This window comes from Paenibacillus montanisoli (assembly GCF_003268025.1).
In the GTDB taxonomy this organism is placed as follows: Bacteria; Bacillota; Bacilli; order Paenibacillales; family Paenibacillaceae; genus Paenibacillus_Z; species Paenibacillus_Z montanisoli.
In genome coordinates, this window is record NZ_QLUW01000002.1 from 57,672 (window position 1) to 115,342 (window position 57,671).

General features: G+C 47.6%; 60 protein-coding genes (2 of these 60 cut by a window edge). 13 read left to right on the forward strand and 47 right to left on the reverse strand.

What is annotated here, in order from left to right:
• The 5 genes from DL346_RS09485 to DL346_RS09505 all read right to left on the reverse strand — a co-directional run.
• Positions 1-1,133, reverse strand: the 5' portion of a protein-coding gene (locus tag DL346_RS09485; RefSeq protein WP_112881906.1) for a sensor domain-containing diguanylate cyclase. It extends 463 nt beyond the left edge of the window; 1,133 of the gene's 1,596 nt are visible here — the first part of the coding sequence; the start codon lies at positions 1,131-1,133; the stop codon falls past the left edge of the window.
• 72 nt (positions 1,134-1,205) lie between these two features.
• Positions 1,206-1,712 carry a GNAT family N-acetyltransferase gene (locus DL346_RS09490; RefSeq protein WP_112881907.1) on the reverse strand — a complete coding sequence of 169 codons (507 nt, stop codon included), beginning with the start codon at positions 1,710-1,712 and terminating at the stop codon, positions 1,206-1,208.
• A 45-nt stretch (positions 1,713-1,757) separates the two neighbouring features.
• Entirely contained in the window at positions 1,758-3,059 is a 1,302-nt protein-coding gene (locus DL346_RS09495; protein WP_112881908.1) for a right-handed parallel beta-helix repeat-containing protein, read from the reverse strand.
• Complete coding sequence (locus DL346_RS09500) at positions 3,056-4,924, reverse strand: discoidin domain-containing protein (protein ID WP_112881909.1); 1,869 nt, start codon at positions 4,922-4,924, stop codon at positions 3,056-3,058. Before DL346_RS09500 ends, DL346_RS09495 begins: the two co-directional genes overlap by 4 nt.
• A 114-nt stretch (positions 4,925-5,038) precedes the next feature.
• Complete coding sequence (locus DL346_RS09505) at positions 5,039-5,551, reverse strand: DUF421 domain-containing protein (RefSeq protein WP_112881910.1); 513 nt, start codon at positions 5,549-5,551, stop codon at positions 5,039-5,041.
• A gap of 192 nt (positions 5,552-5,743) precedes the next feature.
• Here DL346_RS09505 and DL346_RS09510 point away from each other — a divergent pair, with 192 nt between their 5' ends.
• Complete coding sequence (locus tag DL346_RS09510; protein ID WP_112881911.1) at positions 5,744-6,925, forward strand: stalk domain-containing protein; 1,182 nt, start codon at positions 5,744-5,746, stop codon at positions 6,923-6,925.
• Between the two features lie 46 nt (positions 6,926-6,971).
• Here DL346_RS09510 and DL346_RS09515 read toward each other — a convergent pair whose 3' ends face one another.
• Entirely contained in the window at positions 6,972-7,943 is a 972-nt protein-coding gene (locus tag DL346_RS09515) for an aminoglycoside phosphotransferase family protein (RefSeq protein ID WP_112881912.1), read from the reverse strand.
• Positions 7,944-8,049: 106 nt separating this feature from the next.
• Here DL346_RS09515 and DL346_RS09520 point away from each other — a divergent pair, with 106 nt between their 5' ends.
• The 4 genes from DL346_RS09520 to DL346_RS09535 all read left to right on the forward strand — a co-directional run bounded on the left by DL346_RS09520 (position 8,050) and on the right by DL346_RS09535 (position 14,070).
• Complete coding sequence (locus DL346_RS09520) at positions 8,050-10,374, forward strand: helix-turn-helix domain-containing protein (RefSeq protein WP_165822445.1); 2,325 nt, start codon at positions 8,050-8,052, stop codon at positions 10,372-10,374.
• Positions 10,375-10,560: 186 nt separating this feature from the next.
• A complete protein-coding gene (locus DL346_RS09525) occupies positions 10,561-11,502 on the forward strand; it encodes an ABC transporter permease (protein ID WP_240633109.1) in 942 nt (313 codons plus the stop codon).
• 7 nt (positions 11,503-11,509) lie between these two features.
• Positions 11,510-12,403 carry a carbohydrate ABC transporter permease gene (locus tag DL346_RS09530; protein WP_112881914.1) on the forward strand — a complete coding sequence of 298 codons (894 nt, stop codon included), beginning with the start codon at positions 11,510-11,512 and terminating at the stop codon, positions 12,401-12,403.
• A 119-nt stretch (positions 12,404-12,522) separates the two neighbouring features.
• A complete protein-coding gene (locus tag DL346_RS09535) occupies positions 12,523-14,070 on the forward strand; it encodes an ABC transporter substrate-binding protein (protein ID WP_112881915.1) in 1,548 nt (515 codons plus the stop codon).
• 121 nt (positions 14,071-14,191) lie between these two features.
• Here DL346_RS09535 and DL346_RS09540 read toward each other — a convergent pair whose 3' ends face one another.
• The 7 genes from DL346_RS09540 to DL346_RS09570 all read right to left on the reverse strand — a co-directional run bounded on the left by DL346_RS09540 (position 14,192) and on the right by DL346_RS09570 (position 21,240).
• On the reverse strand, positions 14,192-14,479 hold the full coding sequence (locus DL346_RS09540; protein ID WP_112881916.1) for a hypothetical protein: 288 nt from the start codon (positions 14,477-14,479) through the stop codon (positions 14,192-14,194).
• Between the two features lie 197 nt (positions 14,480-14,676).
• On the reverse strand, positions 14,677-15,225 hold the full coding sequence (locus tag DL346_RS09545; protein WP_133257509.1) for a hypothetical protein: 549 nt from the start codon (positions 15,223-15,225) through the stop codon (positions 14,677-14,679).
• Positions 15,226-15,487: 262 nt separating this feature from the next.
• On the reverse strand, positions 15,488-16,384 hold the full coding sequence (locus tag DL346_RS09550) for an aldo/keto reductase (protein WP_112881918.1): 897 nt from the start codon (positions 16,382-16,384) through the stop codon (positions 15,488-15,490).
• Positions 16,385-16,807: 423 nt separating this feature from the next.
• On the reverse strand, positions 16,808-17,392 hold the full coding sequence (locus tag DL346_RS09555) for a VanZ family protein (protein ID WP_112881919.1): 585 nt from the start codon (positions 17,390-17,392) through the stop codon (positions 16,808-16,810).
• Positions 17,393-17,701: 309 nt separating this feature from the next.
• Positions 17,702-18,577, reverse strand: coding sequence for a tail fiber protein (locus tag DL346_RS29740; RefSeq protein ID WP_121497978.1), 876 nt, complete (start codon positions 18,575-18,577; stop codon positions 17,702-17,704).
• A gap of 668 nt (positions 18,578-19,245) precedes the next feature.
• A complete protein-coding gene (locus tag DL346_RS09565; RefSeq protein WP_112881920.1) occupies positions 19,246-19,479 on the reverse strand; it encodes a hypothetical protein in 234 nt (77 codons plus the stop codon).
• Between the two features lie 915 nt (positions 19,480-20,394).
• Positions 20,395-21,240 (reverse strand): DNA-primase RepB domain-containing protein, encoded by an 846-nt coding sequence (locus DL346_RS09570; RefSeq protein WP_112881921.1) that lies wholly within the window; start codon positions 21,238-21,240, stop codon positions 20,395-20,397.
• A gap of 293 nt (positions 21,241-21,533) precedes the next feature.
• On the opposite strand from DL346_RS09570, the gene DL346_RS09575 reads away from it, so the two are divergent.
• Positions 21,534-22,781, forward strand: coding sequence for a sensor histidine kinase (locus tag DL346_RS09575; protein ID WP_165822446.1), 1,248 nt, complete (start codon positions 21,534-21,536; stop codon positions 22,779-22,781).
• A gap of 162 nt (positions 22,782-22,943) precedes the next feature.
• On the opposite strand, the gene DL346_RS09580 is transcribed toward DL346_RS09575, so the two are convergent.
• From DL346_RS09580 to DL346_RS09590, 3 genes are all read right to left on the reverse strand, one after another.
• Positions 22,944-23,144, reverse strand: a complete 201-nt coding sequence (locus DL346_RS09580) for a cold-shock protein (RefSeq protein ID WP_090791100.1) — start codon at positions 23,142-23,144, stop codon at positions 22,944-22,946.
• A 96-nt stretch (positions 23,145-23,240) separates the two neighbouring features.
• Positions 23,241-23,588, reverse strand: a complete 348-nt coding sequence (locus DL346_RS09585) for a VOC family protein (RefSeq protein ID WP_112881923.1) — start codon at positions 23,586-23,588, stop codon at positions 23,241-23,243.
• A gap of 43 nt (positions 23,589-23,631) precedes the next feature.
• Positions 23,632-24,069, reverse strand: a complete 438-nt coding sequence (locus tag DL346_RS09590; protein WP_133257510.1) for a hypothetical protein — start codon at positions 24,067-24,069, stop codon at positions 23,632-23,634.
• A 236-nt stretch (positions 24,070-24,305) separates the two neighbouring features.
• Between DL346_RS09590 and DL346_RS09595 the strand changes: the two genes are divergently transcribed.
• Positions 24,306-24,899, forward strand: coding sequence for a YjgB family protein (locus DL346_RS09595; protein ID WP_112881925.1), 594 nt, complete (start codon positions 24,306-24,308; stop codon positions 24,897-24,899).
• Positions 24,900-25,342: 443 nt separating this feature from the next.
• Here the strand turns inward: DL346_RS09595 and DL346_RS09600 are convergent, their stop codons facing one another.
• From DL346_RS09600 to DL346_RS09615, 4 genes are all read right to left on the reverse strand, one after another.
• Positions 25,343-26,533 carry a hypothetical protein gene (locus tag DL346_RS09600; RefSeq protein ID WP_112881926.1) on the reverse strand — a complete coding sequence of 397 codons (1,191 nt, stop codon included), beginning with the start codon at positions 26,531-26,533 and terminating at the stop codon, positions 25,343-25,345.
• A gap of 75 nt (positions 26,534-26,608) precedes the next feature.
• Positions 26,609-27,160 (reverse strand): hypothetical protein, encoded by a 552-nt coding sequence (locus DL346_RS09605; protein WP_112881927.1) that lies wholly within the window; start codon positions 27,158-27,160, stop codon positions 26,609-26,611.
• 128 nt (positions 27,161-27,288) lie between these two features.
• Complete coding sequence (locus DL346_RS09610; RefSeq protein WP_240633110.1) at positions 27,289-27,699, reverse strand: RDD family protein; 411 nt, start codon at positions 27,697-27,699, stop codon at positions 27,289-27,291.
• Positions 27,700-27,737: 38 nt separating this feature from the next.
• The gene (locus tag DL346_RS09615) at positions 27,738-27,941 is read right to left on the reverse strand and encodes a zinc ribbon domain-containing protein (protein ID WP_112881929.1); all 204 of its coding nucleotides are present in this window, start codon (positions 27,939-27,941) and stop codon (positions 27,738-27,740) included.
• A 159-nt stretch (positions 27,942-28,100) separates the two neighbouring features.
• Here DL346_RS09615 and DL346_RS09620 point away from each other — a divergent pair, with 159 nt between their 5' ends.
• Together DL346_RS09620 and DL346_RS09625 are read left to right on the forward strand one after the other, a co-directional pair.
• Positions 28,101-28,760, forward strand: a complete 660-nt coding sequence (locus DL346_RS09620; protein WP_240633111.1) for a helicase-related protein — start codon at positions 28,101-28,103, stop codon at positions 28,758-28,760.
• Between the two features lie 205 nt (positions 28,761-28,965).
• Positions 28,966-29,715 carry a C40 family peptidase gene (locus DL346_RS09625; protein WP_112881931.1) on the forward strand — a complete coding sequence of 250 codons (750 nt, stop codon included), beginning with the start codon at positions 28,966-28,968 and terminating at the stop codon, positions 29,713-29,715.
• Between the two features lie 73 nt (positions 29,716-29,788).
• Here DL346_RS09625 and DL346_RS09630 read toward each other — a convergent pair whose 3' ends face one another.
• Positions 29,789-30,130: a YidH family protein gene (locus tag DL346_RS09630; protein WP_112881932.1), complete on the reverse strand. Its 342-nt coding sequence runs from the start codon at positions 30,128-30,130 to the stop codon at positions 29,789-29,791.
• A 22-nt stretch (positions 30,131-30,152) separates the two neighbouring features.
• Positions 30,153-30,326 (reverse strand): hypothetical protein, encoded by a 174-nt coding sequence (locus DL346_RS29015; protein ID WP_165822447.1) that lies wholly within the window; start codon positions 30,324-30,326, stop codon positions 30,153-30,155.
• A gap of 45 nt (positions 30,327-30,371) precedes the next feature.
• Here DL346_RS29015 and DL346_RS09635 point away from each other — a divergent pair, with 45 nt between their 5' ends.
• Positions 30,372-30,866 (forward strand): helix-turn-helix domain-containing protein, encoded by a 495-nt coding sequence (locus DL346_RS09635; protein ID WP_112881933.1) that lies wholly within the window; start codon positions 30,372-30,374, stop codon positions 30,864-30,866.
• Positions 30,867-30,941: 75 nt separating this feature from the next.
• Here DL346_RS09635 and DL346_RS09640 read toward each other — a convergent pair whose 3' ends face one another.
• The 6 genes from DL346_RS09640 to DL346_RS09665 all read right to left on the reverse strand — a co-directional run bounded on the left by DL346_RS09640 (position 30,942) and on the right by DL346_RS09665 (position 37,232).
• Complete coding sequence (locus DL346_RS09640) at positions 30,942-31,724, reverse strand: SDR family oxidoreductase (RefSeq protein WP_112881934.1); 783 nt, start codon at positions 31,722-31,724, stop codon at positions 30,942-30,944.
• Between the two features lie 36 nt (positions 31,725-31,760).
• The gene (locus DL346_RS09645; RefSeq protein WP_240633112.1) at positions 31,761-32,222 is read right to left on the reverse strand and encodes a L,D-transpeptidase; all 462 of its coding nucleotides are present in this window, start codon (positions 32,220-32,222) and stop codon (positions 31,761-31,763) included.
• Positions 32,223-32,524: 302 nt separating this feature from the next.
• Positions 32,525-34,702 carry an alpha-glucan family phosphorylase gene (glgP, locus tag DL346_RS09650; protein WP_240633113.1) on the reverse strand — a complete coding sequence of 726 codons (2,178 nt, stop codon included), beginning with the start codon at positions 34,700-34,702 and terminating at the stop codon, positions 32,525-32,527.
• A 269-nt stretch (positions 34,703-34,971) separates the two neighbouring features.
• Positions 34,972-35,679, reverse strand: a complete 708-nt coding sequence (locus DL346_RS09655; protein WP_112881936.1) for a chloride channel protein — start codon at positions 35,677-35,679, stop codon at positions 34,972-34,974.
• A gap of 15 nt (positions 35,680-35,694) precedes the next feature.
• A complete protein-coding gene (locus DL346_RS09660; RefSeq protein ID WP_112881937.1) occupies positions 35,695-36,684 on the reverse strand; it encodes an aminoglycoside phosphotransferase family protein in 990 nt (329 codons plus the stop codon).
• Between the two features lie 17 nt (positions 36,685-36,701).
• Positions 36,702-37,232 (reverse strand): RDD family protein, encoded by a 531-nt coding sequence (locus DL346_RS09665; RefSeq protein ID WP_112881938.1) that lies wholly within the window; start codon positions 37,230-37,232, stop codon positions 36,702-36,704.
• A 157-nt stretch (positions 37,233-37,389) separates the two neighbouring features.
• Between DL346_RS09665 and DL346_RS09670 the strand changes: the two genes are divergently transcribed.
• Positions 37,390-38,277 carry an immunoglobulin-like domain-containing protein gene (locus DL346_RS09670; protein WP_112881939.1) on the forward strand — a complete coding sequence of 296 codons (888 nt, stop codon included), beginning with the start codon at positions 37,390-37,392 and terminating at the stop codon, positions 38,275-38,277.
• Positions 38,278-38,318: 41 nt separating this feature from the next.
• On the opposite strand, the gene DL346_RS09675 is transcribed toward DL346_RS09670, so the two are convergent.
• The 5 genes from DL346_RS09675 to DL346_RS09695 all read right to left on the reverse strand — a co-directional run bounded on the left by DL346_RS09675 (position 38,319) and on the right by DL346_RS09695 (position 42,140).
• The gene (locus tag DL346_RS09675; RefSeq protein WP_112881940.1) at positions 38,319-38,717 is read right to left on the reverse strand and encodes a reverse transcriptase-like protein; all 399 of its coding nucleotides are present in this window, start codon (positions 38,715-38,717) and stop codon (positions 38,319-38,321) included.
• A 9-nt stretch (positions 38,718-38,726) separates the two neighbouring features.
• The gene (locus tag DL346_RS09680; protein ID WP_112881941.1) at positions 38,727-39,227 is read right to left on the reverse strand and encodes a GNAT family N-acetyltransferase; all 501 of its coding nucleotides are present in this window, start codon (positions 39,225-39,227) and stop codon (positions 38,727-38,729) included.
• Between the two features lie 21 nt (positions 39,228-39,248).
• Positions 39,249-40,001 carry a hypothetical protein gene (locus DL346_RS09685; protein ID WP_112881942.1) on the reverse strand — a complete coding sequence of 251 codons (753 nt, stop codon included), beginning with the start codon at positions 39,999-40,001 and terminating at the stop codon, positions 39,249-39,251.
• An 11-nt stretch (positions 40,002-40,012) separates the two neighbouring features.
• The gene (locus DL346_RS09690; protein WP_112883041.1) at positions 40,013-40,813 is read right to left on the reverse strand and encodes an EcsC family protein; all 801 of its coding nucleotides are present in this window, start codon (positions 40,811-40,813) and stop codon (positions 40,013-40,015) included.
• Positions 40,814-41,051: 238 nt separating this feature from the next.
• Complete coding sequence (locus DL346_RS09695) at positions 41,052-42,140, reverse strand: mandelate racemase/muconate lactonizing enzyme family protein (RefSeq protein ID WP_112881943.1); 1,089 nt, start codon at positions 42,138-42,140, stop codon at positions 41,052-41,054.
• Between the two features lie 172 nt (positions 42,141-42,312).
• Between DL346_RS09695 and DL346_RS09700 the strand changes: the two genes are divergently transcribed.
• Positions 42,313-43,017: a protein-glutamine gamma-glutamyltransferase gene (locus tag DL346_RS09700; RefSeq protein ID WP_112881944.1), complete on the forward strand. Its 705-nt coding sequence runs from the start codon at positions 42,313-42,315 to the stop codon at positions 43,015-43,017.
• 611 nt (positions 43,018-43,628) lie between these two features.
• On the opposite strand, the gene DL346_RS29435 is transcribed toward DL346_RS09700, so the two are convergent.
• The 12 genes from DL346_RS29435 to DL346_RS09760 form a co-directional block, all read right to left on the reverse strand.
• The gene (locus tag DL346_RS29435; RefSeq protein WP_112881945.1) at positions 43,629-43,724 is read right to left on the reverse strand and encodes a sporulation protein YjcZ; all 96 of its coding nucleotides are present in this window, start codon (positions 43,722-43,724) and stop codon (positions 43,629-43,631) included.
• Between the two features lie 31 nt (positions 43,725-43,755).
• Positions 43,756-44,772 (reverse strand): GNAT family N-acetyltransferase, encoded by a 1,017-nt coding sequence (locus tag DL346_RS09710; RefSeq protein WP_112881946.1) that lies wholly within the window; start codon positions 44,770-44,772, stop codon positions 43,756-43,758.
• A gap of 80 nt (positions 44,773-44,852) precedes the next feature.
• Complete coding sequence (locus tag DL346_RS09715) at positions 44,853-47,108, reverse strand: ATP-binding cassette domain-containing protein (RefSeq protein ID WP_112881947.1); 2,256 nt, start codon at positions 47,106-47,108, stop codon at positions 44,853-44,855.
• A 154-nt stretch (positions 47,109-47,262) separates the two neighbouring features.
• Complete coding sequence (locus tag DL346_RS09720) at positions 47,263-47,661, reverse strand: SRPBCC family protein (protein ID WP_112881948.1); 399 nt, start codon at positions 47,659-47,661, stop codon at positions 47,263-47,265.
• Positions 47,658-47,981 (reverse strand): ArsR/SmtB family transcription factor, encoded by a 324-nt coding sequence (locus DL346_RS09725; RefSeq protein ID WP_112881949.1) that lies wholly within the window; start codon positions 47,979-47,981, stop codon positions 47,658-47,660. The genes DL346_RS09720 and DL346_RS09725 overlap by 4 nt, the downstream gene beginning before the upstream one ends.
• Positions 47,982-48,217: 236 nt before the next feature.
• Positions 48,218-48,532 carry a CD3324 family protein gene (locus DL346_RS09730; RefSeq protein ID WP_112881950.1) on the reverse strand — a complete coding sequence of 105 codons (315 nt, stop codon included), beginning with the start codon at positions 48,530-48,532 and terminating at the stop codon, positions 48,218-48,220.
• 345 nt (positions 48,533-48,877) lie between these two features.
• Positions 48,878-49,738 (reverse strand): FAD binding domain-containing protein, encoded by an 861-nt coding sequence (locus DL346_RS09735; protein ID WP_112881951.1) that lies wholly within the window; start codon positions 49,736-49,738, stop codon positions 48,878-48,880.
• Entirely contained in the window at positions 49,732-50,199 is a 468-nt protein-coding gene (locus DL346_RS09740; RefSeq protein WP_112881952.1) for a (2Fe-2S)-binding protein, read from the reverse strand. The genes DL346_RS09735 and DL346_RS09740 overlap by 7 nt, the downstream gene beginning before the upstream one ends.
• Positions 50,196-52,355 (reverse strand): xanthine dehydrogenase family protein molybdopterin-binding subunit, encoded by a 2,160-nt coding sequence (locus DL346_RS09745; RefSeq protein WP_112881953.1) that lies wholly within the window; start codon positions 52,353-52,355, stop codon positions 50,196-50,198. The genes DL346_RS09740 and DL346_RS09745 overlap by 4 nt, the downstream gene beginning before the upstream one ends.
• 27 nt (positions 52,356-52,382) lie before the next feature.
• Positions 52,383-52,994: a nucleotidyltransferase family protein gene (locus tag DL346_RS09750; protein WP_112881954.1), complete on the reverse strand. Its 612-nt coding sequence runs from the start codon at positions 52,992-52,994 to the stop codon at positions 52,383-52,385.
• A 94-nt stretch (positions 52,995-53,088) separates the two neighbouring features.
• The gene (locus DL346_RS09755; protein WP_112881955.1) at positions 53,089-53,406 is read right to left on the reverse strand and encodes an XdhC family protein; all 318 of its coding nucleotides are present in this window, start codon (positions 53,404-53,406) and stop codon (positions 53,089-53,091) included.
• The gene (locus DL346_RS09760) at positions 53,403-54,227 is read right to left on the reverse strand and encodes an XdhC family protein (RefSeq protein WP_240633114.1); all 825 of its coding nucleotides are present in this window, start codon (positions 54,225-54,227) and stop codon (positions 53,403-53,405) included. The genes DL346_RS09755 and DL346_RS09760 overlap by 4 nt, the downstream gene beginning before the upstream one ends.
• Positions 54,228-54,499: 272 nt before the next feature.
• Between DL346_RS09760 and DL346_RS09765 the strand changes: the two genes are divergently transcribed.
• Complete coding sequence (locus DL346_RS09765; RefSeq protein ID WP_276311558.1) at positions 54,500-56,110, forward strand: S-layer homology domain-containing protein; 1,611 nt, start codon at positions 54,500-54,502, stop codon at positions 56,108-56,110.
• 14 nt (positions 56,111-56,124) lie between these two features.
• On the opposite strand, the gene DL346_RS09770 is transcribed toward DL346_RS09765, so the two are convergent.
• Both DL346_RS09770 and DL346_RS09775 read right to left on the reverse strand, forming a co-directional pair.
• Positions 56,125-57,036 carry a phosphotransferase family protein gene (locus tag DL346_RS09770; RefSeq protein WP_206098504.1) on the reverse strand — a complete coding sequence of 304 codons (912 nt, stop codon included), beginning with the start codon at positions 57,034-57,036 and terminating at the stop codon, positions 56,125-56,127.
• Positions 57,037-57,299: 263 nt separating this feature from the next.
• Positions 57,300-57,671, reverse strand: partial view of a Rieske (2Fe-2S) protein gene (locus tag DL346_RS09775; RefSeq protein ID WP_112881957.1) — the 3' portion only. 27 nt of this gene lie beyond the right edge of the window; 372 of the gene's 399 nt are visible here — the last part of the coding sequence; its start codon lies beyond the right edge, outside the window — the gene reads right to left on this strand; its stop codon occupies positions 57,300-57,302.

The following is a 57,671-nucleotide window of genomic DNA, read 5'->3' on the forward strand; positions in this document are numbered from 1 at the left end:
TTGGATAAACCGGTAAGCGGATCATGATACGCTAAATGACGATAACTGTTTTCGGATTCGATTAATCGTCGCTGCGTCTCTTTCAGAGAGGTAATGTCCGTCAAATGCAGGATTAGCAGTCCTTCCTCTGCGTCCGTGCCGTCAATGAGTTCCATGCTCACGATCAAATTCAGCGGGTCATGGTTCTGAACCCGTAAACTCATCTCCCAATTCATTCCCGCTTCCCGCTTTGTTTGATATTCTTCCCACCGCTCAGCTAAACTCGCATGATCGTCGAAGAACAGACACTGCGTAACGCGGATCGGACTGTTCGTATTCGCCGCCTCTCCAAACAACTCCTTCGCGCGCGGATTCATCTCTTTCTGATTACCATGCATGTCGAGCAGCACGATAGCCGTCGGCGCGGATTGGAATAGGTTATGGAACAAGTCCCGGTAACGGGGCAAAAAATCGTATTTGCTGACCAAGCTGCGAAGGTTGACTACCCACAGCAGCGCTCCCGTGAAATACAATGCCATCGCGGCTTCGCTTGTTGCGGCCTGCAAAAACAGCAGCGAGGTCACGAACAGGATCCAAACAAATAAAAGCAGCCAGCTTAAAATAAGGTTCATCAGAAGCTTCTTGCGCCTTACCTGTTTGGCAGTTAGCCACGCTAAGAACGAAATCGCAACCGAGCTAAGCAAATAGACGGCGACGTAGGAGACAGCAAACAAAAGCAGAATCGGATGAAGAGGACTAGACCCGTCTGCTTTCGAATGATAGAGTTCCTTCGGCGAATAGATAAGCAGCATGGCCAAGTGCGAAAGAAGCGGAGCGGCGTAAACCAATATGACAAGCCGCTTCACCCGTTGGCAATTAAGGCCGGCAACAAGAACGCTGAGTTGAACGGATGAGCTGATCGTTAACAACAGCATAGGCCCATTCCAATAGAGGACGAGCTCCCTCTCGATCTGAGGAAACAACGCCGTTTTGACATACTCCCCCATAAAGTAAAAGAGCAGCGTCAGCATGAGCAAGGATGCAACGCGATTTAATAATCTCTTCTTATTGCGGGCATACAAAGACACAGCCATATAAAAGAATAAGTATGAGGGCAGTAGTATCGTTAAAAAATCCAAGGAGATTTCGTTCATAGTTAAAGCTTATCATAATATTGAACGGTTGAAAGGATGAAATGTCGATTTTTCACGTAAAGGACACCTTTATCAGTAGCTGCGTTGATAGGTCCAATAAAGCAATTCGATATCTTCGCGGTCGTTTTTAAATCCTAATTTCATTAATACATGTTTGGAGCTTATATTGTCAGCTTCGCACCTAGCGTTGATCTGTTTGACCGAATCTTGATTTATGGCCCAATTTATTAACTGCCCGGCAGCTTCGAAACAATATCCTTTGCGGCGGTGGCTTTCGTTTGTAGCAAATCCGATTTCAATCCTGCCGTCCGGATCGGGATCGCCTAAAAAGCCAATACCGCCAACGATTTCATTAGTGTCCTTCGCCACGATGATCCAAGAGTCAAACCCATTCGTTCCATTGTTTCTAATAAGAAGCTCCTGAAAGTATGGTAATGCTTCATAAAAATCTTCGCCCGGCCATTCGCCGTTGGTTCTGTACCCCAGCGCTTCAATTGCCTGCGTATCACGCTGGGCCGCTGCCTCGATTAGTTGAAGATCAAGCGTTTGCAACAATAGCCGATTCGTCTCAATTTTCATAGTTGGATCGCCTTCCTTATCATGGGATACGTTGCTTTCTTACTGTCACTCCCAAATAACCGGCTCCGTTAGTGGAACGAGCTCGCTCATCGAATTGTAACCGTACACTTGCAGCCGATAGCCATGTCCTAGCCCGTTCGGGATATACAGCTCAGCTGTCACGACTTCGGTCGTTCCGCCGGCAATTTCCTTCTCGATGATTTTGATCTCTTCCAGTCGATCCATTTTATCGTACAAAGCAGCGACAAGAGACAGCGACTTGCCGGTTTCGGAACGGTTTACCGCCGTAATTTCCACGGTCATGGCGGATTTCGGATCGAGTTCCCGGGCGATCGCTCCGCTTGCGTCCCGCAGAACCGGCGCCGACACCGTAAACAAGTTGACAAGTGTCACTCCCGCAGCTTCCGACGGCGTACTTTCTCCGATGTCGTTAACCGCGATAATTCTGTAAAAGTACTTGTTACCTATGGAGACATGTGTGTCCGTATATGCAGGTGCCTCAATGCCGGAAGCTATCGTTTCATAATGCCCCTCTTGATCTTCCAAGCGAAGCACGGTGTAGGAGAGGGCTCCTTCGGATGGCGACCACGTTAGATCGATTCGTTCGTCACCGACCTGGGCTTGAAGCCCGCCGACGACGTCCGGTTTTAACGGTTGCTCCGTCGTATCAACGCCTGCCCCCGGAGCTAAGTATAGCTCGGTGCCTAAGTTATTTAAACCGTTATTGCGCAAAACGATTCCCGTTCCCGCTTCAATCCGGATTCCGTTCATGTTACCGGCAATCGTGTTATCGGCGATTAGAACGTTGGACGGATCCCCTTTACCCGCTTCCCCTGCGTTTACGTCTCCGTTATCGTGCTGCAGCGCGATCGACCAAAAGTTCAATCCCGTGTTGTTACGGATGATGTTATCCTTCAACACGGTGCCCGGCGCGTTTCGGACGATGATGCCGATGGCATCTTCCCTGCCGGTATTTTCGATCACGTTATGTTCAATAACCGTGTCAGGACTTCCCATATATATGATGATTCCCTCGCGGGCTCCCGAAATCGTATTGTGGTGAATATAGTTTTTAGGTCCGGATGCATCATGGTTGGTTGGCGCGGTGCCGCCCGTGTTGCCGACGCCGATCCCTCCGCCCATGCTCGTGTTGTAGATCGCGTTACCCGTAATTTCGTTCAAGTACTCGTCCTCGCCGTGCAGATCGATGGAGTCGTAAACCGTCCCGTCGAACACGTTGTTCAGGATCAAATTGTTGTGAGCGTAATATTGGATCAGCGCGCCGTGGCGGATGTAAGGTCCTTCGAACCTGTTGTTCTCCACGACGTTAAAATACGTATCATTCAATTTGCCGAGCTGGTCCGTTTTCGGAGTGCCTTGGATGGATACGCCGTAGCCGGCACCGCCGCCATATCCGTCGCGTTACGGAATAGCGAGTTTCTTACGACGACGTTATTGCTTTCGCTGATTCTGACCGCCATTTTTTCGAACTTCTCGAACGTGACATGGTCGATCGTAATATTGAAGCAGCCGGATCCGCTCGTATCATCCAAGTAAAGGATGTTTTTCGGTCCGCCCCGCTCCGGATGGGAGACTGTAGGATCAGTCGGATAGGATTTATTCCACGTGGAGGTGAAAGTCAGGTTGCTGATGGAAATATTGTTTTTGTTAAATCCTTTGACGATTCGGCTGCTTGTATGGGTTAATCCGGATACCCCGTCGTCGAACGCGGAGGACAAAATCGCGCCGTCCTGGCTTTGTCCCCTCAAATTGACTTTGGATTTTAGCTCTAAATGAGTCGCCGTATCGCTTGGGATCGTCGTTCTCAAGTTATACACGCCATCGGGAAAATAAATCTCGTCTCCCGGTTGGGCTGCCGCCAGTGCTAAGCGAATGGCAGCTGCATCGTCCACCCCGTTATCTTGAGGATCCGCGCCGAAATCCGTTACGCTTAAGACCGCACCGGTAACCGGATTCGGCGTATGAATCGTCGCCGGCGTACCGTCCGGATGATAAAGTCCAGCTTTCGTGTACGGCTCTGCCGGTGCCGACGGCGGTTCGATTTCAATCATGCCGGTCACTATAATCGGTTCGGAATTAGGTGCGTAAGCTTGGAATTCCGTAATGCTGTTCCATGACCCCGACGTGCCGCCGGCGCTATTGCCATGTCCGATAAAACGAATATATCTGGCATCCGTATCCGCGAAGTCGAAAGCTTCCGGCATAATCGTCGTGCCGTTGCTTGTCTGGAGATCCAATACATTGGACCAGTCTGTACCGTCCGAAGAGAGTTCCAGACTGAAAGTCGACGTTCTAAGATTTCCGTTATAGAAAGCAATGCCGACGTAGCCAATCTTCTTGACCGCTCCTAAGTCAAAGGTCGCCGTTTGGCCGTCTCCGCTGGAAGACCACCTGGTATAGATCTTGTTATCGAGCATGTTCTGCGGAATATTGCCGTCGTTCTCGATGTCGTTAACCGATACGATCGGAATCAAACTCGCCGTCTGAGGCATGGCGTTAGCCTCGAAGTCGTCGAACGTCGCAATATGACTCGTTACGGCAGCGGACTTGCTTGTATAAAAGCCGACCCTTCCGCCCGCCAATGTCGAAGGCAGCTTCGTATCTTCTACTGTAATTGAAGGGCCGCCATCAACGGACCCCGAAATCGCGCTGCCTTTCATCGTTAGTCTCAACGTGTAAAATGCATCGTTAGCTGCAGCGAATGGAGTCGTCAGCAACGTGTAGTTCGTGCCGTTCTGCTTGGCCCTCAGCTCCAGATTCGTCCCCGATAACGACAGCAAATAATAGTTGTTGCCGTCGGAATAACGGCCGACGATGCCCGCTCTTGCGGCGCTCGTCAGCTTAACTTTCACGCTGAGCGCTGCGTCGTTAATAGCTTCACCCTTCACGGAGTCGTAGGCGAAGAAAGAAGCCGACCCGGTATCGGCGATCTGGCGAACGACTTTGTTCGGCGTAACGCCGTCGCCGAGCGTGCCATCTTCGACGATTCGCCAGTCGGCACCGCTCGCGTTTTTGACCCAGCCGGACTCATAGCTGTTACCGACATGCGGGCCGGCATCTAATGTGAACGATTGGAAGTCCTGCGTCACGATCGGTGCAGCCGCAGCCGTGCCGGTAGCCGGGAAAAGCTCGAAAAGGAGGAACAGACAAAGGAACAGATGGAAGTAAGGCTTACGGCAAAAACGTATCAATCAAAAATCCCCTCTCACTTCTGAAAGTTTTTTCGTAAACGCTTTCAAAACACCTTGCTAAAGGATTGCTCCACTATTTTACAAGGTTTGGGGGTTGAGAGAGAGGGACGGAATTTATGTGAGGTTGTGTTTTTCCATGATAGCATGCTTCAGCTGCTCGATATCTTGTTTTGTCGCCGGTGCCATGTGCGGCTTCAGTCTTACGGACAGTTTACCGCTTCCTTCGAATGCTGCGTACTCCACTTGGCTTCGCTCATAGATTCCGGCAGCCCGCAGCTGCGCATCCAGCGATTCGTCCGTCAGCTTCAGCGATGCCATTGCGCCCGGTTCGGGCTTCCCGTTCACGATGACGGGAATCGGTTTTCCGTTCCAGACCGAACGGATTCGTTCCGATTGCATGAACAAGCCCCGAAAAATGATAACGGTCAAAATGAGCACGATCGCGGTCCCGAAGGTAGTCCAGATGTTTTGATTCTCCACGGGTCGAATAAGCAGCGGACCGATAACGAGCATAAGCAGCACATCGGTTATTGACAGCTTGTTGACTGACGTCCTGCCTGCAAGCCTCAGAAGGAGCGAGCCGAACGTAACGATGAGTATTGCTTTCCAGATCCAATCGAATGGCATGAAGATTCCTCCTTAGTTGGAATAGTATTCCACGAAGAGGATCTCTGCTATTCGGACTGCCGCCAACTATTGTCTTGTATCACTTCATCGACTAAGTCATTCGTCCTGCTTCTGAGGTATCTTCCATACTCGTCAAGTCTTCATGTACGATGTCTCTGATAGATTGCTGTTATACTGACGGAGGCAGAAAAGATGAAACGAACTAGTAGAGTGCTTGGGGTTATGTTATTCCTGACTTTCGGCTTGCCTGTAACGGGACATTTGCACGCACAAGAACAACAACCGATAAAGATTTTCATTGATGGAGCCAATATCGCATTCACGCATCAGCCCTTGCTTCTGGAAGGAACAACAATGGTACCGTTTCGGCTTATATTCGAGAAACTCGGATATGCCGTGCAATGGAATAAAGCCGAACGCACGGTGCTCGCTAAGCGGTATGGCACCGACATCGCCCTTCGTCTCGACAGCGTGATCGGCGCTGTAAATGAGGTGCAATACTGGCTGTCACAGCCTCCGCTTCTTACGAAAGGAACAACGTACGTTCCGCTCCGCTACATTGCCGAAGCTTCCGGGGCTGAAGTCCGCTGGAACAGTGAACAACGGTCGGTTCATATCAACCATACGGACAAGTTGACGAAGGAGGAGCAAATTCGCCATTTTTTAAACAAGTACTTTTACTCCCTTAGTCTAAATGAGTATATAGGAGAAGCGATTCAAGCTAACAGCGTAAAGCTGGGCCGGACGGAAATTATGAACATCGATGTGTCGCCTGAAGGCAACACCGCTGAAGCCATTTTCCAAGTAGAGCTTACAGCCGCGAAGGGATCTCAATTCAGTACCTTTCTTATTGAATTACAGGAACGGCTTACAATCGATGAAGGTCTCGTATGGTCCATCGATCCGAGTGCCCGCACCTTGCGCGTGATCCATGAAACACCTATGTCCGTGAACAGTGAGGACCTCTATATGGATGAATTGTTGATGCGAAATCCGCCTCCTGCGCTTTCGGAGCTTTCATCGATTGAAGACGTTGCAGCCTTCATCATCCGCCACTGGGAATACGGGACGGATCGTGCAGCTGTCGAACAAATCCTGAAAGATCTTAAAGTACCTATCCATCATCATTCAAACGGAATGAACTACCGTATAGACTTTAGGGCAAAAGAAGGTTATGTCTACAACTCAGAAAACGGGATGCGGCCGGATATTGAAAGCTTGCGTAAGGGTACCCTTCAAGGCCAACTTTGGCTGGAGTGGAATTCGAGGCAGAAACTTGAGCGGTTGGACCTGTATTGGACGAGGACCGGTGATAATAGGAAACCGAAATATGTATTTACTTATGGTACTAGCTTTGGTGGGAGTTGGTACTAGCCAAACAGGCTGCCGATCATCGGCAGCCCCTTTTTTTTGATAGTTCTCAGACCAGGCATTGGGCGAAGCGCTCCGTTATTTGGATGCCTCTGTGCCAATCCGATCCTCCATCTTCAATCGTCCAGCAAGCTTCAAGCACGCCCCGCACCACGCCCCACATCGCGATCCGGCGAGGGTCCAAACCGAGTTCTTCGGCCATAATCGCAATTCGGCGCCGCAGCACCTGCTCGCAGTCACCGCCTCGATCCTCATAATTCAACAGATACTGGATCGTATCGAAATGGATATCGCCGATGATGCCCTTGGGATCAATGACAGCCCATTGCTCTTCGCCTTGGCGAATGATGTTCTCATGATGCAGATCGCCATGCAGCAATAGATTTTCGCTCGTAGTCGAGATGAGATATGACAGACATTCTTCGGCGTTTTCCACCCAACTTTCAGGCAGCGGCGCGGTAAGGTCGGCGTCGTCGAAGCGCTCGCGGTATCTTTCAATCGCCGCGAAATGCTGTTTCATGATCGGGTACAGTTGGCCGCTAGGCGCCGGCAGATGAAGGCGGCGAAATACGTTACAAAAGATCTCCGTCGCATGCGTATCATCTTCAATTGCCGACAACGGCGTGCCGGGGTTGACACCCTCTAAAAGGGCAACGCCCATCTCCTCATCCGCTTCAAGCACATGAACCGCCCCGCGTCCCTCAAAGGCACGAAGAGCATGAACTTCCCTCGAAAGCTCGTCCTTCATGAAGGATAACTTAAGGACGGCCGGTTTCCCGTCACTAAGCTTTGCACGCAGCACGAAGTTATAAGATAAATTGGAAAATGGTTCTTCCGGACGAAAGTCAAAACGGCTTGCGCAATCTTTGATCAGCCCAGGCAGTGCCTTTGACCATCCGACACCTTGCTCACCGTGGAGTTCACGCATCCTTTCAACAAATGGTTCAGGGATCACAATCATACCGTTAATGCTCCTTTCAGGCAGGAAATCGACGAACGTTTGGCCATTCATTAGCCTCATCTATCCTAAACCTCAACCTATATGGTAAATTATTAGTACTGAAAGCACGTACTAGCCATCGTTTCCTGACGTAAACGGACCAATACGACGGAAAGGTATGACCATCATGCGGCTTTTTAAAATCTATCAATCGAAAAAATACTTGCTGCGCATCCTGCTGTCTATCTCAGTCCTAACCGTTATTTTCCTTGTCGGCTCCTCCGCCACTCTGTTCTACACCTCCAAAAATTCCGTCATCGAGATGCAAAAAGAGTACAATGAAGCGACTTTGGCACAAATCAACTATAACATTAATTCAATGGAAGAAATCGCAAAAAACATGGTATCCGCGTTATTTTGGGATGTTCAACTCAAGCCGCTGATGTCGAACCAAGAATTGCTTGTCTTTGATTTGACCAATAAAATTCATAAAATGGATACCGTCGTTAGTACCACTTCCTTTCTTGATTCCATTATCGTCTATAACGGCTACAGCGAACGGATTTACGCAGGAGGAAACTCGGCGCTGAAGAATCAAGGGAGCGAGCAGACGCAGCAAATGCTCAAGTTTCTTCGTAACAGCGATGCCGTGCAGAAAATGAAGTTCATTCCAATGAAGCTTAAAGAGAGAAGCACCGGAATCGATGTATTCTCTTATGTCATGTACGATTCGTTAGGTACGTTCAATCCGGGCGAAGGCGCATTGGTATTGAATATTAAGCCGGAATGGCTGTTTAACAATATCAAGCTGATCAATGGATTGGGATTGAAGAAAGAAAGCTCCCTCCTGCTGATGAACAGCGAAGGCCAAGTTTTATATGCGAATAAAAGCTACGATCTATTCCAATATCAAGATCTGTTCTCCGGCTCCTTCCAAGAAAACAAATCGGACGGGTACATGATCCAGCAGGTAGGGGGTCAGAAACAAATCATCTCCTACTCCAAACTGATCATTCCCGATTGGTATATCGTAAGCGTGCAGCCTTACGATGCCGTTATCCATAACATCGAGCAAATTCGAAAAACAACCATCGGCTTGACGATTTTATTCTTGCTTCTCTCCATAATTGCTGCGATGTTCGTCTCACGAAGGCTCTACAAGCCAATTGACAAACTGATCAGCCAAATTCAAAAAAACCAGTTTGGCATCGGAGACCATTCATCCAAAGACGAGTTGGCCTACTTGTCCGAAGTTTATTCCAAGGTCGTGGATAATCTGCACGACATGAAGAAGATGCAGCGGGATAATCGGGACATTATCGATTCTTATTATATTCGGCAGTTGCTTACGAGCAGCATGGCGATCAGTCAAGAGCAATTTATCGGTATTATTCGGTCAAACCGGGTGAAGATCCAGGAGAACGGTTCTTACGTCGTTGTCGTATTTACCATAGACAACTTCCGAAAAATAAGCCATTTGCTGCAACCAAGCCAAATGAAGCTGTTTCATTTCGCGATCTTGAACATTGCGGAGGAACTCATCGGAAACCGTTATTGCTGCGTAGGAGCCGAAATGAGGTCCGATCATCTGGCGTTTATTGTCAGCGCTGAGCACGATCTCGACGAAACAATCGAGCGTTTGAAGGAACAAGTGCTCTTGGTTCAAGAAACGGTGCATAGCTATTACAACATCATGATTAGCGCTGCCTTGAGCGAAAGGTCCTTTCATTTCACCGACATTTCCAAGCAGTATCACCAAGCCCAGCAGATCATGATGTATAAGCTCGTCTATGGACGACAAGCGCTTCTTTCTCTGGATTCGGTCGAGGAAAATATGCTCAATACGAGTGAATCCATACCACCGGAGCTGGAAAAGAGACTGATTGAAGGAATCAAGTCGGATGACGCAATGCTCTTGGAAGATACGCTCGAGAAACTCATCCGCCATAATGCCGCATGCAACTATGATCAAATCATGACGGCGATTACTCAAATTCCGCTGATTATTAGGCAAACACTGAAAGAAATCAATCAAAACCGTGTTCAGCCCATCGAGATCGATATCAATGGAGTAAGCTTGAGCATGCTGGAGATGGATTCGCTCGATGATATTCATCGGCAGCTGTGGCAGACGCTTCAAGACATCATTCAACAGAAACGAAGCGGATTGGATGATCGCAATGACATCCTTGTTGAGACGATCAAGGAGATTGTAAAACAAAACTACAGCGACGTTAATCTAAGCCTCCAATCGATTGCAAGCATGATGAAATTGTCTGCGGATTACGTAGGCCGATTATTTCGCAAAAACGAGCTTATTTCCGTTGCCGACTATATTAATGAAGTGCGACTGGGTATCGCCAGAGAACTGCTGGAGCATAAAAATCACAGTGTATACGAAATCATGGTCCAAACCGGATTTGCTAACCAGAGCTACTTTTTCAGACTGTTCAAGAAGAAGCTCGGTTGTACGCCCGGGGAGTATCGGTTGAAAAAATCACTTCAAGGATAATGAAATGCCTTAGGCCAACCTCTCCGGTTGGCCTTTCTTCGTAAAATGTACGGATTTCGGGAGTAAAACACCAAAAGTACAGTTCAAAAGGCTACTCATTCCTAAATAGTACACTAGATATTCGAGTCTAAAAACCGCAATAATGGACTCATCGACCAAGAAACCTTCAGGAAAGGGGTAAGCAATTTGGAGAAAGGATTGCGGAAACGGATCGCGAGCGAGTGGCGCCATTTTAAAAAAAACCATGAACTGTTCACGCTTGGCATCCCCGGAGTTTTGTATATTCTCATTTTTTCTTATTTACCGATGATCGGCATTATTATGGCATTCAAAAATTTCCATTACGATAAGGGGATATTCGGCAGCGAATGGACCGGTTTTAAGAACTTCGAGTTTTTTTTCGTATCGGAATATGCGTTTCGGATTACGCGCAATACCGTCTTGTATGAAATCGGCTACATCTTCTTCACAACGGTGTTCGCGCTCCTCTTCGCGGTTTTGTTAAACGAAATCTCGCGTAAAGCGGTGAAGGTGTATCAGACCGCGTTGTTCCTCCCTCACTTCTTATCTTGGGTCGTTGTGTATTATATCGTTTTCACATTGCTCGATATCAATAACGGCATATTGAACAAGCTGCTTATAGCTGTGGGTTTAGAATCCCATGATTGGTACATGGAATCTGGGCCTTGGCCTTACATTTTGAACGTAGTCGCGCTTTGGAAACGCATTGGCTTCAGTGCGCTCGTCTATTATGCCGGTATCATCGCCATCAGTCCGGATTATTACGAAGCAGCCAAGATCGATGGGGCCACCCGGTTTCAAATTGCCCGCAAAGTCACGATTCCGATGATTATGCCTTTAATTATGATTCTGCTAATTCTAGCCATCGGCGGACTCATATCCGGAGACTTCGGCCTGCATTACTTTGTTCCGAACGGTGCCTTGGCCGGCATGACCTACCCTACCACAGACATTATCGATACTTATGTTTACCGTGCGTTGACCAAAATCGGAGATGTTGGCATGGCTACAGCAGTCGGATTGTTCCAATCCGTAGTCGGGTTGATTCTCGTGCTTTGCGCCAATCTGTGGGTCAGAAAAATAAATCCTGATAATTCGTTATGGTAGGTGGATCATGATTAGGACAGGTAAACAATCGTCGTTCGTCGAAATGTGGATCAACCTCTTATTTATTCTCGTCGCTCTGTCTATGGTCGTCCCCTTCCTGCTGGTTATTGCCATCTCTTTAACGAGCGAAGAAGCGATCCTTACAAAGGGCTATCACTTGATTCCTCCAGCGTTCAGCACGGATGCCTATCGTTATATTTTTAAATCGCCGATGATCTTGATTCAAGCGTATTGGGTCACCATTCTGACAACGGTGATCGGTACGATTGCCAGTCTGGCGCTCACATCCATGACGGCTTATGTCGTGTCCCGAAAAGACTATCGATACGTAAAGCCGACGACGTTCTATATCTTCTTCACCATGCTGTTCAGCGGTGGGCTCGTCCCTTCCTATATCTTGATTACGCAGTACTTGCATCTAAAAGATACGATTTGGGCGCTCATTCTCCCAGGGATGCTCTCCCCTTTCTACATCCTTATTATGAAAGGTTTCATCGGTGAGATCCCGAAGGAGCTCATCGAGTCTTCGAAAGTGGATGGGGCCAGCGAGTGGCGGATTTATTTCCAAATGATTTTGCCGCTATCGAAGCCCGCTCTCGCTACGCTAGGTCTGTTCATCTCGTTTAACTACTGGAATTCCTGGTTTCCGGCACTGCTCTACATTAACAGCGAGAAGCTCGTTCCCATTCAGCTCTTGCTTACGCGAATGATGAATACGATCAACTTCTTGACCACTAGCGCGCAATTTATGAGCGGACTATCTATCGATACGTCCAAGTTCCCTAACTTATCGGCAAGAATGGCCATGACGGTGTTGGCGGCCGGACCGATGATGTTCGTCTTCCCGTTCTTCCAGAAGTACTTTGTTAAAGGCTTAACCGTCGGCTCATTGAAAGGCTGACGTTAATAAGTTTCATCGTTAACTTTACGAGAGGAGGTAAAGAATCGCAGTTACCATGATAGCGCTGGGGCAGGGTTGATTCGAAGTGCGAAACAATCACTTAGGAGGGTAAGCTGAACATGAAAAAGAAAGCCTTTCTGAAATTGGCATTGGCAAGTACGCTAATCCTTTTACTTGCAAGCGCTTGCGGCGGTAACAATACGAACAATGAGTCTGCAAATTCGACTAATGAACCTGCAACTACAACTAACACAGAGACCGATTCAACGAATACGTCTACCGATGAGCCTGCAAAAGAAGAGCTTCCACCTGTAGAATTACTCTATTATATCCCTCAGCCTGAATTGCAGCCGGATATTGCTTCGGTTGAAGCTGCGGTGAACGACTACATCAAACCGAAAATCAATGCGACGGTTAAACTGATGTCCATACCGTTTGGAGACTACGACCAGAAAATGAACACGGTCGTCTCTGCCGGTGAAACATTCGATATGATGTGGACATCAAACTGGGCATTCAACTATGAGACTAACTCGCTAAAAGGCGCATTCAAGGATTTGGAGCAGTTGGTCAAAGATTACGCTCCCGATTTCATCAATAGCCTGCCTAAAGCTGCGGTTGAAGGGGCAAGAAACTCCCAAGGCAAATTGTATGCGATACCGAACTATCAAATTATCGCGCAAGGCGGCGGCTTCGTCGTTCAGAAAGAAATGGCCGAAAAGTATGGCTTGGATGTAAGCACCATTAAGACGTATAAGGATCTCGAGCCATTCCTGGAGAAAGTCAAAGCCGGCGAACCGGATAAAATTGCTTTCGGTTCCAGAACGAATACATTCGTTCCGTATATGTATGGCTTTGACGGGCTTGGAGGAATTGAATACAGAACCGGCGATCCTAACTACAAGCTGGAAAATGTGTTGGCCTCACCGGAATATTTGGCTCATCATCAATTGCTGTACGATTGGTTCAAAAAAGGCTATGTCAATAAAGACGTGGCAACAGCCAATTTCGCGGATTATCAAAAAGCCGGAAAAATCGTCTCCTTCTACGAATGGACCCTGAAACCGGGCGGAGAAATCGAGATGAAGCAAAACATGGGCGGTAAAGACGTTATCTTTATCCCCTTGTACGAACCGCGGTTTTCCGGCGTACAACCGACGATGACGGCAATCAGCAATACGTCGAAAAACCCGGAAAGAGCAATGATGTTCCTCAATCTGGCAAATACGGATCCGGTATTGTTTAATCTTCTCGCTTTCGGTGTTGAAGGCAAACATTACGACAAACTCGATGCGTCGCACATCAAGGTCAAGACAGACGGCGGATATGCTCCGAACGTAGCATGGGCAATGGGTAACGTTACGATCGGTTACTTGTTGGAAGGCCAAGCGGACGATACGTGGCCTAAAACAATCGAGCTGAACAACTCGGCCATGGTACCGGAAATTTGGGGATTCCAATTCAACCAAGAGCCGGTCAAGACGGAATTGGCTAACATGGATGCCGTCTACAAAGAGTATGAAGCCGCAGTCACAACCGGTGCGGTCGATCCAAACGAATACATTCCAAAACTGGTTGATGCAATGAACAAAGCCGGTTCAGAGAAAGTACTGGCCGAGAAGCAGAAACAGCTGGATGAATGGCTGGCATCGAAAGGCAAGAAGTAAGCGGAAGCCAACAAGCCTGGGGTTCTTGAATCTCAGGCTTGTTTTTTTGTGGGAAATGACAAGAGCAAAAAAAACGCCTCACCCGGTTGGATTGTCCGGCTGAGGCGGTCTTTGATCATGGCTATTGCTCGACTGCAATCTCGTACTTCTCGGCAATCTTCAATAAATGCTGCTCGATGTTATCATAATCTCCAACCTTGTTGCTGGATATAACGAATGCATCCTCCGAGCCTCTGACATGAACTTTGATCACCTTCACCTCAACGGTCCAGAGCAGCTTTCTCACCGGTTCCTTCCCCACTTCCAGCCGCTCAAGCTTACTGTACTCAATGGTTTTTGGAGCACTCTCCTTTTCCAGCTTAAGGACCATTTCACCCGCGTCCAAGTTGACATCCACTGCTTGCAGCAAATCGATCAACCTCCTTGGTTTTGAATAGAAATGGTTATGCCCGGCTTATTTGCAATTGTATTCAACCAGTTGCGAATATATGTGCATCCAGCTCAGAATCAATCTGATTAGCACCCTCGCCTCCCTGATTACCTTTCATTTAACCGGATACTTAGTCCACTTAAACCGAACAACCTCTAGAATTTCGCAGGGGAAGCTTAATATTTTGTTTCAAACTCCTTAATCAATTCCTTGGATGTAATCATTGCTTCGTCTCTGTCTTTCGCAGGTGCCGTTATCATGTACCCGTCTGATTCAGACCAAGGACTAGCAGCATCATTGGACTCATTAACAAGCACCTTTATTGTAAAAGCAGTAAAATCGTCATTTATATATATACTGCCATAGAAATAAAAATCAGGTGCAACTCGGCCTGCTGCATCTATTATTCGGGAAGTAGATAATATTGTGCTAAAATTCTCGCCAGTATAGTACATCTCTAGTTTTGTTCGATCTTTTGGAAGTTGAGGGACTTCCTTTCCCTCAAACTCAACCGCACCATGAAACGATTTTTTGCCATTGATATGAGTACGCAGCTTCCCATCAAGATGCATTTTAATAGGCTCAATGACTCCTTCTTTTCCAAGCTGATAGAAAACACCATCTATTGTTTTCGTATACCGTTTGGGTGTTAAATACCAAATGGAGTATATGCCGATACCTACTAGGATTAAGACGATCAGCCAGCTTAAAAATTTACGATTCACTTCGATCGCTCCCAATAAATTAGACTTGCTCCAAATTATAGAACAATGTTACGTTACACGCACTTGGATATCTTTGGAGTTGCTGTATTGGCCAGCTGCCATTCATATTACGATTGAGCTATACTTCCCTGATGCGCCAGCGAGCCGAAGCGTTCGGCGAATCGCGGCGGATCATATTCGATGCGCATACGAAAAAGGAGGCTACCGCACTCGGCAGCCTCCTTTTTCGTTGCCCGCCTGTTCGGCAGCCATTTCCGGAATCTCAGCCTTGACCGATCCAATCGGCCTGCGCCTTCGCATTCCACTGCGCGCGAATCGCCTCGTAACGTTCCGCATGCAGCAAGCCTAGCTCCAGCAGACGGGCATTCTCCGTCCAGCGGTCCGGCTTCGCCGTGCCGACGATGGCCGCGTTCACGCCCGGTACGGACAGCGTAAAGCGGAGCGCCGTGCCGATCGATTCGCTAAGGTCTCCTTGCAGGAAGTCGTAGCCGAGGGCCTGCAGCCGATCCCAGTACGTGTGATGGTACCCTGATACCGGCTTCTTGCCGGTCTTCCAAGCCGCGTTCGCGATCGGCCGTTTAGCGACGACACCGATTCCCCGCCGCTGCGCTTCAGGAATCGTCAGCGTTATTGCCTCTTGGTCGGCGATGTTGACCGACGTCTCGAGGGAGTCGAAAGCACCGCATTGCACGGCGTAGAGCGCGGCTTTATGGTCGCCGCTGTAGCCGATGTAGCGTGTCTTTCCTTTCTCTTTCGCCCTTTTCAGAACGTCAATGACGTCGCCTTGGCGCAGCAGCTCCTCGGAACAGCTGTGCAGATGCACGACATCGACGTAGTCCGTCTGCAACCGCTTCAAGCTGCGGTCGATGCTAGCCTCCAGCATGGCCGGATCCCAGTCGGGCTGGTCAAATCCGGACGCGTGGCCGCATTTGGTGAACAAATAATAATCCCCGCGCCGCCTCGCGATCGTCTTGCCGATCAGCTCCTCGCTCGTGGCGTAACATTCCGCCGTGTCGATGACGTTCAGCCCCGCGTCGAGCGCACTGCCGAGCAGCTTGTCCGCCTGTTCGGCGCTAACGCCCTCGAAGCCGATCTCGGCGCCGCCGAAGCCGAGAATACTCACGTTCATGTCGGTTCTGCCGTACTGCCTTTTTTCCATCCTACAGGCCGCCTCGCTTTCGTCGATTGGACTTGGTTTTGACGTCTTTCATTATAGGCCGTCCGCTGAAGCCTTGAAAGAAGTGAAAATTTTCTCAGCAGGTAACCCTGAGTATAGTAACTAAACGCGGCCGGCCATCAGCCCCCCGCTGTTTGCAGATAGACGTCACTTGATATTACACTGGCGAAAGCCGATTCGAACCGGTGCTTCCGGATCTCGGCTGCCTGGTTACGAAATAAGAACCACAGTCCGCATAATGGGCTAGTCTGTATCCATACTACTCTGCATTTTCTCCCTCATAAAATCGCTTATAATTTCTCTACCCCACAAAACAGAGTTATTTATTTGTACATATCCTGCAATCATTACGGTTACCGAAATAGCTAGTTTTAAAGATTATCAAGACTTCTTTTAGGTGAAACCTCAATGCCCTCTTGTGTTTACCCTAATATTCGTTTGAACTTTTGCATCTTTTTTCAAGGTCTTCTTTATCCAATAAACAACATATAAACCAAAACTAAATCCAATCGAGTTTAAAATCACGTCATCAATGTCAGTGGACCTAGGTTGAATTACGTAAAGAGAAGTCAGCAAATATTGAATTGACTCAATGACGCCAGAAATGAAAATTCCAAATAAAGAAAACAATAGGATGTATCTCTTTACTTGTTTACCGATAATCATTCCAAAAGGAACTAGCAATACTAAATTTCCAAAGAAATTTCTTTTACCTATGGATGAGTTCAAATCGTAGCTCTTAATGCTAAAAAAAGGAGTCATATTTACTGGAATACCAAATCCATATCCTTGACTTCTTAATGATTCAATTACTCTTAAGTCAATATAGACTGGAGTTAATGTAATTGATAATAATGCAAATAAATATATAGAGATCATCGAAGAATACAATTGAAATCGAAATGATTTTCTCTTAAAAAAATTAACTACTATAACTATGGGAGTTATAAAAACAAATTGAATTAGAAAAAGTTGAAATGATGAAAGCATGTCTCCTCCTGAACTGCAGAAATGTATGGAAAATAAATTGCTCTATTAAAAAAACTCCAACAATTAATGAAAAAAAGAACGAAATAACAGATATTAATGCACCTATAAAGGCACTTAAACGAATTGATTTTTTAGAAGCAATCTCAGCAAAGGCATGTAGAAATCCCCTCTCTGAATGCGAGGCTGCGGCCATGTGTCGTTTGTGCTTTAGTTCCCGTATATAATGAAAAAGGTACAGCCTCCTCTAAAATTTGAGGGAATGTACCTTTTTCGCTTAAAGAGGAACTTTTACTGAGGCCTTCTTTTACACTATGGGCGCGATGGGTATACGCCTTCGATTTGAATGACATAACTGACGCCTGCCGGCGCATAATCACTTAAATCCGGAATGCCGAACGTTGTACGACCATCCCCTCCGTACATAGTTCCTAATAGGGAGAACAATGCCGTATTGTTAGAGATGGACAGTAGTTGCCCATCGCAAACCATGGTACCGCTAGGCGCAAAGTTGCCGGCAAACAGCCATACTTCTCCCAAAACTTTATCCACGCTGGAACCACCACCACCACCTCCAGAGGTAATGTTAGGGTTGCCGAACAAAGGACCCGAGGTTCCCGGATCCCCTTTAGGACCCTGAGGGCCCTGAGGACCTTGAGGACCTTGAGCGCCAGTTAATCCGATAGGACCGGCGGGACCTTGAGCACCAGTTAAGCCGGTATCACCCTGCGAGCCTTGAGGTCCGGCAGGACCGGTGGGACCTTGAGGTCCGATAGGGCCGGCTGGACCTTGAGCACCAGTTAAGCCGGTATCACCCTGCGAGCCTTGAGGTCCGGCAGGACCGGCGGGACCTTGAGGCCCGGTAGGACCAGCGGGACCTTGAGCACCAGTTAAGCCGGTATCACCCCGCGAGCCTTGAGGTCCGGCAGGACCGGCGGGACCTTGAATACCTTTCTCATGCATGTTTTTGATAACGGTGGCAACTTCGCCTCGGGTAATGTTCTTGTCGCCGCCGAATGAGCCATCTGGGTAGCCCTGCATAATGCCCTTTTCCCTTGCCCACTCAGCCGCTCCGCTCCACCATCCCGAATCAGTAAAGCCTGATACGCTTGCGCTTGCTACCCCTGCTATTAGGAGTAGTCCTGCAATCGTTCCTAGTACTACCTTTTTCAACTTCACGCTTTTCATCCCGATCTCCCCTATCCTCTTCCATTTTTCTTCAGATTAATTATTCTATGTCTTAGTCGGTTTTCCTCTATAAGGAAAAAAAGACTCCAAAACTATGTCCCGGAGCCGCTGACCGAAGTCAAGCGCATCGCTTCCTACTTCACTTCGTCCAATTTCGCCAGGCAAGGCTGCAGCGCGTACATGTCGTCGTTCCGCTCCATTTTGCGCCAATTGTCGGCCAACTCTTAAGCCGCCTTACCCCCTTCGACCAGCATCACTGATCAGGATCACTTGCCGGCGAGGTTTCGCGGCCAAAATCTATTAATTGAAGTCTTTATTGTCGAAATTGCCACACATCTGCGGTTACCCAGGAAATATTCATAAAAAAAGCCGGCTTTTAAATCAGCCGGCTTGTTCATATACAATATCTGAATAAGGATTAGCAGTCGCAGTTTGCTTGCTTGATCACATGCTTCAAGCTTTCCTCCAATATCTTTGTACTTTCTATCAGACTCTGAGAGTATCCATCTTTTGTCGTTAAAGCAATATACTCTCCGGGCACGACTGAATTTGCTTGGGGGTTCATTGCTATGTCTTATATCATTCTGATGGGGATTGCGTTTGAAATCGAAACTGATCCAAATAGAATGCAAAAACCGCGCAGAGCGCGGTTCATAGTTAGAATATGTTCATTTCCATTTTTCCTTCATTTGACGCCTCAATTCGGCGTTCTCCAACCGAAGTTTTTCGAGTTCGCTTCTTACCGCGCGCATCAATGAATTCAGCCCGAATCCGGTCATGAACAAAACTAGACCAAATATAGATACGCTTCCTGCGGCCGCTAATTCTAACATAAAAAAGACAATACCGAGTGCGATAAGAATGAGCGAAATGATTTTGACGCTTCTCAACGAGTCGTACATGATGATGCCACTCCATTCAAATGACGCCATTTCTTTTTTAACGAGTTCGCTTAACTTGATTTTACAATATTCTATGTGCATAAATTCAATGTGTGTAGTTTAAGCCGCATGGCGGTGTCGAGATTTGAGCTGGCGCGTCCGGCTAACAAGGTCACCACTTGTTCCACCGAGTTATTTTTAATCTTTCCAACAGCAGCACAATATCCCGATCGCATCGATAGGAGCTTTACATTTCAACTGCATATTTCAGCAGAAAGATCCTGTTCGTCGTTAAGAATTATAGCTTACTTAGTATCTTGTTGGGATAATTAGTTTCTTCTTGTTTTTTAAATACCTTTCTAGCCAACTCATATCCTTATTTCGTTTTAGTATAAATTTAGCACTATCAATTAGAAGTCTTGATCTTAATTCATCTCGTCGATCCAGCATATGTAACCTCTTTAAAAACTGTTCATTCATCAACTTTTCCTCCATTTTGGGATAATAGAGAATTTATGCTTATCTACATTTTATGATACATACTGAAAAAAGAATGTCAGACTATCTGCGCAAAATTAATTGTTTAATGTCGAAGTAGAGTTGTTTTTGATAGGCATTCCACCGTGTTCATCATATAGTCAATTACCGCACTACCAATATCCCTCGGCTGCGGTGCCCGGTTCTTTCCTTAAGCAGCCAGATTTAACCGGCTGCTTGTTGCGAGTTCTGGCATATTGTTTGGATAATGTTACAGCAATTCTGCTTCAATAAAAACAAGGAGCCGTCCGCCGCGACGGTCTGCTCCTTGTTTTTATTGAACTATCGTACCTGTTAGCTCAATGCGGTATTGTCATTTGGTGAATACAATCCCCTGCGAATAAGATTAGCCCTCAGATTTTTCCCTGGAAAAAGTACATCAGTTCGTCGTTATAAAATTTATAATGATAATGCTAAGCTCCGGATGAGCTCAGCCTGCGTAAAAGGCTGTTTCCTCCCCCAGCGCTTCACGCAAACGAGGTAAGGGCTTGCCGGGTTCTTCCGGTGGTAAAAGCCGGGAACGCGCATGACGCGAGCGAGGTCCGTGATTTTGGGATCGGAGTTGAATTTACGGACTAGTGCTCGTTGAATGGGCACGAACCAGCCGATCGATCCTTTTCGGATTACCCAATATATGTGGTAGCCATTTTTGGTTTCGACGATCATCGAACCTCGAATGAGCTTCCGGTGCCTGACTAGAAACTTCCGTTTTAGTTGCCACACTCTTCGCTTGCCTCGTTGGGCGAGCAGCCGATAAAGTCCCTGTTTAGTGCGTGTCACGCTGATGGACTCGATCTGTTCCACGGGGTCCGCTTGAAGCTCCTGCTTGCGGCGCTCTGCCTCTTCGCTCGTATGCAGCAATTCGGAGATTTTGTTGAGGTCGACGTCAATGAAGTGAGCGCGAACCGCCTGAAAGTCGCCACGAGCCTGCTCCCGGTAATTGACGGTCATGAACACCGCGTAGCCTTCTTTGTTTTTGCGCAGCAGCGGAACGGGCCGCTTCGCACGAGTCAGCAGCGTAATCCGGGACAGCTGGCGCTCTAGCTGCTTCATCTGCTTATGCAGCGTCATCGCCCTCGCCTTGCTCTGCGAAGTAGGCTGAACTGGCTTGCGTGCCATCGTATCGTGGACAAGCGTAAAATGTAAAGTTTGGCTTCTTTTACAGCCAAGCTTCTTAATAAAACGCCGGAATTGACGGGAACGTAACCACATGCGGCTGGCATGCAGGGCCAAACGCTGCTCCACTCAATCACATCCTCTATTTAGGCTGACATCACACGTTGCTTTCTCCCTTAGACAATCTTATTCTGCCAAGATTCCATTCGTGTGGTCACTCATACCCATCCAGTGATCAGGCAGCTTCTTTTTAGGGATCACTCATCATTGAAATCTCATAAAAAACCAGCCAGTACCTCTCTGGTCGATTATTCCCCGGGGGGATTCAATTACGTTCATGTTAAAATTCTCTCCTCGAGATGAAGGAAACAACAGCCCTTTTCTCGAAAACAAAGGTAAGCACTCAGCAAAGGAGCAACCCCATGCTTTTCCATTCCGCCTTCATCCTCAATGCGTTCATTATTTTCCTGCCTTTGATTTTTTACCGTCCTTTCTATAAACGCAAGCACCCGCTCTTCGTGTATGTTTTGTTTTTGATTCCCATGATCATTACAATGACCTTTCCGGTAAACATCTTCGATTCGGTGCTCGACCTAAGAGGAATTCCGCTCGTGATCGGCTCTCTCTACGGCGGACTGTTAACGACGCTGCTCTTATTCGGCAGCCTGCTTGCGTACAGGCAGGTCTTGGGCGGTATCGATCTATTTGATTACTTCATTTCGCTATTGCCGACGTTCTTGCTGCTGCTGATGCTCATTAAGATGTACGAGAAAGCCGGCGCCAAGAAGAGAATGCTGCTTGTTGCCGGTGTGTGCTTCTTTTTGCGCGTGACGGTCGTCAATCTGTACGCTCTGCTCGAAGGGAAGACTTCCTTTTTTATGGAGTCGTTTGTTCCGAGTCTGCCCATCATCTTCGTTCAGTGCATCATGGCGGTGATGCTGGTGTTCATAATTGAAATGATCCGCACGCAAAATCGGATGCAAGAGGAGATCATCCATGCGGAGAAAATGAAGGTCGTCAGCGAAATCGCGGCGTCCGTAGCGCATGAAGTCCGCAACCCGTTAACGTCAGTCCGCGGCTTCATCCAACTACTGTCCGATCCAGCACTAAGCGACTGGAAGCGTAAAGAGTTCTCCGCCATAACACTCGAGGAGCTGGACCGGGCGGAATCGATCATTTCCGATTACTTATCGCTCGCCAAACCGCAGATCGAGAGGCTCGAACCGATCGTCCTGGAGGAGGCGCTCGCCAAGGCGTCCCAAATCCTGAGCTCCTACGCCAATTTGCAGAACGTCGAGATCGTCACGGACATAAAACTCCCTGCAACGGTATACGGCAGCAAGTCCAAGTTCAGGCAAGCCATCATTAATATCGGCAAGAACGCCATAGAGGCGATGCCCGGCGGGGGCATGTTGACCTTGACTTACACAGTAAACGAGCCTAACCAAATCGTCACCATCACGATCGCCGATACCGGTATCGGCATGAACGAGGAACAGCTTAACCGACTGGGTTCACCCTATTACACCACCAAAGACAAGGGCACCGGTCTTGGGACCATGGTCATCTTCAGCGTCATTCGGGGCATGAACGGCAAGATCGAGGTCCGCAGCAAAGAAGGCGAAGGTACCACGTATTTCATCACGCTGCCGTTGACGCAGCATGCTTAAAAATCGGGCTGGCGACCCGAGAGTCAAAAAAACGGCAGACCTGGCTAGCCAGCTACCGTTTTGTTATTTCTGAACTATCGTACCCGTCCACTAGCTTCATGGGCAATTAATAATAAAAAGCCTGTTCCTGACATATCGTCAAGTCCAGGCTTGATTTCTGTATTACAGTTTTACAACATTCTCAGCTTGAGGTCCGCGTTGACCTTTTACAACATTGAATTCAACACGTTGGCCTTCGTCCAAAGATTTATAACCTTCGCCTTGAATAGCAGAAAAATGGACAAATACATCGTCACCGTTTTCCCTTTGAATGAAACCAAACCCTTTTTCCGCATTAAACCATTTGACAGTACCTGTTTCCATTAATTTAATAACCTCCAAAGTTTAAACATTATGCCCCAACAAAGTGGACTATTTACAAGTATATCCCACATAATACGAAAAATGACTCACAACTCGTTATTTCTCCCAAAGCTCGACCAGTCGGCCTTCAGGATCTTCAATCCAAATAAACTTTCCAAATTCACTAATCTCTTTTTTCTTTGCAAGAGGTACGCCAATTTGTTCAAGATGCTTAATCGTTTCGTCTAGATTATGTACTTCGAAATTTAACATCACTTGTTGTTCTGTTGGAAAATAACTGTCATCCTCGGTAAAGAAAGAAAAGATTGTCTCATTTCCTGATTGGGGTTTTATCACGGTCCCATTCCAATTATCTATTTCAATTTTCAACACTTCACTGTACCATTTCTTTACAACTTCAAGATTCTTAGTTCTCCAAAATATTCCTCCGAAGCCTTTTATCATTGTATCTAACTCCCGACATGAGATTTAAAGCTCTATTTGCTTGCTAATCAGCCTTCTCAATAAGCCATTTATTCTTTTCTTTTTTAAGAACATACAACCATAAATTGGAGTGCTTATCTATTTCAACTTCAACATAAGCAAAATAATAAAACGTTTTACCATTTAAACCTCCACCAAGACTCTTCAGTTTAACACTTGTTATATTTGTATCAGAAAAAGATACATCTTTGGCAGCCCCATTCCGGTATAGCTCAGTCAATAATCGTTTATAACCAGTTACATTATTTTCATTAATATAGCGTATTGCAGAGTTAATAACGTGCACACATTCAAGTTCTTCATTTTGAAAAGCAGACTCATCAATGTATGGGGTCTTGCTTAATGGATGCGCGGAAACCGTTTCACGTACTGAAATCAGATTTGAAACTAGGAGCAATAAAACCATAATTTTTAATTTCTGTTTATATAATTTCAATAACACGATCCAGCCCCGCTTGAAATATTTACCAACATTATACCGTGTAATAAAACCCTTTTTCAATAACTACCCGTTAGTTGAAGACCGCCAGTATCACTTCTTCAGCCGGCGGTTGTTTCGTTACCTTCATGTAACTATTTCGTTACCTTTCTGTCATTCCTTTCGCGGCTGGGTTGGTTACTATGAGGTTGTAAGTCAACCGTCCCTTGTCACCACAAAACAGAAGAGGTGATTGCTTTATGCTGAACATATCCAAACACTTGAAATTTAATAAACTTGCCTTGGCTGCACTTATTGCGGTAAGCTCTACTGCGGCTTTCCATTCGAATGTCCTCGCGGCAACCGCCGATGCCGGCTTTAGCGCACAAAAGGGCAGCGTATATATTAAGAACATCTATAAGCTTGCGAGCGAAGGGAAAATTCCCGGATTAAACGCCATCGCTGGCAAAACGCCGATCTCCGCCGTTCATTACAAATGGGGCGATCCGGAAGTTGGCGGCGACCTGAAAGGGAACCATTACGAAGTGTACAATTTCGGTATGGGACAAGGCGCTTACGGCTTCGGTATCAACAAATCCGGTGTCATCTACGATTTGCGCAATTTCGGGCAGTCCGTTGATCAGACAGTCGGCATCAAGTCGTTAACCTTCGCGTCCGTCATCAAGACCCTTGGCATGCCCAAAGAAATTCGCTTCACCGGCACGGACAAAATTTACGTCTACCGCCCTGCACGTGCGTACGAACTAAAATTCGTCGGCCCAAGCAAAGTCGTCAAAGGCAAATTCGCGCATATTGACCACATCAATGTCTACGCAGCCAAAGCGAACACATAAGGCTTGGTACACGGAAAAACAAAGGATTGACTAAGTTCAATTCTCGCGCGAATAGTTTTTTTCTGCTCATTAGTTGAACAGGCTGCCGAAATTATCGGCAGCCTGTTGTTATTGAGCTATCGTTACTTGTTAGTTGAATAGTTCAATGTATTGAATAGTTATTTCGGCCAAATTTGCTTTCCAAAAATATCTCCTGGCATATAGATGTATATCATGCTGGCACTATTATTGGCCGTAGTCTCGATATGTTTAGCATAATATCACTTGCATCAATGGGTGTTCTATAAAACCATAAAATGAAAAGGACGAATAAAAAAGCTGCAATACACGTAAGAACTTTCGCTTTTTTTGTTTTTATTTCTATCTCAAAAGTCCATTCTTTTTTCAAACAAACTCAACTTCCCTCTCTTATGTCGCCACCATTTGCGTAATCATTCGGATGTCTAATTCCTGTCCGGCTCTAAACCGATAAAAACAGGTATCCCCAAACCAATTTGGCCTTCAGGAGTTTCACTCGGTACGAATCCTATGTAGAGATTGGACTTGTTTACGCTTCTTCCTGTCAATGTAAGCTGGAACGATTGTTGAGGCTGATACATCTGTTCCATCCACTCTTTCATGAGACCAAGCTTGGCAGCATCCTCAGCATACAGTCCCTGTAGCCCCCCTTCCGGAAAGTTGATTTCAGAGAACCGATAGCGATAACCGTTGATTAATTCTCCCTCTGCTTCCAGCTCGAGTGACTCCGGATCGCTTGCCCATTCTTCTCGAACGTGAAAATGAGGTAATGTCCGGAACAGCTTTCCAAGGCCGAGTTCGATATGAAGCTCATCAAGAGCTGGCCCCCACAAAAGTACGTCAAGTCCTGTGAAGGCTTGTCCCTCATTTCTCAGTCCAAATACAATGGCAGCCGGGCTGCCGACATCTGCTGCTGCGTAAGCGTTCCAGCTCGTAAATGCCAACTTCGGCCCATTGTGTTGCGTAACGTAATCGGAGAAACGGATCGTGCTGCGATAATGAAGAACCTTCACGTTACTTTCCATCACCTTATCTTGTTGAAACTCTTGATCAACCTCATAGCCCCGCAGTATAGCGTGGTCAGGAATTGCCAGCAACTCCGCTGCCAGCGCCAGCGCGTCGTCTGCGAAAATCGTCTCTTTTTCCCAGATCGCCTTCAAATCCGCCGGGCTCACGCCTGGCGCGCAAACCTCCGACCACTTCGATGGCTGACCGTTTCTTTTCCTCGGACGGCTCCCCTCTGACATTTCATTAAATAAGTCCAAGTCGTTGATGATCGTATCTGCCATTCGGCCGTTCTGATACAGGCGCATCACGAGCAAATCGCTATCATGCAGTACGGAACCGACAGCGGAGACGCCCACACGAGAAATAGCCTTGCCAAGCGCGTCCATCTCATCCAAGTGCTGCTCATCAAGCTTTTGGTCGTAGAGGGAGATCCATCGATCAGAGGAGACATGCAAAATCAGTGAACGATCGGCTGATTCCGCATCGTCCGTTTCTTCATACAGCCCCCCGTCTAGACTGTCTCGTATTGCAAGCACAAGTTCATTCATTAATTTGCTGCTATTAAGTGCTCCGCTGAACACTTGTATATTCGAAAGAAACGTACCCAATTTCCACTCGCACTCCTTACATCTATGGTTCTTATCCGGTAATAGTTTAACACGTAATGGAAACGGAATCCCTGATTAGTCATAACCGCCTTCAGCTTCAGGCAAAGCTTTATAGGCCTCCTTGCTCTCGACTATGTTCTTGATGAAATTTCTTAATTCCAGTAATTGATTCGCATCTTCCGTCATTGCACAGTATTTATCAGTCCACGAAATGGTTTTAGTTTCGCCATTGACCGTTATTTTCCACTTATCTTCGTTGCTTGGCGTTGTGAAACAACCTCCATCCATAGTCAATTCTTTGGGTCCCATTATGTCTATTGCTTTCATTTTATTGTATATGTCACGTAATTCAACCGTGCTAAACTCGATGTTTGCTGTTGCAGAGCCTTTCACAACTAAATCTTTCGTAAACGTTCCTTTATAGGTGTCTATTACATTCTTGGTTACCTCGCCATAGCCGAAGCTCACCATGAAATTAAAGTCGGTTGGCATTTCTAATGGCATTTCGGTCTCCTGCTTAACAGCCTCCGCCAATCTCGTGTTGCTTCCTATGACAGAATCCGAATGATTAGAACATCCCGTCATCACACACACTGCAATAAGCAACGAACAAAGTATCCCTTTCATTACCATCCCCTCCACAAATGGTATGACGCTAACTGGATGGTATTAGTTGCACTATGCTGCCAGTTAGCGCAATGAAAATGGAGCAGTTGCTGATCGCAAACTGCCCCATCCTTCATCTTTAAACAAACTTAGAGCCTTTCATGCACGACTTCCGTCCCGGCGATAAAATCATGCAGTGACCTTTTGTCCTCGCGTGCCCCTACCATCGTCGCGCTTACAATAGCGGCAATGCCGAGAGTAAACCCATAAATCAGGCCGGCTACAACATTTCGCAATAGCATCGTTCCGAGACTCGGCGGCAGCCCGTCGCTAACTTTTACGATCCGAATACCGCAGATCCGTTTACCAATCGTATAGCCATTCCAAAAAATCGGAAGCAGCAATGTATACAGGAACGAGATTATATTCGTATAAATCTCGTCGCCAGATCCCCCGGTGAGTATAAGCGAAATAATGACCAACGGCACTCCGACGATAAGTGCATCAAGAAGCAACGCGCCGAATCTAATCCAGAAGCCGGCTGGGTTATTCGTGTTCAAGCCGATGCCCTCCCCCATTCGAACAGCTTTCTTGTCGATTAACCGAAAAAGAAATCAAGAACGTTAGAACCGGCCGATGATTGCTTGTTGTAAAATTCGGAATAACCGCAATTCGTGCAGGACACGACAACAAATTGATTATGCTGAATATCGAACATTTTGGAAAGCCCGGTGCCCGTCATTGCTACTTCTTTCGTTCTTGCGTCCTTGCTTCCGCATTTGATGCATCCTTTTTCACTCATCTTCAAATCACACTCCCTCATATGATGTTCTTTTGTACGCTTCCAAGGATTGGAAGGTTGCATGGTTCGGCAATCAAAACCGACGGAAGTGGGTAATAAATATCGCCGTTCCATTGAACCGAATCAAGAATAGGAAAAACAGGAAGGATGACTGATATCGTGAACATTACTGAAAAACAGATCGTCGTTACCTTGGAGCCCGAGAATGAAACCGAATACTTACAGCTGTTGAATGATTATTTTACAGCTTCCGAGCGAAACAGCCGGGTCTCCTCCATTCATGAAAAAAAACAGCTCATGGCGATAAAAGAGCAAATGGCGCTTTTGTGCAATCAGAATACGCAAAAATTGAACAAGCTGAAATCCATCATCCGAGAGGTGAGCGAAAGAAGGGAAAAGACGATCGTCATCGCAAAATCGAATGCCGTCGCCTCCCTATTATTCGACAAGCTCTCTGCTGACGAGGATATCAAAGGTGTTCTGATGATTACTGCGCAGCTATCCATCCATGCGGCCAATGAAATGATCGAGCGATTTAATAAAATTCCGGAATCTACCGTTCTGCTTATTACGGACGGGGTCAATACCAGTCTCGACCTAACGGCGGCAAATCATCTCGTGCACTATGATTATCCGGCCCGCTTCTCTGATATTTTGCAGCGCAACAACCGCATTTCGAGACAAACATCCTATCATAAGGAAGCGACCATATACTATCTTCTAACGTCAGGCAAAATCGACGAGTTCGAATATCGGGAATGCCGGAACCCCAATGAATCGACGGCAGGTCAAAGGATAACGCAAAGACCGACAATATAACGCGTGCTAGTCATAAAGTCTCTAACGGGATCAGGTTCATGTCATCGACAAATGACGAGAATCTGATCCTTTTTCTGTAGGCTGGTTAAAACTACCAGTATTAAAAACTTCTAACGCTAGACGAGCAAGTCCGGGCATAAGTTTCAATCATGGAAAACCGAAACTCGGTTTAGCCAAAAAAACATGCGTGTGGAAGGAGTTCTCAATGAAAAAGATTGTAATCGTTTGGTTGATGGTGCTGTCGCTCTTGATCGCGTCAAGCTCGGCTTTCGCTGAAACACCTCCGGCAATAACCGTTATTGAACACGTCGAGGTTGGATACACCTATGAAGTGGGGGTAAATGTCAACGACACGGGAATCAACTTCCGTAAGGGTCCGGGAACGCAATACGCCCGTATCCGTTACCTCGCTCCAGGCGAAGAATTTAGAGTTATTGAGCGGATCGCCGGAACAACCTGGGCCAAGGTAAACGATGCTTCAGGTATTGTTGGCTATGTAACCACCCTTTCGAAATTTTCTAGTTTTCGTACGGTTAATGTCGTCCCAGCCTGGTCGGTCAAGGCGGATGAGATCATAGCTTATGGCAAGCAATACCTTGGAGTGCCTTATAAATTTGGCGCCGAATATGAAAACGACGGACTTTTTGATTGTTCCTCCTTTATGCAATATATTTTTGGCAAATACGGCATTAAGTTGCCTCGGACGTCAAAGCAGCAAAGCCAGGTCGGACAAACCGTTCCGTTTGAAAGCGCTCGCAAAGGTGATTTGATTTTATTGGACGTGGTTTCAAGTCGGGAAGGCATTGACCACGTAGGGCTTTATATGGGGAAGAACACACAGGGGCAAGATATCATGATTCATTCGAACCCAAGCGGACAAGGCGTGAATATCAAGGTATTGGATTCCGTCTGGATGCGCCGAATCGTCAAAGTACAGCGGATTATCCCGAATTAATCTCAGATCCGGTCAATCCTATAAATGAATTCATGAGCAGTTGCCGCCGGCAATCTGCTCATGATTTGTTCCGCTAGGCTAAAAATAAAATCGCTATAAATGCTATCATGAATAAATCTATGATGATTAAACCAAGGAATATCATCATGATGGTAAACCGTTCCGCATGAAAATGGCCTTCGTTTATTCCTTGCCGCTTGATGAAGTAGCTTCTTGCGGCCAGCACAACCATCAAACTTCCGAGCAGTACAGAGCCGATCCCGATCGCGGCAGCCAGAAGCTGGCCAATCGATTGGAAGCGGGCGGAGCGAAACACGGCGCCCGAAGCCAAAAAGCCAACTCCTGCAACGGTAATGCTGGTCCGTACCCAGGCCAAAAACGTTCGCTCGTTCGCAAAATGCTGTTGAACCGTCATTCCTGCCCCATCCCCGCCCTGACTATGCTTGTGGCAGGCTGAAACTGTCTCCGGTTTCATCAATCCAACGCTGCAAGCGGTTGTTAAGGCGTTTGCGCAGCTCCCAAAATTTGCTGTTATAGGCCAAGTTCACCTGTTCATACGGATCTTCGTTTAAGTTAAAGAGCAGCCACGGCATCCGCATCGCTTTGCCCATCTGGTCGGCCTATGGCATGAACTAGCAGGCGAGTTCTACCGGCTGATGAGCGATTTCCAGGACGAGATTTTTCGAACTGCGGACCCTTACTTTGTCTTCAACACTACGCAAACGATCGGGTACTTGAAGATTCGTTCCTTAGGAAGCCTATGGATTCACCAGCTGATCGAACTACTTCGGCAACAGCTTCCGGAGCATCCGTTCACCTACGATATCCGAGTCTACGAAATTTGCGATTATATCAAAGATAATCTTCGCAAGCGGCCGACATTGGACGAATTAGCCAAGCATGCGTCGCTTAGCAAGGAGCATCTGCGCTTCCTTTTTCAAAAGGAGCTTAATATCTCGCCGATGAAATATGCAGCCAGTATCCGGCTTCAGATGGCCAGAGAGCTGCTGCTCATGACATCGGTTCCGATGAAGGAAATCTCGGATAGGATCGGATATGACGACCAGCATCATTTTACAAGGGCATTTCACAAAGCGGAGGGCATGTCACCATCGGAATATCGCAAAACCTACAAAGGAAGCGTCGAATAACCGTCCGAACTGCACGAAAACTAGTCAACAAAAAAAGGCCTCGCATGCGTTCATCCATGCGAAGCCTTTAGTTGATTACCGCATAAACCCGCCTTCGGAATGGATCACTTGCCCGGTGATCCATTCTGCGTCATCACTCGCCAAAAAAGCGATCAAACGCGCCGCATCGCTCGGCAGCCCGATTCTTCCCATAGGAAATTTCGTGATGAGGTGACTCTTGATTTCCTCGTTCATCCACCCCGTATCCGTAGGGCCCGGATTGACAGCATTCACGGTGATGCCTTTGGAAGCAACCTCTGCCGATAACGTAACGGTAAAGGCGTCGATCGCGCCTTTCGTTGCCGCGTATGCAATCTCTCCCGCCATCGGTCCTCGTGATTGACCGGAAGTGAGATTGATGATTCTCCCGCCTCGATGCATGTTGAACCTTCGCGCGAATTCCGAGCTTAGCAAGGCCGTACCGCGTATATTGATTTGATAATGCAAATCCAACGTGCGCGCATCCAGGTTTTCGTAATTGGATTCAGTCGAATAAGTGGCGTTGTTCACTACTATCGATGGCGCGCCAATCATCTCTTCGACTTTATCCAGAAGCATCGAAGGAGCGCTGATATCGGATAAATCAAGCTCCAGCTTTTCGCATTTCACCCCAAGGTTCAAGAGATCGTTCCTCAGCATATCCGGCTCCTGGTCTTGAACGCTCCATGGCATGGATTTATCGTACTTCTTCCAATACGTAAAGAAAATATCAGCGCCCTCGGCCGCAAGCGAGCGGCATATGGCGGCCCCGATTCCGTTTAACCTTGATGCTCCCGTGACGAGCGCAATCCGATTTTCCAGCTTTCTCCCATGAATCATTTTTTTCGATCCTCCTTGAAGCACGCGTATTTTCAACTATTGTTGAATACTCACCTTCGTACCAATCGGGATGTGCCGGAAGAGCCATTCCACATCTTTATTTCTCATGCGGATGCAGCCGGAAGATACGCTGTGTCCGATCGAATAAGGATTGTTAGTGCCATGGATTCCGTATTTATAGCCGCCTGTGTTAGGAACGCTCAAGCCCATCCAGCGTGTTCCTAACGGATTTTTTTTATCTCCCCCAGGAATGTTTTTCCTTAGATACCAAGGGTTTTTGACTTTATTGGCAATCTTAAACTCTCCTTCAGGTGTCAAACTGCCCTTTCCAGTAGCAATAGCAAAATAATACACCGGAGTTTCATTTAAAAAGACTTGTAATCTATGGTCCGACTTGTCGATCACCAAGCTCACATTGTCTTCAAGCGGTGCTGCTTTTAATACGCCGGCGCTCATAATTGAATAGATCCACATTATCAGGATAACGCGTCCTGCCAAGTTTTCCAATCCTTCCGATCGATATGTAAAATGTAAACCACTTTAATGGGCGAAAACAACAAGGCTATTGTTGCCACTGATCACCTAAAGTACACCTTTTTCCACTCAATTTCTTGAACAATAAAAGGCGCCCCCAATAAAGGAGCGCCATTCAGTTTATTTCGTTCGTTTACGGCGACTTCAATATATGATCGAATCAGAAAAAAATTTACATAATGATAATTATGTAAACTAACCGGATGTGGAAGAACAAGCTGCCGATATAATCGGCAGCTTGTTCTCATAGAGCTATCGTTCTTCCGTTATCCCCAAGCGGACAACTCCATCTCAAAATCGTTTGCGAAATCAGGGCTGATCGGCGTGACCCGCACGTTCACGTTGGCCTTCCAGAGGTTGATCGAGACGTCGGGATAAGCGCCCTCATAGACGTACAGTCCCTTCGCTTGCTGCTGTACCGGCTCCAGTTTCACCTTCCAGATGCCGCAATGGCCGTCGGAGCCGACCGCTTCCACGCGAACGTCCTTGTGCCAGATGGCGCCGAGTTGAATTTCGGCGCGGAAAGCCGTCTTGTTAAGCCCGATCCTGCTGCTTTGATCCGCCATAATGTCCGCTTTCCTGACACGGACGCCGGACCAGTTGTTGCGGATGAATTGCTTGTAGGCAGCAACCCTTGACGCGACCTCGAAGTTATCCGCTGCGAACCGCTTTCCTCTTTCGCTCGCGGGGACATAAACCTTGTGCCAGTACTCGCTTACCATTCGGTGGGTGTTGAAGACGGGCGCAAGCGAACAAATCGATTCCTTCATTAGATTGACCCATTCCATCGGGACCGTCTGATCATCACGCTTGTAAAACAGCGGAATAATTTCTTCCTCGAGCAGCCGATAAAGCGCTTTACTGTCCTGCTTCGTCTGGTGCTCGAGGTCGCCGTCCGTTGCTCCCTCAATAGCCCAGCCGTTTCGCCCGTTGTAGCCTTCCACCCACCAGCCGTCCAGTACACTGCAGTTGAGCACGCCGTTCAGGGCGGCCTTTTGCCCGCTTGTGCCGCTCGCTTCCATCGGCTTCACAGGCGTGTTGAGCCAAACGTCGACGCCTTGAACAAGCTTCTTCGCCTTATCCATCGCATAGTTTTCAACAATGTAAACGCGGCCCTTGAACCTTTCTTCCCGAGATAGCTCCACAAGCTTGCGGATTAAATCCTGCCCCGGTCCGTCTGCCGGATGCGCCTTTCCGGCGAAAACGAGGCATACTGGGCGATCCTGATCGCCAAGGATGCGCGCGAGCCGCTCCGGGTCGCTAAAGATAAGCAGCGCACGTTTATACGTCGCAAACCGTCGGGCAAAACCGATGATCAATGGCTCTTCGCCGAAAGTGGTAAGCGGCAGTCCAAATTCCTGGAGCATCTTGGATTTCGCCCGCTGATGCTCCTCCCACAGCTCATTGTGCGGAATATGCCGCACAGCGGCCCATACTTCTTGTTCTGCTGTGCGGACAGTCCAGTCGGACGGGAGATGCCGGTCGAAGAGCTCCTTCATGCCGGAAGCCAGCCATGTCCCGACATGGATGCCGTTCGTGACCGAATCGACTGGAATATCCTGTTTCGGAATATGAGGCATCCAACGGTGGAACATCTCCCGTGTCACATCACCGTGCAGTTTGCTCACTCCGTTCACCTTCGACGATGTACTGACGGCAAACCGCGTCATGTTGAACGCGCCGCCCAAACGGCCGAGCGACAGTACCCGCTCTCTGTCAGTCCCGAGCTGCCAGTAATAGTCGCCGAAGTAACGATCCATCATGTCGATGGAGAAGACATCATGCCCGGCCGGAACCGGTGTATGCGTCGTGAAGACGGTGCTTGCCTTGACCGCTTCGAGTGCCGTCTCGAAAGGCACGCCTTCAGCGGACAGCATGCGAATTCGCTCAAGCGTTAGAAACGCGCAGTGCCCTTCGTTCATATGCCAGACGTCCGGCCGGATATCTAGCGCCGCAAGCAGTCTCGCACCGCCGATACCGAGGATGATTTCCTGGCTTATTCGGACGTCATGATCAGTAGGATATAGTTTGTCAGTCAAGCGGCGATCCGAGCCGCTATTCGATTCAACGTCCGTATTAAGCAGGTACAGCGTGACTGAGCCCAGCTGCACGAACCACGCTTTCGCATACACTTGCCTGCCATTCAAAGGAACTGCGATGATAAGAGGCTGACCTTTATCATCCCGCAAGAGTTGAACCGGGTAGGCGCTCGCCTCCAGGTCAACCTCTGGAAATAGATGCTGCTGCGAACCGCCATCGTCAATACGCTGCTGGAAATAACCGTTGCCGTAAAATATGCCTACGCCCGTAAGCGGAATATTCATATCTGCTGCCGCCTTGATATGGTCGCCTGCCAATATGCCAAGGCCGCCCGAGTAAATCGGTAAGGATTCATCAAGGCCGAACTCTGCCGAGAAATACGCAACACCGCCGTTTTGCATCATCCCACCTCATTATGTCAAAAATTGCGCTTCGCTATATAAGCGCCAAACTTGATGCCTTAATACTATATGCCGGTTTATGGTACACGTGCCTATGGAAAGCTACAACCGCCCCTTTTGATTCTATTTCAGCAGTCAGCGGAACATTCGGGCAACTCCGATTGAGTTTTCCTAAACAAGAAAAGACCAAGGGCAGCAGCTCCCTCAGTCCTCTACATGCTATTCCCGATATTTAATCTTCTACCATTCTTTCCCCTGCATGTTGCATGACTTTATTTAATCAGGGCTGATACCACTGCAGCAACACCGCAAGTGATCAAGGTGGGGATCATCATCTCGATATCGTGCGTAAGCTCCAGTAAAAAAATAACCGTTGTCATCGGTGAACGCGTAACGCCTGCAAATAATGCGGCCATGCCCAAAATAGCCCAGACACCGGGATGCGGACTGTGAAACACATGGGCAACCCAATTGCCTAACGTTCCGCCGATGATTAGTAGCGGAGTGAGAATGCCGCCCGACGTGCCGGACCCTAGCGCAATAATCCAAACGGCAGCCTTAACAAGTAAAAAAACAATAGCCATTTTTAAGACGAATTGACCTGCTGCTAATTGGCCGATCGTATCATAACCCACTCCGAGCACCTGTGGAATCCAGTATCCCCCAACCCCGATGGCAACAGCACCGATCGCTGGCCACCGCATCCAATGTATGGGGAGTTTTTCAAATAATTCCTCCACCCCATAAATCGCTTTTGTTAGAAGATAAGCAAGGAATGAACCAACAATCCCAAATAATAGGGATAAGATCAAACTGGAAGGATGGGAATCAGGTACGACGGTGCTTGGGAAAACGGCTTGATTTCCAATCACCAGTGTTCGCGTGAAATCAGCATTGCCGCTTGCTAAGGCGATCGGAACCAGGCTTCGTAGACGCAATTCGAAAGCTAACAATTCAACCGCAAACAATACGGAAGCGATTGGCGCATGGAAAGACTAGTCAGGAAGAAAACCTAACCTGCTTGCGGCTGCTTTCATTTCACTGCTTATTCCGAGGATAACTTCGCGAGAAGATCCTAGCAAATACTGCGGCCAATGAACCAGCATGGTATGCAGCTTATCGGCATCGATCACGTCTCTAACGGAACGAATGGATAGGTTCTCCCGCAAAATGTCATTAACTGTTTCAGTATAGACTTCAATTACGGCATCGGATGAAATCGGGTTTCCGCTTGCACTTGCTCTTTGAAGAAAAAAAGAAACGTCCTCCGGGCCGCTTGCGATGCATACTTCCTGCCAATCGCTAATCACCGGTGAGTTGTCCGCTTGTTGCAACACGTTTTCCATATGGAAGTCACCGTGGCATAATGTCCTCGGAAAATGATGTTTTAACGAAACCATATCTTCCAGCCTGCCCATCATGTATTCGATTTGTCTAATAGATACGAGGTTTTCGTTTGTGTTTCTCTGCATGCTGCCGAGAATTTCGTTCCAGGCTTGTACAGCCGCGTTTTGGGCTGCGGTTGAAACAACCTCATTTTTTTGCGTCAGCCATTCGAAAGAAGCTAACGAGCTTGCGTCATTCCAGAAAACCGCATGCAATCTTGCTATCATCCGGATCTTGTCGAAACAAAGCTCCGAATTCCAACGACTCGGCTCAGGAGTTTGATGGTATGCCTTAAGAAGCAATCCAATACCCCCTTGCTCATCTACGAAGGAGCCGATCAATTCGGGAATTGGAGTTTCAATGATCGAGCTCATATCAAGGTAAAACCGCTGCTCTCTTGACGCTCTCAACCTACCATCGCGATTCATTTTCGTATCCGTATATTTTAAAATCATAGGTTTATCGTTCAATTTGATTTCATAAAGATTCGAGCCGCTTCTTCCAGCGTTTATCTTTGCGAAAGTAATTGCGTTACCAAGCGTATAACCTAATCTTGACAAGCAGCGATTGATGAATTGATAATCGGATGACGCTTCCAATAGGCTGATTCCCCCTGCTATTTACGATTATGTATAACATTCGTGCCGGCGACCCAGTCGTGAATCGCTTTTCGCTTTTTATTCGCCAGCGGAAATACCAAATAGATTACAATTGCTGCATTAACTAAGATAAGTATAGCCATTAGGGCATTTTGAGGAACAGCAGACGGCAGTCGGAGCCGCCATATGGCAAAATGCGCGGTTTCCCACGGGATGAATTTTATAATGGACCGGAGAATGGAAGTGAATAGATCAATCCTGTGGCCGCTACTATTGACGACTTGAAGATTCAACTTGCGTTTACCGATCGTCCCCATTGAAAGCGAGGCTTCCGATAACACGAAATAAGCCATAACCGGTAATGTAATCAACATAAACCCCGTTAGTTCAGCAACGATCGGACTGCCGGACATTAAAGGAGTGAGCACAGGCCGCAGCAAGAAAGAGAGGAATACGAGACAAACCCCGTATCCCGAAATGACCAAATAATCGATGAAAAGCGCGAACAACCGCAGATGATAGGGAGAAATGAGCACACTCTTTGTCATCAAGGATACCCCTCTTCTATTTTCTTGAATTCATTCAAGGCAGTTACCGCTTAATCCTGCCCGACCACATCTATTCTAAGAAAATAATGGTATGCGGTCTACCTCCACGTAACATTATCTTTTCTTCCACCGTCAATTATGTAAGGGTGGGTTATCATTGAAAAAGTTGCTTCTACTCGTTGCGTTCGCTCTGGTACTGTCAGCTTGCGGGAGTAAAGCAGATCCCGACTCTGCATCAAACACAGATCAATTCGTTCAAGCGGTTGATCCGACGATCGCGCAATTAAAGGATTTTGCAGGCGATCCCGATACGCAGCAAAATTCGTCCTTGCTCCCTCATGATCAAGCATTAACCGCGGCAGCTGCGGATTACGGACCTAGAACCGGAAAATGGTTCGAGGGTGAAAACGGATTTAATATCCTGACATCTACCGTTTACGGGGAAGTCAAGGCGGGATCGGTGATCGGTACCGGATTAAGCAAAATTCCAGAAGGTCGTTCCGTACGGTTCCAAATCACGAGCCGCGACAGTAAAGGCAAACGATTGGCGTTGATTAAGGATGAGATCGCAGATAGCAGCAATCTTGTAGATGGTCGTCTCGATTTTTCATTCAAGTTGCCTGAGCAGCCGAACACGAACTATATCCTTAGTGTCGAAATTCTTGGCGCTGAAGATGTTGTTGAAGATACATTTCTATGTCCAGTCTATGTGCCGGCTCACGAGTTGAACGCTCGACTAACGGTCAAACCGCCGGAAGCTGGCGCCGATCAAACCGAATTAACGCTATATAATGCCGGTCCTACCAACTTATACTTTGGTTATGGTTACTCCATTTACCGCAAAGTGCCCGAAGGCTGGATGCTCGTACCTGATGACAGCGCTGTAGTAACTATAGGCCTTCAGGCAAAACCCGGCGAGTCATTCGTCGAGAAGGTTGTGTTTCCCCGGAAGCTTGAGGCCGGACAATACCGGATCGTTAAGAGGCTTGACGGCTATATGACCGATTTGTCTGCTGCATTGGGTGCGGATTTCGAAATAAAATGAACAAGAAGACCTCAACATCGGTTGAGGTCTTCTTTGCTAACCTAGTTTTTAGACCTATTGTTTCGGATTGCAGCTCTGGACAATTCATCCGCTGTTTTGTTTTCAGAGCTTGCCACCCACATGATAAAAAACAAATCAAATTGTCTCGTAAGCCGAAGTGCTTCTTGCAGAAGAGGCGCGATATTTTTGTTCTTCACAAACTCTTTTTCAACGGCCTGACTTACATACTGTGAATCAGTCCGAAATGAAACTGATTTGTATCCCTTTTCGATACATATTTCCAGTGCGTGAATAAACGCACGGTATTCTGCTTCATGGTTCTCCATGTCGCCTAACGGAATGGAAAACCGCTCCACTTCACCATTATTTTTAATAAATATGCCCGCACCGCTAGGACCCGGATTGCCGGCGCTGGCTCCATCAAAATAAACTTCAATCATGGCGCATCCTCACTGAATTTCTTTTTCCATAATAAAATCATCCATTACGTATCCGTTCCCGATATCAGCAATTTGTACTTGTATGGTCCGGAAGCCTTTTTTCTTATATACCGCAATGCTGGATTCGTTATGACGATTGACCGTCAACCAGATACGGCTTAGCTTTCTTTCTTTGCAGAGCTGCTCAAGGAATTCAAACGCGTGGCTGGCATACCCGCGTCCCCGGTGCTCCTTGCTTATATAAATCTTGCTAAGGAAAAGCTTGCCCTCGTCTTGTCTGACTGACATATATCCGACATTGGCTCCATCGTGATGGATGGAGTAATATTCATAGCCCTGATGATGGATCTGATCCGTTATCGCCGAAATCGATTGGAATTTGTTTATCATGTATTCGATCTGCTCACTAGAAATAATGGATACGTAATAATCGCGCCATATCACTGCTGCCAATTGAGCAACCTCGGAAATTTCGTCCGCAGTATTCACTTGCGGGAACAAAAGCCTCATTACAGGTGACCGCCTTTCATGTTAGACCTTACGCCAAAAGTGCGTGATCAAATCCTGGTATCCTGCTTCAATCAAAACGGTATCAATTTCATCCCTTAACGAAATAAACGCGGACTCTCCAGCTAACCATTGCTCGCAAAGCGATACAATCATCGCTCCTTCATTGTGGTTATTCTTCAGCCAGATACTTCTCCACTTCGGATATGGGTATGGTTCATTCCGTGCCAGGAAAGGTAAAACTAACGCAGCTTCAATTGTTTTACTCATGATAAGTGATTTGCCAAGCGGTTCTCTAGCCGCCGAAACCGTTATTCCAGTTCGAAAATCTTTATATGACTTTGTGATAGAATCAAAAATGGCGAAATGGAAACGTTGTGTTGCTTCATCGAGAAGTTTGGTTAGGATCTGTTCGCGATCCCGAATTGAAACTGCGTGTTGGTATATCCATAGAACCTCAGGATCGCTTCCAGTTAAACGATTTCGGAGCCATGACAATGGCCTGATTTTGATATCCACTAAAGGTTGATGGGCTGTATCATGAACCCAGAGATTTTGGACTCCGCCCGCCTCTTCGAGTATAGCAGTATGTTGCGAATCAGGTAAGATGAATTCGATATCAAGGTCAGAAGTTTCGTTAGACATTCCAAAAGAGTAACTACCCGTTACTAGAATTAAAGCTGTATCCATTGTTTTGATTATTAAGGGGTACGCACGCTGCTGTTTTAGCGCTCCATTGAAATAATCAGAAACCAGCTTTTGAACGTATGCATTCATATCCTATACTCCTAGTTCAACTTTTCGAGAATTCTGCGCTTCCGGTACATCATTTTACCTGTTTCCGTGACATTCTGAAGAGTGGAGCGGTTCAGATAGGCACCGAACAGGATGCCTGCGATCGGAATCATTTGAAACATCTTTTTCCAGCCGAAGTTGTCCCTGTACGTAAACATGACCTCGCGCCAGCCCTGCAGCTGGGACATGACCTGTCCGCTTTTCTCACCCGAATGGAAAGCGGCGAGATCCTCAAGAATCGCTTTCTTGCCGACGATGTCGGAGGAGGAAAATTGCAGGCACTTGACAATAAAGATCCGCTCCGATTGATCGGTCGGGTCGTAGCCGTAGCATATCGCGATCTCCTGCAGCGCTTTAAGTGAGATGCCAAGCAGGAGCGGAATGTCGATCGCGAGCGTGAAAATGCCGCCGATTCCCGTAGTTGCGCCTTGCACCGCCGCCGTCTTGCTGCTTGATTCGATAATGCTGCCAGCCATCTCATCCATTCTGCCGAGCGGAAGCTGACCGATCCGGTCCGATGCCGGTAGTTCATCCCGCGCCTCATTCGGGAAAAATTTGCGGTACATCTGCTCCTTGCTGATCAGATAGCGTCCACCGTTCTGGACATAGCTCCCGAGCTCGTCAAGCGCCGTTCCTATCTTTTCCTGGATGAACTTCGGAGTAATCCGGTCCAGGAGGGCAAAAGGCAGCCTGCCGAGTTTTTCCCAGAAAAAAAGATCCTTCTGTTCGTGTTCCCATTGTTCGATTAGTCGTAATTCCGACTTTAGATAATCCGCTGTTTCTATATTCGTCATCATGGAACGAGCACCTCGTTTGGAAATATCAGTTTAGCCATACATACTGTAAAATGCGCCGCGACGTTTCATAAAATGTAGAATTGTGACGCAGCTCCTATTCTTACCATTCTCCTCATGATGGCATAAAAAAAACCATCGTCATAGATGACAATGGTTTAAATCGTCCAACTATCCTTTCGCAGCAACTGATCAAAGGCCATCCTTTGCAGGATGGCCTTCAACCGTAGCCAGATCTTTACATAATGGAAATCGCTGTTTCCCTCACCCTTTTCTCGTTTACCTCTAATCCAAGCCCCGGACCGTCCGGCACGAATAAATAGCCATCTTTAAACTCCAGTTGATTATGAAATAACGCTAATAACTTATCATTATGCCCGGTGAACTCTTGATGGTACATCGCATTGGAGACTGAAGCGCAATAATGTAAACTTGCGGCGGTTCCGATCGTCGGTTGGGTATTATGGACGACGATTGGTTTGCTGAAAGCCTCACACAAGGCAGCTATTTTTTTTGCTTCCGTGATTCCGCCGCATTTTACTAAATCCGGCTGGATAATATCCGCTTTACCTTGCAGGATTAAATCTCGGAATTGCCAAAGCGTGTATTCATGCTCCCCTGCGCTAACTGGGGTATCAAGCGCATCAGCTACCTGTGCCATGGCTAAATAATCGTATTGCGGCGTTGGTTCCTCAAACCATGCAAGTCCGACGTGCTCCTCCAGATAGCGCCCGATCTGAATGGCTTTATGCGCTGTATATCCATTGTTCGCATCAAAGCCAATTTTCACCTCGTCTCCTACGGCAGCGCGGATCGCTTTCATCATAGGAATCGCAGGATCGTTAGCAATCTCTCCCTTTAAAGGTCCATAGTTCATGCGCAATTTTAGTACCGTAAAACCATTTTCCACCTGGGAGCTCATGATGCGCGCAACTTCATCAACCGTTGCTCGTCCATCCCATCCATAACTGTAATAAATATTAACGCGATCCCGAAATCTTCCCCCTTGCAGCTCATAGATCGGTTTGTTCGTCGCTTTGCCGATAATATCCCACATGGCAAGATCAATGCCTGAGATCGCTTCCAATTGCGCGCCGGACGGGCCGAGTTTATAGGGCGCAAGCAGCATCTTTTCCCACAGCACTTCAACATCAAACGGGTTGCCGCCAATGACATGCGGCTTCAAGGCATGTACAGCCATGGCTTGAAGAACATGTCCGCCCATCGGTGAGCATTCCCCCCATCCGCTTATCCCTTCGTCAGTCTCCAGTTTAATAAATAGACTGCCCCATGGGAAAAGAAATGTGGTCATATTCGTTATTTTCACTGGTTTACCTCCTTGTACAACGGTTATTCAAATTATTCTATTTATGTATAAGAACTCCTGCAACCGATCGTAAAACGGATTGCCATCGTTTCGTACTGAGTACGCTGAAGCACATGCATACTCCATCGCCCATACAATGGAATAGGCATGCAAGCAGGAGGGCGGAACCGACATGCAATTCGAACCGACGTTACGGGCGAATATTATAAAGGCGGCCAAAGCTTTGAGCCGAGGCGGAGCGGAATTCGAAACTTTTCGCACATCGTTTTGCAATCAAGATTATTGGATTTTGACGAATGAAGGCGGATTTCTGCTGAGGAAAAGCGAAACACCATCCGAAGGCATTCAGGACATTTTTTCGAACGGAAAAAAATACGGCTTCGAATGCGCGACGGCCATCATCATCATTATATACAAAGGCGTTCTGGACACGCTTGGAAACGATCAATTCAACAAGCTGTTCCCAAATCTGCACCTGTACTCCTGGCAGATTGACAGCGATCTAGGGCTGATTCAGGAACATGCGCCCAGCGCTAATGCGCAGCCCGGCGACGTGTTATACTTCAAAAACCCGGAGGTTGATCCCGAGGAAATGGAGTGGCGGGGCGAGAATGTCATCAAGATAGACGACGATCTCTTTTTCGGGCACGGTATCGGCATCAAAAACGCGAAGGGAATCATAAGGGCCCTGAACAAACACCGCGTTCCTCAAGCGACGGAATCCGCCTACTTAGAAGACCAGTTCATTTATCCCGATTTTGACAATTTGTCCAAATACGCGCCAGCCGACATGCGCAAATTCAGCCATAAAGCCGGTCGGCCGAACCCAAACGCGGTTTGCGCGAGAATCGGCGCGCGGAAGTATATCCGGAATTAGTCGGAACGTATGAATGCCGAATAAGAGCAGCTGCCGCGTCGGTCTGCTCCATGTTAATTGCAAGGGGCGTTCCTCCGTCATTATGAGTGACTTTGGGAAGCCCCCTTTCAATTATATGCGATGATATGCAGTTATCTTAATACCCTTTGCATGGTCCTCCAGCAACTGGCGAAACTGGATAAGGTCCGGGATAACCACCAACGCCGCCAAAGCAGCCACAGATTACAATGACTAGAAGAATGAAGAGCACCAGAATGACACCTGCGCTAGTCATAGCACCACCTACATGACCGGACATTGAATTCCACCTCCTGAACATTAGAGTCCATATAAGTTATGTCCGTGTTGATGTATTGGATTGGGTGTTTGGAGGGGATGCAACTGTTCGGGTATAAATGCCTAGTCACGGCACGATCCCGCTGAATGGAAACGGCGCTTCCTATATGGAAGCGCCGTTTCGTTTTTGCAGTTGGTTTTTTATCGCTTCCCACAGCTGAAGAGCCAGCTAGGCAAGTTACTGTAGACTATTGGGTCAGTTAAGCTATGGATCACAGGATGGCCGCTGCATGTTCTTGTACCCCTCTGTTTACATGGGAAAAATTTCGCTCCACTTATCTAAAGCAACCACAGATTACAATGACAAGCAGAATAAAGAGTACCAAAATCGTGCCTGCGTTCGTAAAAGCTCCACCTACATGACCGGACATTGAATTGCACCTCCCGGAGATTAGATTCTATTCAAGATATGTCCGGGATTATGTATTGGATTGGGTGTTTGGTAGGGAAGCAATTGTTCGGGTATAGCTGCCTATCTTGTTGTGCGCTTACTAACTTCTGCATACGAAGCTCACAATCATACTTCATCCACCCCAGTTTTTCATTAACTCTTGCCATGGAGTCGTTTGTTGATCGGTTCGAAGTATAAATACTATCAATTCCAATCGACTTGGCGTACAATATGCCCTTCAACTTGAGTGACGTAGCAATGCCAAGATTTCTGAACTCCCTGCAAACAGCCGTGAAGCTTTGCGTGAATGCGTGATTTGGACCGCTAGAATAATGCGTATAGCCGACATAACGCCCTTTATGAAGTGCGATAAAAAAAGCTTCCGGTATGATTTCAGAACGATATAACCACGAAGTATCCGTTCGCGGTCGCCTTAAATGGGATGGCAGCTCATCTGGAAAATCGATGTTGGTTTCCAATACCAGTTGTTCTAAGAGCTTCATGCAATCTGGCCGTGATGACTGCTCTTCAGCCAAAGTCCTAATGATGATTCCGTTCTTGTTCAATTCACTCTCGATATGGAGATAAGAGTCAATGTTAGCCGATTGAACATCAAGGATTTGTTTGACCATACGATGATTCTCGCTAAACCCTTTCCCTTCAAAAAAATTAATTTCATTAGTGTTTTCAGGGAACAAACGCACTTCAATTGAATATGGGGCCGCTATATTAATGACTTGCTCCATTTTGTTATAAAGATCATGAATGATTTCCCATTCGTTGAATTCGTTTTTTACGACAAGCTCTAATCTTAGTCTGATTCCGGGATGAATCTGTTCTGTTATCAGAGCGTATCCTTGTATGAGACCTGTTTCAATTTCTGCGATTACATACTTCTCTATCATTCGGGCGCTCATTATATTGTCAACTAGCGAAAACGAACCTTCTTTCCCATCATAAAAGGATTTTGAAATGCGCAATACCTGATCAAAATCATGAACTTCATATTCTCGGATAAGGTGCTGCAACGAGTACACCCGCTTTCTCTACATCCTTGTAAGCTGAGAAAAGGCAGCCATGCTTTTCTAGCCGGCTGCCCTCGAGTTCTTTACTTCAAATATATTCCCGTGATCGACTGCTCCGCATGGGTGATCTGCAAAGGTATGCCTTCGTACACGACCTGGCCGCCTTTGCTTCCTCCGTCCGGTCCCATATCGATAATCCAATCCGCTTGGCTGATCACATCGAGATTGTGCTCGATGACGATCACCGTATTGCCGGCATCCACGAGGCGGTTCATGATTTGCAATAGGAGACCGATATCAGACATATGAAGGCCGGTCGTCGGCTCGTCCATGACATAAATACTGCCTTTCTTATGCAGCTCGCTTGCCAGCTTGATGCGCTGGCACTCACCACCCGAGAGAGTGCTCATCGGCTGGCCGAGCGTAATATAGTTTAGTCCCACATCGCTCATCGCCTGGAGCTTGCGAACAACTTCTTTGAGCTGAAAAAATTCCAATGCCTGCTCCACAGTCATCTCCAGCACATCTGCGATCGATTTGCCGTTAAGTTTGTATTCGAGCACCTCTTCTTTGAAACGTCTGCCTCCGCATACCTCGCATGGCAGATCTACGCTGTCCAGGAAGGAAAGGTCGATCGACACGACGCCCTGTCCTTGGCAGTTCTCGCAAGCACCCTTAGAGTTGAAGCTAAACAAGCCTTGGTTGACCTTATTCGCCGAAGCAAACGCCTTGCGCACGTCGTCCATGATGCCTGTGTAGGTCGCTGGATTCGATCGTGATGACACGCCTATCGCCGATTGGTCGATGACGATCGCATCCGCATGCTGGCTTAGAAATACGTCGTTAATCAGCGTACTTTTGCCTGAACCGGCGACACCGGTAACAACGGTCAGAACGCCGGTAGGAATATCTACGCTTACGTTCCGCAGGTTATGCAGCGTGGCATCCTTGACAGACAGCTTGCCGGCTGGCTGCCTGCAATCTTGCTTCAATTGGAGCGGCCGCTTCATAAAGTTGCCTGTCAGCGTACCTGACTCCAATAATCCTTCGAAGCTTCCCTCAAAAACGATGTTCCCGCCGCGGCTGCCTGCGCGAGGCCCGACGTCTACGATATGATCCGCTACCTTTATCACATCGGGATCATGCTCGACTACTATGACGGTATTGCCTTTGTCACGAAGCTTCTGAAGCAATTCATTTAACCGATGGACATCGCGGGGGTGCAAGCCGACGCTGGGTTCATCGAAGATGTACGTGACGTCAACCAGGCTGCCGCTCAGATGTTTGACCATTTTGACGCGCTGCGACTCTCCGCCGGACAGGGTATCCGTCTCGCGATCCAGGGTCAAGTAGTCAAGTCCGATATCGACAAGATGCTGCAGCCGCTCCGACAGCGACTTGACGACAGGCGCTGCAACAGGATCATCAATCTCTCGAATGACGCGGATGAGCTGCCCCACTTCCATGGCCGACAGATCCGCTATGTTATGACCATTGATCTTGCAGCTGAGCGTGGCCTGACTGAGTCTCGCACCATGGCAGCTGGGGCACGTACCCTCTATGATGTATGGCGCAACCGTTTGCTGCGTGCGCTCGGACATCGTCTTCAAGTCTCTCTTAATGTATTTGTTGGTGAATTTCTCGATGACGCCTTCCACTGTAATGTTCATGGCTTTCCCTGCGAAATCCATCTCTACTTTTCTCGCCTTGGCGTGTAGAAGCTGCTCCATCTCCTCATTTGAATAATCGCTCAGCTTCTTGTCGAGATCGAAAGCTTTCGACTGCACGAGCATGTTCATTTCCCAGCTGTCCACCGCATAGCCCGGTAGCAAGATTGCCCCTTCATTCAACGACTTGGACATGTCCACTGCTTTGCTCATGTCGACGCACATGCTGCGGCCGATCCCGTTACACTCAGGACACATGCCTAGCGGATCATTAAACGAGAACATGTGGGAGGGTCCAACAAAGGGCTGTCCCACACGGGAGAAGAGAAGACGCAAAATTGGCGAAATATCGGTAATCGTACCCATCGTGGAATGGGAGCCGCCGCCCAGCCGCTTCTGGTCCACTATAACAGCCATGCTCAAGTTCTCGATCGCGTCCGCATCCGGCTGCGGAACGCGCGGCAGGAACGTGCGCACGAACATGCTGAAGTTCTCATTCAGCAATCGCGTGGATTCAGCGGCTATCGTATCGAAGACGATCGATGACTTGCCGGATCCGGATACCCCGGTGAAAATCGTGATCTTCCGCTTGGGAATGCGCAGGGACACGTTCTTCAGATTATTTTCCCTCGCACCCGAGATTTCGATAAACTCCTGAATAGATTTGCTCATGCGAACATCCTTCCGATAGCGTCGTCAATTTCTACTCCATTGTACCATTCAACGTGCATACTGAGTCCGACAAAATGGAAATTGAATCCTGTCCGAATGAACATAAACCGGCTGCATGTCATTTGCAGCCGGTTTATGTTCACTCTGAATGCCGTTATTGTTCCAACGCCTGTTCGAACCCGCCGAACCAATTGCCCCAGCCATACCTAGCGCCTTCGAGTCCTTGAGCATTCGAGAAGCCGGTTTGTTCGAGATGAAGATTAACCTTTCCATCCCCTAAATCCTGCAGCGTCCAGGTGACGATGTGCTCCTCTCCGCCGCTGGCAAACGTATAGGACAACTTGTTTGGTTCGTCCACGATCAGCACTTCACCGTTAATAATGCCATCCCACCATTCGGATGGCTGCGTGCGAAACTGAAAACGATGTCCTACGACTGGTTTAAAATCATTTTCCATAATCCACTTCGCAAGCTTGTTTGAATCGGTCAAGGCAGCCCATGCCTTCTCGATCGATGTTGTGTACTGATAATCCATGGATAATGCTAGACTCATTCTTCTTCCTCCTCAAATAGTTGGTTCAATCGCAACATATTCATACTCCAGAACTTGCTGTAGAAAGCTACCCAATCTTGAATTTCTCTGAGCGGGGAGGCATTTAACCGAAACCGCGTTTCTCTGCCGACTTTTCGGTCCACTACAAGTCCTGCCTCTTTTAGGATTGTCAAATGCTTGGATACCGCGGTGCGGCCCATTTGAAACTGTGCCGTTAATTCGTGAAGCGGCAGTTCATCTGCCTCTGCCAACAGACGAATCAACCTGCGCCTGGTTGGATCCGCAATCGCGTCAAAAACATCCCGGTTGTTCTCGTTCACAACACCCTCTCCTAAGTATTGATATCCCCCAATCAGACACCATTTGGTGACGCTTTTGATTATAGGCCACCATTTGGTGTCGTGTCAATACCGTTTTTTAATCTCAACTTGTATACCGTCAGTCAGCCTAAAGTGCCAACAATTGACTATTATACCCCGTTTTGGTTCGTTGACACGCAAAAAAGCCGCGATTTACGCGGCCTTTCATGTAAACATATTGTTATCATCGGTTTGGTTCAGTGTTTGCCTGCCTGTACAGCTTCGTACGCGATCGGCGCAGCTGCACTGCGCAACTTGATGATAATTTTTCGAATGCTCTCGCTGGACAGATGATACTGCCGTTCAAGCTCCTGTACGGTGCTTCCGTTTGCGTAGCGCCGGTAAATTTCCTCGTTGCGCTGCTCGATCATAACGCGCGACCCGCTCTTTTCGCCCCATGCGGCGCGCTCGCTCTGCTGCTTCGGGATATACAGCAGTTCTCCTTGTATATAGCGCTGTAGCTCTTCCAATAGTCTAGGGGGAAGCACATCTTTTCCATTTTTGTAGTTCAACGTAAACCTCCTTAATCGTATCGGCCATTGCAACGCCAGCAGTAATCGATTTGTTCACGTTTCCTTCCCCCTCTCATCAAAATAGAAAAAACACGATTAGGCAACGCAATCGCGCTTCTTTTACCAGTATAATTGAAACGGTTTATCCCGTCATCCATTCGATTTGATAAAAGGGAGGCCGCAAGGCCTCCCTCTGTATGGCGATTTCCGCTTTAGGCGGAAATCACCTCCGTGTGCTTGATCAACTGAATCAGCTCCTTTCGCGAAGATTTCGTCGGCCCGACATCTATATTAAGCCATACGATGATGCGCTCGGGCAAGCGAAAGAACGGATATAGTCGTTTTTTACGCGCGAACTTCGAGAAAATGCCGCAATAAGTTTAATGCGACTGTTTTCCGATAAACGCCCGTAGAGCGGTGATCATCGATTGGTTTCAACAGGCTTTCAAACTCAGCAACAATTCCGTCAATGACTTTATCGTTAAGCGGAAAAGCTTGCCCGACTAATTTTTGTTCAATATCCGCGGCACGTACAATGGTTGGTCCAACCGCACCGAAAGCTAATCGAGCATCCTGAATACGGCCTTCGTCCCAGCGCATCGAACCGGCAAACGAAATTTTGGTTATGGCATCCGCTCTTCTGTTCGCCACTTTCTCAAAAACAAAATAAGGTTGAACTTCCGGCACCTCTGGCAGAATGATTTCCGTAACGAGTTCGTCTTTCAATCGGTCCACTTTTCTTGGCCCCTGAATAAAATCCCGAATCTCTGCTGCCCGTTCTCCTTTAGCGGATCTCAATCGTATTTTTGCGTTAAAGATATATAGTAAGGGCAAAGTATCCCCTGCAGGTGAGGCGTTGCAAATATTCCCGCCGATCGTACCTCGATTTCGGATGGCCGGCGCGGCAATTTCTTTCATTGCTTTTTTAAGTATGTTCGGTATGAGGTGGTGCTCCATCATTTCGCTATAGGTGCAACAAGCGCCTATATGAATGTCTTGATTCACCCGATAAATCTGCTTCAATTCCTTTAAATGATCGATAAAAACGACGGGTTTATCAAACCTGCCAGGGGCCCCTCTCGGACTTTTCCGCTGTACCATGAGATCCGTGCCGCCCGCAATAAGCTGGCAGTCTTCCTTGCTTAGTTGAGAGAGGGTTTCATCTAAACTTTTCATTCGGTAGGATGCAATGGCCTTCGTCACCATAAGCCATCACCCTTTTTCGCGGCTAAGTCTATCGCATCCACAATCATGTTATAACCGGTGCAACGGCATAAATTTCCGGAGATGCCCTCACGAATCTCTTCTTCTGTCGGGTGTGGATTTTGGGATAATAGGGCTTCGCTTGCCATAATCATGCCCGGTATGCAGTAACCGCATTGAACGGCGCCTGCTTCGGAATAGCATTCACTTAGTAGTTGAAATTGTTCCGTGTTGCAATAGCCGTCAATGGTGATAATCTCAGCTCCTTCAATGGCGCCAATGGGAATGAGACAGCTATTTTGCACAAGTTGATTGACAAGGACGCTGCAAGTTCCGCATTCTCCATCGCCGCAGCCTTCCTTCGGACCGATCAATTGAAAGTCATCTCTTAATAAATCGATTAATCTTACCGTGGCCGGAGCGACTGTTTCTACTTCTTTTCCGTTCAGGATAAACTTAATCAATCGCTTCCCCCCGCCCTCTTAGTCAATCGTTCGATAATCAATTCCGGCGTAACAGGAATTTGATAAAAGTCGATTTGCAATGCATCCTCAATCGCGGCTTGAACGGCAGGAGCTCCTCCCGTTAGAGGCAGCTCTCCTACGCCTTTCGCGCCATAAGGTCCGCCGGCAAAAGGATTATCATAGAGCTTGCTCTCAATATGGACAACATCCATTGCCGTGGGAGGTCCATAGTCTGAAATGCTTTTTTGCTCGATCCTGCCTGATTTAGACGTCATTTTTTCCATAAAACCGTATGCGATTCCTTGGGCCATGCCACCGTCGATCTGGCCTTTAACAATTTGTTCATCAATCGCTTTTCCGATATCGAAGCTGCCGTATACTTTTTCCACTTTCACGTTTCCGGTTAAGGTATCCACTTCGAGTTCAATCAAATTGACTCCCCACGAGTAGGCCGGATAAGCATCTCCGGAAAATTTCTCCTCATCCCATGGGATCATTTCTTCATGAACGTAGTGTTCGACTGCCTCCTGAGATACGCCGGATTGCCATCCCGCTTTCATTTTGCTTGCCGCCCGTTCCAGCAATTTGCCGACGATCATCGTGGTTCTGGACGCTACGGTCGGACCGGAATCAGGAACTTCTTTCGTATCCGGATACGGAAACGAGACGTCTTCGTAAGGCAGGCCAAGCTCGTTGGCTACTATTTTACTCAGCGTTGTCAACGCGCCCTGCCCCATATCCGAATTGGATATCTTGATCAGCACTTGATCGTTTTCTGTTCTTGCTAGCTTTACAGTAGCCTTAATATGGTCTCTTTCCCCACTGCCGGTAAATCCGCAGCCGTGCAAGAAGAAGGAAGCTCCTATTCCTTTTTTATACCGCTTATTATGTTGGTTGAAGGCATGGAACTCAGCTTTTTTCTTTGCGTATTCCACGGTTTGCAATAAATCTTGGATCATGTCGTCGATCAAAACCGGATCTTTAAATCTCCCGCCAGTAATGGTGGGATCGCCTTGTTTCACGATATAGTTTCGTTTATATTCAATGGGGTCCCGATTGACCTTCCCGCTAATGTGTCCAAGCAGGCTTTCAATTGCCGCAAAGCTTTGCGGTGCGCCAAACCCTCTAAAAGCTCCATTGGGCACCGTATTGGTTTTCAGCGCATACCCTTTAGCATGAAAGTGCGGAATCTTATAAACGCCTGCACTGTTTAATAAGGACCTCTGCAATACGACTGGACTTAAACCTGCATTCGCCCCGCCGTCAAGGTACAGCTCCACGTTCATGCATAGGATATTTCCTTGTTCATCTAAAGCCGTTCGATAGATAAATTTAGCGGGATGTCTCTTTGTCGTTACTTCAAAATCCTCTGCCCGGTCAAACAACAGCATGACCGGTTTTTGGACAGCCTTAGCGGCTATGCCAACATGGCAAGCCATCAAAGACGGGAAATCTTCCTTTCCTCCAAACCCGCCGCCCGTAGGGCTTTGGATCACCCTAACCTCATCGTCCTTGCATGCCAGTGCACTAATCAATGCGTTTTTCACATAATATAGACACTGCATGGATCCTTCTACAAGGATTTCCTCGTCCGTATAGATTCCGAGCATGCCTTGGGGTTCCAAATAAACATGCTCTTGATAACCCGTCACGTACTCTTCTTCTATGATTTGATGAGCATGTTGTTCGATAGCTTTAATCACGTCGGAACGTTCTCCAAATTCATGACTGGCGAATACGCCCGTGTGATCCTTTTGCCTGATCGCTTCTTCCAAGGTAAGGATCGCTGGATGTTCTTCAATATCCACCTCAACCTCATCCAGCAGTTGATGAAGAATGTCGAACTCTGGGCCAACGAGCATGAACATGGGCTCGCCAATATAAGTGACCCATTCATCGGCAAAAATGGGCTGATCTTTATGCAGCAACTTGACAAAATTAGCCCCGGGGATGTGTTCGGCCCCAATCTTTGCATAACCTTCAGGCAATGGCGGCAGCTGTATGGATCGTACTTTGCCGTGAGCGATAGGCGAACGATACAAAACGCCATAGAGCATCAAGTCTACTTTGACGTCGCCTATATAAGCGAGTTGACCCGATACTTTCCCATCGTGATCTTTCTTTTTCACAGAGATACTAATATCCTTTGCATTCATAGGAGCGGCACCCCTTCGGAATAACGGTTATCGTTTCTTGCCGCATGCGTTGAAATATTCGGTTGCTTGTTCAAAATCTTCCGGCGTATCCAGATCCATGAGGACACCAGGATCTTCTAGATTCAGATAAGTCTTTTCATAACCTTGAAGAATCTCTCGCAGATTGCTATGAGCCGGGGCTTCAAGAATCCGTGTCTTGATTTCCCCTGCTAATTTAATCGGGTGTCCGCCTTTCAACCGAAAACTTGGAATCACAACCTGCCCCTGTTCGATTGCAAGATTTCGAATTGTAACCTTATCGACAAGCGGACAATCCCCAGGCGTAATAAAAAAACTAGACGCTGCCACTTCTCTGCAGCCTCTTTGAATGGAACTGAACATCCCTTGATTAAAACTTGGATTGACTACGCATTCGATATCCATGTCATACTTGTGATTGTTCATCATCTCTGATACAGCTTCTTTTATTCGTTCCGCTTCGAATCCGCATACAACGATAACTTTCTTGCATATGCCTTCAAATTTGGAAACGGTATGCTCCAATACGGTCATCGTCCCAAGTTTCAAGGTCATTTTAAATTCGGCTGCTCGACTCGAATAGCCTGCTGCTAGGATGACCGCTTCCATCGCTTCCACCATTTGGCCTCCCTAGTGTAGATAATATATGCTTCTGAAAAATTCGTATAACTTGGATAAGCTCTAGCACGCGTTAGGCAGATATACGCATCGGTCCTCAATGAATGGGCTCAATAAATACAACCTGAATGCCGCCGCAGATCCCTCCGTCTTCGTAGAACAGCCCTGCAGTCAGATCAACCGTGTGCTGGGTGCACTTTTTTTCGGCTATCACTTGAATGGCTTGTTCAATCACTTCGCCTTCCCCGCAGCCACCACCGATCGTCCCGGCAATTGTTCCATCGGCATAAATGATCATTTTGGCGCCGACCTTTCTGGGCGTAGAACCTTTCGTGCGAATTACGGTAGCCAGCGCCGCGTTTGCACCGGTAGATTTAATCTCCACGATCCGTTTCAGCAGCTCAAGCTCGCTCATTCATCTTCCACCTGCCTGTCCACGATAAAATGGCCGATTTCTTCTTTCAGCGATTTACCGGATTTATGGTTCTTCACCCTTAAAATTTCCGCCAATACACTGACTGCGATCTCTTCGGGCGTTTGTGCGCCAATATCCAGGCCTATCGGGGCGTATACATGCTCGAATTCGGAATCCGGATAAGCCTCATGGAGCTGAGAAAATACGCCTGAAATGCGTCTGCGGCTGCCGATCATTCCTATGTAAGGAACCGAAAGATGAAGGATTTCGCGGAGAATCGCCACATCATATTGATGGCCGCGCGTGAGCAGCAAAATATAAGGCTTATCCGTTATGTCCAAACTTCGGAAATAGTCCATATAGGGTCTGCAAATCACCTCGTCTGCCCAAGGGAATTGATCAACATTCGCATATTGAGGCCGATCGCAAATAACGGTGATATAGAACCCCAGTTTTTTGCCCATTTCCACCAAAGGCTTCGCCACATGCCCGGCTCCAGCAACGATTACATGGAGCGGCGGCGGGTATACGTCCACAAAATATTCCATTTCGCAGAATGTTGTTTGCAAGATGAACGTTTTAGACTTTTGATGGGCCAATGCCGTTCTCGCATTGTCTAAGACAGGCTGCCATTCTGCCAATGCAAGCTCTTGTTCACACCATGCTTGACCATCGGAGTATGCCAGCAGCTTGGTTCCCACCTCAGCCGCACTTAGCCGACAGGGATGGCTTGAGACATGAACACGGATCCTTGTGACTGTGATTAAAGCAACCCCTATTCGATTTTCGATGGAGGAAATCAGTCTCTGATCAAGTTCCATGGATCTCGCCCTCTCTGCTAACGAAACTTCTTTTTTATTACTATATTAGTTAATAGTTATGAATATGAGGTCGATCCATCAAATGAAACAGGGAGCAGCTGCCGCGGCAGTCGCTCCCTGTTTTTCGTTCCCCGTTTTAGTTTATGTTGTCATTCTCCGCCTTCCAATTATTGAGGCTAGGCTTTCAAATGCCGATTGGTTACGATTAATAACTGTACTCTAATCATACTAGAAAGGTAAGTTTACGAGATATGCAGCGCAATCATAAATTTATGCGAATATTTACTGCCCTTTTCCTTTGTGCAAGTATCTTCTTTGCGGCTGATCGGGATGCTAATGCCGCGGAAGCTGCAAAGGCGCTTCCGTATGACGATATCCGTCAAAACTATGCGAAAGATGCCATCTTGAATATGACGAAGCACCATATCATGTACGGAATGGGCGGACGCCGATTTGAGCCGCTCAAAGCCATTTCCCGAGCTGAATTCATTACGATGATCGACCGATTGCTTGCTATTAAGCCCGTTGCGAGCGCGATTCCTTCCTTTTCCGACGTGCCCAAGACGGCATGGTACTACGAATGGATTCAGCCGGCTGTACAATTGAACATCGCCGAAGGCACTTCAGCTGGACGCTTCGAACCCGGCCGCTCCGTCACCCGCGAAGAAGCCGCCGTCATTATGGCGCGCGCTTTGCAGCAGAATGTAGAAGCCTCGTCTGATGTGCCTGATAAGATGTTTCAGGATCAAGAGCTAATCCATCCATGGGCAATATCATCCGTAGATCGGCTGTTTCACATGGGACTGGTTGCCGGGAATAATGGAAACTACCTTCCCCAGGACTTGATAACCAGACAAGAAGCTGCCGTTCTTATGAACCGGATATGGACGCATCCGGGATGGTCGGAACAGTTACAGGCTGCGCAGCCGGCCGTCATTCAACTCGGTTGGCAGTACGGCCAGACGACACAGCAATTTGAACAGCAAGTTGCGAACTCTGAAGTGAACACGCTATCCCCGCGCTGGTACTTTTTAAGTAAGACTGGCGAATTCGAAGATCAAACGGACGCCTCCCTCATAACTTGGGCGCATAAACGGGGTAAGTCGGTATGGGCGATGGTCGGCAATCGCTCCAGTCAAGAGTCTACGCATAGCATGTTAACCGACGTAAATCAGCGGCAAGCTTTTGTACGTCATTTGACGGAACGTGTCCGAACATATGGGATAGACGGATTAAATATTGATTTCGAAAATATGATGCCCGAGGATCGAAATGCTTTCACCGCATTTATTATTGACCTGCATGATGCAATGAAGTCCATTCCCGCGAAACTATCCGTAAATGTCTCCCCTGATTTGGGAACGGACTGGACGGCCGTATTCGATTACTCAGCTCTTGCACAACATGCCGATTATATCGTCCTTATGGGCTATGACGAGCATTGGGGCGGCTCGCCAATAGCAGGTTCCGTCTCCTCGTTGCCTTGGCTTCGCCTGGGACTGGAAACGTTACTTAAGCAGGCTCCTGCAAGCAAAGTCATCCTCGCTCTGCCACTGTATACGCGTAATTGGAAGCAGGACGCGAATGGTTTGACTAAATCGGAGGATATAAGCCTTTTAAAGCAAAATGAACTCGTGCTGACGAAAAACGTCACGACTCTATGGGACGATCGGCTTGGTCAATATTATGGGCAGTACTACGATTCAGGTTTGTCCAACCGATTGTGGCTGGAGGATGGCCGATCGTTATCCCAAAAAATAAGCTTAGGCGAATTGCATGCCATTGCAGGGTATGGTTACTGGTATATGGGCGGAGAGAGCGCCGATGTTTGGCCAAGCGTGCGTAATGCGATTAGGTTTAGCTCTTATAACTTTTCTTCATGAATGAAAGGAGCCTTCTATGAAGGCTCCTTTTCTTTGATAATCTCGTCGCATCGCGCCATCGCCCATGCGAGCAGCTGCAGTTCCCTCGCCGCGGCGCTTTGGTATATCAAATCAAGCCCGATACGAAGCTTGTAGCAACGCAAGGCTTCGGCATGATGCGCAATTTCGGGATGCTGCTTCTCGATATGACGGGCTTGCACTTCCATGCAATCGAGCCACGAACGCCAGAAGAAGATGTTCGCCACATCGTAGAGCGGATCGCCAAACATCGCCTCGCTCCAATCAATGACACCTGTGATCAAGCCGTCATCCGTCAGCACGTTGTTCGATCCGAAATCGCCGTGGACCAGTTGGCGAACTTCGGGACACCGCGGCGCAAACGCTTCGACCGCACGAAAATAGGATTCGATTCGTTGATCGACAATAAGCAGCTTAACGGCTCCCCAATCATATTGGCTCGAATTCGTAATGTTCATAATGAAATCGCGCCAATTCGCAAAGCGGCCGATTCCGTTCTCGTCGAAGGGGCCAAACCCCTTTGTTCCCGCAATGTTTGTACCCGCTATCGATTCCATGACGCGCATAACGGGCCCCGTCACCGACGGCAAGTCCGAAAACGGCAAGTCCTGCAGTGTAACGCCCGGCGCGCGCCGGGAGACGCAGTACGCATACTCGCCATCGAGTTCTCCGATATTAACGATTTCCGGGATCGGAAGATCCCGTGACGAGAAGTGACGATAACAAAAGTCGTCTTGTCGAAAGCCTTCGGCAGAACGATTGACGCGAAGAATGCATTCGTCTTCGCCGAAGCGGATGGAGAAAGCTTGCGACTCCTCTCCTTCTGCTACAGGCGCCCACTCGGAAAGGCTGCCCATATCTCGCGCAACCGCGGCCAAGATGGACTCGGGAGACAATCGAGGCTTCATTCCAACAACACTTCCTTTCCTTGCTTCCGCACAATCAAGTATTCATTCTGTAAGAGAAACCTTTACTAATAAGTAAAGCGGTTTGGAGAAATACTTTTTACGGAAGAAGTCAGGAGGTGAACGATAAACATGAGCAAAAAAGCCAAACAAGAAAAAAACATGCCAAAGCATACTCCTTCTCGATCTAACGACCCAAACAATCAAGGTAGAAGCAATGTACAAAGAAATCAATAATACCGATAGCATGTCCGATTAAATCAGAACTACAAATGCACGACGATTCTTCCGGAGTCGACCGTGACGGGATACGTCTCTACTCCGGCAGATTCTTCAGCTTCAACCGTCACATCGTAAGTCTTGACCAGACATTTGTGCGGGTCGAATATCGACTTGCCGCTGGTGATGTCGAACTCCCATCCGTGCCATGGGCAGCGAACAATCTCGCCTTCCCGTGCGTACAAATATTCCCCCGGCGCCGATGGAAGGGTCATCCCGGTTACGGTACCGACGCATAGCGGCGCTCCTTGATGAGGACAGCTGTTTTTCAGCGCGTAATAAGTACCGTTCACATTAAAAACCCCGATCGATCGTTCCTCCAGAACCACAATATTTCGCGATCCCGCCGGAAAATCGGA

Excerpts from the sequence above, each read along its gene's own strand:
- DL346_RS09665 (WP_112881938.1), bottom strand. The coding sequence starts at position 37,232 with ATGACAAAGAGTGTGCTCATTTCTCCCTATCATCTGCGGTTGTTCGCG.
- DL346_RS09580 (WP_090791100.1), bottom strand. The coding sequence starts at position 23,144 with ATGGAAACAGGTACTGTCAAATGGTTTAATGCGGAAAAAGGGTTTGGT.
- DL346_RS09760 (WP_240633114.1), bottom strand. The coding sequence starts at position 54,227 with ATGGAACTTGATCAGAGACTGATTTCCTCCATCGAAAATCGAATAGGG.
- DL346_RS09490 (WP_112881907.1), bottom strand. The coding sequence starts at position 1,712 with ATGAAAATTGAGACGAATCGGCTATTGTTGCAAACGCTTGATCTTCAA.
- DL346_RS09745 (WP_112881953.1), bottom strand. The coding sequence starts at position 52,355 with ATGAATGCAAAGGATATTAGTATCTCTGTGAAAAAGAAAGATCACGAT.
- DL346_RS09755 (WP_112881955.1), bottom strand. The coding sequence starts at position 53,406 with ATGAGCGAGCTTGAGCTGCTGAAACGGATCGTGGAGATTAAATCTACC.
- DL346_RS09565 (WP_112881920.1), bottom strand. The coding sequence starts at position 19,479 with ATGTACGACTCGTTGAGAAGCGTCAAAATCATTTCGCTCATTCTTATC.
- DL346_RS09515 (WP_112881912.1), bottom strand. The coding sequence starts at position 7,943 with ATGAGGCTAATGAATGGCCAAACGTTCGTCGATTTCCTGCCTGAAAGG.
- DL346_RS09520 (WP_165822445.1), top strand. The coding sequence starts at position 8,050 with ATGCGGCTTTTTAAAATCTATCAATCGAAAAAATACTTGCTGCGCATC.
- DL346_RS09625 (WP_112881931.1), top strand. The coding sequence starts at position 28,966 with ATGAAAAAGATTGTAATCGTTTGGTTGATGGTGCTGTCGCTCTTGATC.
- DL346_RS09550 (WP_112881918.1), bottom strand. The coding sequence starts at position 16,384 with ATGGAAAAAAGGCAGTACGGCAGAACCGACATGAACGTGAGTATTCTC.
- DL346_RS09510 (WP_112881911.1), top strand. The coding sequence starts at position 5,744 with ATGAAACGAACTAGTAGAGTGCTTGGGGTTATGTTATTCCTGACTTTC.
- DL346_RS09575 (WP_165822446.1), top strand. The coding sequence starts at position 21,534 with ATGCTTTTCCATTCCGCCTTCATCCTCAATGCGTTCATTATTTTCCTG.
- DL346_RS09605 (WP_112881927.1), bottom strand. The coding sequence starts at position 27,160 with ATGAAAGGGATACTTTGTTCGTTGCTTATTGCAGTGTGTGTGATGACG.
- DL346_RS09765 (WP_276311558.1), top strand. The coding sequence starts at position 54,500 with ATGCGAATATTTACTGCCCTTTTCCTTTGTGCAAGTATCTTCTTTGCG.
- DL346_RS09630 (WP_112881932.1), bottom strand. The coding sequence starts at position 30,130 with ATGACGGTTCAACAGCATTTTGCGAACGAGCGAACGTTTTTGGCCTGG.
- DL346_RS09680 (WP_112881941.1), bottom strand. The coding sequence starts at position 39,227 with ATGAGGCTTTTGTTCCCGCAAGTGAATACTGCGGACGAAATTTCCGAG.
- DL346_RS09700 (WP_112881944.1), top strand. The coding sequence starts at position 42,313 with ATGCAATTCGAACCGACGTTACGGGCGAATATTATAAAGGCGGCCAAA.
- DL346_RS09595 (WP_112881925.1), top strand. The coding sequence starts at position 24,306 with ATGCTGAACATATCCAAACACTTGAAATTTAATAAACTTGCCTTGGCT.
- DL346_RS09735 (WP_112881951.1), bottom strand. The coding sequence starts at position 49,738 with ATGGTGACGAAGGCCATTGCATCCTACCGAATGAAAAGTTTAGATGAA.
- DL346_RS09585 (WP_112881923.1), bottom strand. The coding sequence starts at position 23,588 with ATGATAAAAGGCTTCGGAGGAATATTTTGGAGAACTAAGAATCTTGAA.
- DL346_RS09685 (WP_112881942.1), bottom strand. The coding sequence starts at position 40,001 with ATGAATGCATACGTTCAAAAGCTGGTTTCTGATTATTTCAATGGAGCG.
- DL346_RS29015 (WP_165822447.1), bottom strand. The coding sequence starts at position 30,326 with ATGGGCAAAGCGATGCGGATGCCGTGGCTGCTCTTTAACTTAAACGAA.
- DL346_RS09770 (WP_206098504.1), bottom strand. The coding sequence starts at position 57,036 with ATGAAGCCTCGATTGTCTCCCGAGTCCATCTTGGCCGCGGTTGCGCGA.
- DL346_RS09720 (WP_112881948.1), bottom strand. The coding sequence starts at position 47,661 with ATGAGTCTAGCATTATCCATGGATTATCAGTACACAACATCGATCGAG.
- DL346_RS09535 (WP_112881915.1), top strand. The coding sequence starts at position 12,523 with ATGAAAAAGAAAGCCTTTCTGAAATTGGCATTGGCAAGTACGCTAATC.
- DL346_RS09530 (WP_112881914.1), top strand. The coding sequence starts at position 11,510 with ATGATTAGGACAGGTAAACAATCGTCGTTCGTCGAAATGTGGATCAAC.
- DL346_RS29740 (WP_121497978.1), bottom strand. The coding sequence starts at position 18,577 with ATGAAAAGCGTGAAGTTGAAAAAGGTAGTACTAGGAACGATTGCAGGA.
- DL346_RS09555 (WP_112881919.1), bottom strand. The coding sequence starts at position 17,392 with ATGCTTTCATCATTTCAACTTTTTCTAATTCAATTTGTTTTTATAACT.
- DL346_RS09640 (WP_112881934.1), bottom strand. The coding sequence starts at position 31,724 with ATGATTCATGGGAGAAAGCTGGAAAATCGGATTGCGCTCGTCACGGGA.
- DL346_RS29435 (WP_112881945.1), bottom strand. The coding sequence starts at position 43,724 with ATGTCCGGTCATGTAGGTGGAGCTTTTACGAACGCAGGCACGATTTTG.
- glgP (WP_240633113.1), bottom strand. The coding sequence starts at position 34,702 with ATGATGCAAAACGGCGGTGTTGCGTATTTCTCGGCAGAGTTCGGCCTT.
- DL346_RS09750 (WP_112881954.1), bottom strand. The coding sequence starts at position 52,994 with ATGGTGGAAGCGATGGAAGCGGTCATCCTAGCAGCAGGCTATTCGAGT.
- DL346_RS09635 (WP_112881933.1), top strand. The coding sequence starts at position 30,372 with ATGAGCGATTTCCAGGACGAGATTTTTCGAACTGCGGACCCTTACTTT.
- DL346_RS09675 (WP_112881940.1), bottom strand. The coding sequence starts at position 38,717 with ATGATTGAAGTTTATTTTGATGGAGCCAGCGCCGGCAATCCGGGTCCT.
- DL346_RS09715 (WP_112881947.1), bottom strand. The coding sequence starts at position 47,108 with ATGAGCAAATCTATTCAGGAGTTTATCGAAATCTCGGGTGCGAGGGAA.
- DL346_RS09690 (WP_112883041.1), bottom strand. The coding sequence starts at position 40,813 with ATGACGAATATAGAAACAGCGGATTATCTAAAGTCGGAATTACGACTA.
- DL346_RS09505 (WP_112881910.1), bottom strand. The coding sequence starts at position 5,551 with ATGCCATTCGATTGGATCTGGAAAGCAATACTCATCGTTACGTTCGGC.
- DL346_RS09615 (WP_112881929.1), bottom strand. The coding sequence starts at position 27,941 with ATGAGTGAAAAAGGATGCATCAAATGCGGAAGCAAGGACGCAAGAACG.